Origin of the sequence: Blastopirellula marina, assembly GCF_002967715.1 — a bacterium.
GTDB lineage: Bacteria > Planctomycetota > Planctomycetia > Pirellulales > Pirellulaceae > Bremerella > Bremerella marina_B.
Genome location: NZ_PUIA01000030.1, coordinates 1 through 57,671, shown reverse-complemented (window position 1 = coordinate 57,671; position 57,671 = coordinate 1). Strand labels below are relative to the sequence as shown.

The 57,671-nt window shown below is 53.3% G+C and carries 34 protein-coding genes and 1 pseudogene (1 of these 35 running past the window's edge); 22 read left to right on the top strand and 13 right to left on the bottom strand.

Annotated elements, in window-relative coordinates; genetic code table 11:
- Positions 1-4,047 carry the 5' portion of a PVC-type heme-binding CxxCH protein gene (locus tag C5Y96_RS09515; protein ID WP_158261160.1) on the bottom strand. The gene continues 633 nt to the left of window position 1, outside the view, so the window shows 4,047 of its 4,680 coding nt (coding positions 1-4,047); the start codon lies at positions 4,045-4,047; its stop codon lies off the left edge, out of view.
- A gap of 364 nt (positions 4,048-4,411) precedes the next feature.
- Here C5Y96_RS09515 and C5Y96_RS09510 point away from each other — a divergent pair, with 364 nt between their 5' ends.
- Positions 4,412-5,812 (top strand): neutral/alkaline non-lysosomal ceramidase N-terminal domain-containing protein, encoded by a 1,401-nt coding sequence (locus tag C5Y96_RS09510; protein WP_158261159.1) that lies wholly within the window; start codon positions 4,412-4,414, stop codon positions 5,810-5,812.
- 193 nt (positions 5,813-6,005) lie between these two features.
- Here C5Y96_RS09510 and C5Y96_RS09505 read toward each other — a convergent pair whose 3' ends face one another.
- From C5Y96_RS09505 to C5Y96_RS09490, 4 genes are all read right to left on the bottom strand, one after another.
- Complete coding sequence (locus C5Y96_RS09505) at positions 6,006-7,154, bottom strand: PepSY-associated TM helix domain-containing protein (RefSeq protein ID WP_105352581.1); 1,149 nt, start codon at positions 7,152-7,154, stop codon at positions 6,006-6,008.
- Between the two features lie 224 nt (positions 7,155-7,378).
- The gene (locus tag C5Y96_RS09500; RefSeq protein ID WP_158261158.1) at positions 7,379-8,326 is read right to left on the bottom strand and encodes a formylglycine-generating enzyme family protein; all 948 of its coding nucleotides are present in this window, start codon (positions 8,324-8,326) and stop codon (positions 7,379-7,381) included.
- 111 nt (positions 8,327-8,437) lie between these two features.
- Positions 8,438-9,763 carry a DUF1552 domain-containing protein gene (locus tag C5Y96_RS09495; RefSeq protein ID WP_105352457.1) on the bottom strand — a complete coding sequence of 442 codons (1,326 nt, stop codon included), beginning with the start codon at positions 9,761-9,763 and terminating at the stop codon, positions 8,438-8,440.
- 29 nt (positions 9,764-9,792) lie between these two features.
- On the bottom strand, positions 9,793-12,288 hold the full coding sequence (locus tag C5Y96_RS09490; protein ID WP_233198897.1) for a DUF1592 domain-containing protein: 2,496 nt from the start codon (positions 12,286-12,288) through the stop codon (positions 9,793-9,795).
- Between the two features lie 537 nt (positions 12,289-12,825).
- Between C5Y96_RS09490 and C5Y96_RS09485 the strand changes: the two genes are divergently transcribed.
- The 4 genes from C5Y96_RS09485 (at position 12,826) to C5Y96_RS09470 (ending at position 20,953) form a co-directional block, all read left to right on the top strand.
- Positions 12,826-15,972 carry an amidohydrolase family protein gene (locus tag C5Y96_RS09485; protein ID WP_105352453.1) on the top strand — a complete coding sequence of 1,049 codons (3,147 nt, stop codon included), beginning with the start codon at positions 12,826-12,828 and terminating at the stop codon, positions 15,970-15,972.
- A 58-nt stretch (positions 15,973-16,030) separates the two neighbouring features.
- The gene (locus C5Y96_RS09480; RefSeq protein WP_105352451.1) at positions 16,031-17,284 is read left to right on the top strand and encodes an amidohydrolase family protein; all 1,254 of its coding nucleotides are present in this window, start codon (positions 16,031-16,033) and stop codon (positions 17,282-17,284) included.
- A gap of 285 nt (positions 17,285-17,569) precedes the next feature.
- Positions 17,570-19,564, top strand: a complete 1,995-nt coding sequence (locus C5Y96_RS09475; RefSeq protein WP_105352449.1) for a DUF1592 domain-containing protein — start codon at positions 17,570-17,572, stop codon at positions 19,562-19,564.
- Positions 19,565-19,597: 33 nt separating this feature from the next.
- Positions 19,598-20,953, top strand: a complete 1,356-nt coding sequence (locus C5Y96_RS09470; protein WP_105352447.1) for a DUF1552 domain-containing protein — start codon at positions 19,598-19,600, stop codon at positions 20,951-20,953.
- On the opposite strand, the gene C5Y96_RS09465 is transcribed toward C5Y96_RS09470, so the two are convergent.
- Complete coding sequence (locus C5Y96_RS09465; RefSeq protein ID WP_199188666.1) at positions 20,954-22,339, bottom strand: hypothetical protein; 1,386 nt, start codon at positions 22,337-22,339, stop codon at positions 20,954-20,956.
- Between the two features lie 63 nt (positions 22,340-22,402).
- Complete coding sequence (locus C5Y96_RS09460) at positions 22,403-25,366, bottom strand: PVC-type heme-binding CxxCH protein (RefSeq protein ID WP_105352445.1); 2,964 nt, start codon at positions 25,364-25,366, stop codon at positions 22,403-22,405.
- Positions 25,367-25,690: 324 nt separating this feature from the next.
- Between C5Y96_RS09460 and C5Y96_RS09455 the strand changes: the two genes are divergently transcribed.
- The 6 genes from C5Y96_RS09455 to C5Y96_RS09430 all read left to right on the top strand — a co-directional run bounded on the left by C5Y96_RS09455 (position 25,691) and on the right by C5Y96_RS09430 (position 37,588).
- Positions 25,691-27,088, top strand: coding sequence for a glutamate decarboxylase (locus tag C5Y96_RS09455; protein WP_105352443.1), 1,398 nt, complete (start codon positions 25,691-25,693; stop codon positions 27,086-27,088).
- A 9-nt stretch (positions 27,089-27,097) separates the two neighbouring features.
- Entirely contained in the window at positions 27,098-27,955 is an 858-nt protein-coding gene (locus tag C5Y96_RS09450; RefSeq protein WP_146115590.1) for a hypothetical protein, read from the top strand.
- Between the two features lie 181 nt (positions 27,956-28,136).
- On the top strand, positions 28,137-31,223 hold the full coding sequence (locus tag C5Y96_RS09445; protein ID WP_105352439.1) for a PSD1 and planctomycete cytochrome C domain-containing protein: 3,087 nt from the start codon (positions 28,137-28,139) through the stop codon (positions 31,221-31,223).
- A complete protein-coding gene (locus C5Y96_RS09440; RefSeq protein WP_105352436.1) occupies positions 31,220-32,689 on the top strand; it encodes a DUF1501 domain-containing protein in 1,470 nt (489 codons plus the stop codon). The genes C5Y96_RS09445 and C5Y96_RS09440 overlap by 4 nt, the downstream gene beginning before the upstream one ends.
- A 27-nt stretch (positions 32,690-32,716) precedes the next feature.
- The gene (locus tag C5Y96_RS09435) at positions 32,717-36,055 is read left to right on the top strand and encodes a DUF1553 domain-containing protein (RefSeq protein ID WP_105352434.1); all 3,339 of its coding nucleotides are present in this window, start codon (positions 32,717-32,719) and stop codon (positions 36,053-36,055) included.
- An 18-nt stretch (positions 36,056-36,073) separates the two neighbouring features.
- Entirely contained in the window at positions 36,074-37,588 is a 1,515-nt protein-coding gene (locus C5Y96_RS09430; RefSeq protein ID WP_105352432.1) for a DUF1501 domain-containing protein, read from the top strand.
- 3 nt (positions 37,589-37,591) lie between these two features.
- Here the strand turns inward: C5Y96_RS09430 and C5Y96_RS09425 are convergent, their stop codons facing one another.
- The 5 genes from C5Y96_RS09425 to C5Y96_RS09405 all read right to left on the bottom strand — a co-directional run bounded on the left by C5Y96_RS09425 (position 37,592) and on the right by C5Y96_RS09405 (position 46,062).
- Positions 37,592-40,102, bottom strand: a complete 2,511-nt coding sequence (locus tag C5Y96_RS09425; RefSeq protein ID WP_105352430.1) for an FAD-dependent oxidoreductase — start codon at positions 40,100-40,102, stop codon at positions 37,592-37,594.
- Positions 40,103-40,225: 123 nt separating this feature from the next.
- Positions 40,226-41,893, bottom strand: coding sequence for an FGGY-family carbohydrate kinase (locus C5Y96_RS09420; protein ID WP_105352428.1), 1,668 nt, complete (start codon positions 41,891-41,893; stop codon positions 40,226-40,228).
- A gap of 4 nt (positions 41,894-41,897) precedes the next feature.
- Positions 41,898-43,448, bottom strand: a complete 1,551-nt coding sequence (locus C5Y96_RS09415; RefSeq protein WP_233198896.1) for a fucose isomerase — start codon at positions 43,446-43,448, stop codon at positions 41,898-41,900.
- Positions 43,449-43,536: 88 nt separating this feature from the next.
- Positions 43,537-44,460, bottom strand: a complete 924-nt coding sequence (locus tag C5Y96_RS09410; RefSeq protein ID WP_105352424.1) for a dihydrodipicolinate synthase family protein — start codon at positions 44,458-44,460, stop codon at positions 43,537-43,539.
- A 60-nt stretch (positions 44,461-44,520) separates the two neighbouring features.
- Positions 44,521-46,062: a sodium:solute symporter gene (locus C5Y96_RS09405; protein WP_233198895.1), complete on the bottom strand. Its 1,542-nt coding sequence runs from the start codon at positions 46,060-46,062 to the stop codon at positions 44,521-44,523.
- Positions 46,063-46,403: 341 nt separating this feature from the next.
- Between C5Y96_RS09405 and C5Y96_RS09400 the strand changes: the two genes are divergently transcribed.
- Complete coding sequence (locus tag C5Y96_RS09400; RefSeq protein ID WP_105352420.1) at positions 46,404-47,174, top strand: GntR family transcriptional regulator; 771 nt, start codon at positions 46,404-46,406, stop codon at positions 47,172-47,174.
- Here C5Y96_RS09400 and C5Y96_RS09395 read toward each other — a convergent pair.
- Entirely contained in the window at positions 47,171-48,694 is a 1,524-nt protein-coding gene (locus tag C5Y96_RS09395) for a sulfatase (protein WP_105352418.1), read from the bottom strand. The two genes, C5Y96_RS09400 and C5Y96_RS09395, sit on opposite strands and share 4 nt — an antisense overlap.
- Positions 48,695-48,928: 234 nt before the next feature.
- Here C5Y96_RS09395 and C5Y96_RS09390 point away from each other — a divergent pair, with 234 nt between their 5' ends.
- The 10 genes and pseudogenes from C5Y96_RS09390 to C5Y96_RS09345 form a co-directional block, all read left to right on the top strand.
- Positions 48,929-50,077: a tyrosine-type recombinase/integrase gene (locus tag C5Y96_RS09390; RefSeq protein WP_105352416.1), complete on the top strand. Its 1,149-nt coding sequence runs from the start codon at positions 48,929-48,931 to the stop codon at positions 50,075-50,077.
- A 720-nt stretch (positions 50,078-50,797) separates the two neighbouring features.
- Entirely contained in the window at positions 50,798-51,550 is a 753-nt protein-coding gene (locus C5Y96_RS09385; protein ID WP_146115589.1) for a hypothetical protein, read from the top strand.
- A 22-nt stretch (positions 51,551-51,572) separates the two neighbouring features.
- Entirely contained in the window at positions 51,573-52,085 is a 513-nt protein-coding gene (locus tag C5Y96_RS09380; RefSeq protein ID WP_105352412.1) for a DUF4339 domain-containing protein, read from the top strand.
- Positions 52,086-52,145: 60 nt separating this feature from the next.
- Positions 52,146-52,550, top strand: coding sequence for a GYF domain-containing protein (locus C5Y96_RS09375; protein ID WP_105352409.1), 405 nt, complete (start codon positions 52,146-52,148; stop codon positions 52,548-52,550).
- 972 nt (positions 52,551-53,522) lie between these two features.
- Positions 53,523-53,981, top strand: a complete 459-nt coding sequence (locus C5Y96_RS09365; RefSeq protein WP_146115588.1) for a hypothetical protein — start codon at positions 53,523-53,525, stop codon at positions 53,979-53,981.
- Positions 53,982-54,254: 273 nt separating this feature from the next.
- Positions 54,255-56,306, top strand: coding sequence for a recombinase family protein (locus C5Y96_RS09360; RefSeq protein WP_105352402.1), 2,052 nt, complete (start codon positions 54,255-54,257; stop codon positions 56,304-56,306).
- A gap of 102 nt (positions 56,307-56,408) precedes the next feature.
- Positions 56,409-56,570 carry a hypothetical protein gene (locus C5Y96_RS27320; protein WP_158261157.1) on the top strand — a complete coding sequence of 54 codons (162 nt, stop codon included), beginning with the start codon at positions 56,409-56,411 and terminating at the stop codon, positions 56,568-56,570.
- A gap of 115 nt (positions 56,571-56,685) precedes the next feature.
- Positions 56,686-57,048: a DUF1257 domain-containing protein gene (locus C5Y96_RS09355; RefSeq protein WP_105352400.1), complete on the top strand. Its 363-nt coding sequence runs from the start codon at positions 56,686-56,688 to the stop codon at positions 57,046-57,048.
- A 4-nt stretch (positions 57,049-57,052) separates the two neighbouring features.
- A complete protein-coding gene (locus tag C5Y96_RS09350; protein WP_105352576.1) occupies positions 57,053-57,247 on the top strand; it encodes a DUF2997 domain-containing protein in 195 nt (64 codons plus the stop codon).
- A gap of 6 nt (positions 57,248-57,253) precedes the next feature.
- Positions 57,254-57,671 (top strand): annotated as a pseudogene (locus C5Y96_RS09345) (hypothetical protein); the annotation flags it as partial.

Here is a 57,671-nt window from a genome sequence, read left to right as displayed (position 1 = left end):
TAGCAGTTCCTTGCGAACCGCCGGTGTGTAGCCTGGCCAACCGCTAAACAACTCTTGAGCAGCCAAATCGGATTCGACCTTCGCCAACTCCTGGATCGCGGCAATTTGCAAGCCTGATCGAGTTTGTGGCTCGAGCAGTGATGCGATCAACAGAATGTCTTCGGCCGAATTGCCACCTGCTTGCAGGACCAGATTGATATCCATTCGAATGTCATCGTCAGTCGATTCCAAGTCGTCTAAACGATTTCGTGCCGCACCGATCTCCGCAGTCAATTTGCCGCGATTATCGGCGCTAAGCGAATCTTGCCAGGCTGCTCCGTTCTTTCTCGCGGCACCCATTAGCTGAGCAATCGCTTTCCTTTTCCACGTAGATAATGACGAACCGTCTTCCTGCAAGAGGGCCGCGGCCATGGATTCCACAATCTTCGGCTGCTTGAAGCCAGCGCCGATCCGCATCATCTCGTACAAAATCGGTGAGTCTGGACCAGCCGTTACATCGGAAGAGATCATTTCAGAGTAAGCGGAGAGTATATTCTCGGCATTCAGTGAAGTGAGCGCCGCGGAGACGATGTGCGGTTCATCGCGATGCATTACTGCTAGCTTGGCGAGTAGTCGTCCTGAGTCCGAACTGTGCCACTGGCCTAACGAATAGGCCAATTGGAGAGCGACCATCGGATCTGGGTCGTCAAGCCGTGCCGACAGCGCCCCTTGAAGTGCAGCATCGGCGTCAAGCGTTGTCTCGGCCAGGCGAATGGCATGACGTCGCACCCCGGCATGAGGATCGGAGAATGCCGCAGCGAGGACATCGCTCGTGAGCGCGTTCAAACCATCTAACGCGCAAAGTGCATGAAGCCGCCCCAGTGGGTTTTCAGACGTTTGGGTCAATTTGGCCAACGCCGGTACGACATCGCTGGCGCTGCGTTCGATCAGCAGATGCTGCGCCATATCACGCCGCCATCCATTCGAACTTGCCAACTGTTCGGTTAATTCTAGATTGGTCAGCGAGTCAAAATAAGGGACCGCTGATGGCTCCTCGGTAACGGGCAAGATGCGATAGATTCGCCCTTTGTCGTGACCTGCACGCAAATCGATTCGCTTTTCTTCTTCGTCATCAATCCACTGGGGATGCTCGAGAACTAGCCGATACATATCCGCAAACCAGATTCCGCCGTTGGGGCCAGTGCGAATCGCCGCAGGGCGAAACCAAGAGTCGGATGAGGCGACGAATTCACTTCGATCCTCTCCTGGAGCACGATGTCCCGAGAAAGTGACTTCTTGCGGAGTCAATTGATGCCGATGAATCAGGTTATGAACCGGCTCGCTGACGAAAGCGCTGATCTCGAAGCCTGGACCGAGTCGTTCGTCGCGATAGATGCAGATGCCATTGGCGGAAGTAAACCGACTTGGTTCTCCGGGGGCAGGCGGTTTGTACCCTGACCAATGACTGAGAATCCGACTGCGTGGGAAGATCGGAGTATTATCAACCGAGGCGATACGCTGAATCGGCCTTTGCATAGGGACACTTGGATTGCGGAGATAGTAATGATCGTCAGTCACATAGTGATAGACGGCCTGCGAGTTGTTACACCCGAACCAATTTCCCCAGTCATCGCTTGCGCGGCCATATTGGCTTTGGCCGGTAACGGCCTCCATCTCGCCGGTATCAGGTCTTATTCGGAGGTCGCGACCATTTATATCTAAGGTCTTTCCCGTTTTTACCGCACGGACGGTTCCCCCACTATCGCCATTGGCAATGTAGATCCAATTGTCGAGGCCCCGCCAGAACCCGTTGACGCGGTGCTGTTGGTTGCCTTCTTTGAAACCAACATAAAGCGTCTCGCGTTTGTCCGCCTTACCATCTCCGTCTGTATCCTCGGCATAGAAGATTTCAGGGGCAGCCGAGACAAGGACCCCCTTTCCCCAAGCCATCACTCCGTTCGGGAAATTCAAATCTTCCAAAAACAGGACCGATTTGTCATACGTTCCGTCTCTGTCGACATCATGCAGGTATCGGACACGACCACCCGGCTTGCCATCGACGCCAAGGGGGTAGTCGGCCATTTCCACGACCCAAAACTTTCCGTCGGGGCCCCAGTCGAACGAAACCGGATCCATCACCAGCGGTTCGGCCGCGACCTGGTCAATGCGAAACCCTGGCTGCGTGCGAATTGTCTTGTGGGACGCATCTGCGGTCTTGGGCTGTGTATCAATGGGACGGAGCATCTCGACGAAGGACATCCGATCGACACCGTCGGGTAAACGCGACGTGTCTTCGTTTTGAATCCAAATTGAATTGTCGGCAAACCAGGCACCGTTATTCGTCCCCAGACGTGAAATCATGGGAATGGCCCCGTCATCGCCACGAAGGCCTGACGAGACCTGTCGCGACCATCCCTCTTTCATCGACTTGAACAGACTCAGCGAGTAACGCACTTCGTCGGAGAAAACGACGTCATCGAAGCCATCTTCATCGACATCCACAAATCTCAGTCCCGCATCGAGCCCATGGCTGAAGGTGATTTCCGTGTCATCGGGTAACTCAAATGGCAGCAGATCCCAAGCCTGCTTTCGTCGATTCCATTGAAAGATGCCCTGCTTTGTTTCCGATCCCACAATCAGCTCGCAGTCCCCATCGTTGTTGAGATCGCGAAATCGTACGCCTTGATCAATCCCGGCGGTGGCTAGTTGTACCGGCTTTCCATCAAGTTCCAAACCACGCAAAAGGTCTCGATCTTCCGTCCAAGCGTTATCTTTGAAACGCCACGCCGATCGGATTGATTCATCCGCTGCCACGGCGATGACCTCTCCATACTGGATTCCAAACCGAACCCGCTCTTTTCGCTGCTTGCCACCTTCGCTGGTCGTTACCAACTTTACTGGGAAGGCGGCTTCCAACCAGGCGCGTTCTGCCGGTCGCCAGATCCGCGTCACCTGCAACTGATCGTTACCAATCACCACGTCCATGTATCCGTCTGCGTTCAAATCGAGCAACCGGACGCCGTTATCTTCTCCGTTCGCATCTCGGAGAGGTTGTCCTTTTAAGAGATGTTGATTTACTCGATCCAGGCACTGCGAGAATTGCAAGAACGCGACCCGATCGCCATGACGGTTCACGGCATGGTTGATGATCTCGATCATTTGCTCGGTTCGAATCCAGCCATGCGGATGAAAGACGAAAGAGGCTGTTCCTTGCTTTAAAACGGCGGCGTCCATAGACGCTTTCCAATCTTCCACCGTTTTAGGATTTCCGGGTTGCTGTAGATTGAACCCTTGCCAATCGTCGGGAATCGTACACGGAAACTCCCAAATCTTACGACCGATGACGTAGGGATAAGGGTAGTTTTCGACTTTGTTGACAAACGAGGGAAAAGGAATGTATTTGGTAAAGCGTCCTTGGCCGTCGGCATCGATAACCAAATCTCGCGGGAGCTCCGGATCATCCGCCGTGTGGGCAATGACGACAGATGAGTCGATTTGTAGGAAATTCCCCTTTTCGGTTGTGCTGGCCAGAACCTCGGCGATCATGCGTGGGCTGGGAGTATTTTTCGAGTCCATGCAGGGAAACCGAAACGCGACTGGGCGACTATTCGGAATGGAAAATAGCATGTCGACGCAATCTTCATAGGAACGCTTTCCCGCTTCAAAGTCTCCTCCTTGAAGACATGGGCAAGGATGCGTTGCCGTATGAGCATCGAGCCCTACTCCTTCGGCTAGCCAGGTTTGCAGGATCGGATTATTCACGTCGACCGAATTCGTCATGATGCTGACGCTAGCGGAGCCGTTGATCTTCTTCAGACGCTCAAAGATCGGGCGTAGATACGCTTCGTACTTTGCTGTATCGCGGAGGTCATCAATCGCAAGAACGACAACCCCTTCCACCTTGTCATCACCGATCCACTGGGGTGTTGTCAGCTTCGGAAAGTCACGCCCGACGTAATAGGGATCGCAGAACTGGTCTAGGTAAGTCAACCGATTGGCGTCGTTAGCGTTGGCCTGGCAGCAGGCCAAGAACAGAAAGAACGATGCGAGCAATGGATATCGCAGCATAGCGGACTGACTTTCGAGGAAAAGTGTTGGCGGGAAACGTCGTGTCTGCATGCGGCGACATGGTAGTCGCTTCTGCACGACGACGCTTGGAGTGAGGTTGGTGAATTCTCGTGTACCTCGACGCTCGATTCAGCATTACTATTCCCAATTAAAAAGGGACTCCGCTGGATTGTCCATCGATAAATTCAACAATGGCCGTATTCATCGCCTACCCCCCAAAGGCCGATGCTCAACAATTCACGTTTCAGCAAAATTGATTGATGCCAGCCCATAGAATTCTTTAAATGGCATCAAGTTTTCGCCACAATTGCAGCAGTGCCTAACTGCCTGCCAATCGCTTCCCCCTTCCCTGCCTGGAATGCTCATGAATCGTTCAATTCACCGCCGCTCGTTCCTGAAGGAGACAATACGCAGCAGCGCAGCGATCGGTCTCGCAGGTAGCACCGCTCCGCTGTTCGCCTCTTCCACGTCCCCGCGGTTGCAGGCCGGGCAAGGGATCGTCGACACCTCGGTTCCTAATGGCGTTGAACTGGGGGGCTTCCATCGACCGCCTGATAATCCGCGTGTCGCCACCGGCGTTCGTCAGCCAACTGCTTCCCGTGCTATTGCGCTGCGTTGTGGCGATGTCGAAGTCGCCCTCGTCTCGCTCGACGTATTGGCAGTTTCTTCCGACTTCACCCAAAAGGTACAGTCGCGTGTGCAAGGCGAACTCGGTATTCCTGCTCAAAACGTGCACATTACCGCGACGCACACGCATTCGACTCCGTCATTTATCCACTTGCGTCAATGGGGAAAGATCCCGGAAGCCTACATGGTCCAGACGATTGATGCCGTCGTGCAATCGATCAAATTGGCCTACGCCGATCTCGCGCCGGCGGAACTCTTTCTTGGAAAGGCACAAGCCAAAGGGGCGAACTTCAATCGCACAACGCCCAACCATCGAACCGACCTGGAGTTCGATCAGAACTCGACAGACGCTGAGCGATGGGTAGACACACTATTGCAAACGCTTCGTTTTCAGCGAGTAGCAGGAAAGCCAGATATCATCTGGTACCACTTTTCTTCGCACCCGGTTTGTTTCACCGACACCCTTTCAGGCCCCGACTGGGTGGGAATGGTCGTGAATATGGTAAAGGATTCGGAAGGAGTCGAACCAGGCTTCTGGCAGGGCCATGCCGGCGACGTGAACCCAGGCGACGGCAAGCGTTGGATTGGCACTCCTGATCAGTCAGCGAATGCCGTTTATTCAGCAATAAAAGATGCGTTGAGTTCCTCTGTTTCGGTTCCAGTGCAAGAGATCCGACCGACCGCTGGCAAGTTTCTTTTACCGTACGACCACCAGCGGGTTGCCCGAGACGTCGAAGCGTACCGCACCCATCCCGAGACCTGCAGTGGAGGAACGTGGGTCGACCCTCCCTTCGCTGCCGATTGGTACGCAGCGGCCAAAGACTGGCCTGCTGAGCCCCAGGGGCTGGCCGCACCGATGTCGGCCATATCGCTTGGTCCGATCGGCATGCTGTTCCAGCCGACCGAACTTTATAGCTACTACGGGATCGAGATTCGCAAGACATCACCATTCGAGCATACGCTTGTCGTAGGTTACACAGACGACGAAACAGGTTACGTGACCGACCCCAGCGCATACGAACAACTTGACTATGCCGCAATCGTCGGCCCTAAGATCCTCAACCGCCCCTACTTCCAGCCAACTTCGGGCCGCGAATTGTCAAAGGCCGCCAAGGCCATGCTGGCCAGCCTCAGCTAGCCGTACTTACGAAAGAGCGTGGGCTCCGTTCGAATGGTTTCTGGGACAAGCCTCTGTTCGTCGGCCCATTAGGATATAGGGCATTCCTGGAAGGACACGTAGGGATAAACAGGATGCCAGATAGTTGAGCTAGTTGCATAGGAGGGTAAACGCCGGGAGACAGCAAAACCTAGAGCAGTGCGGTTCATTTTTTTCAGGCTTCGTCGTTTTGTGCCGCGATAAGCAGTTCCTTTCTCTGGCGACGCTTGGCTCGTCCTTTCCGCCACCACAACCATAGGCCTGTGCCGTACAAAAAGGCTGGTAAAAACCCTGCTGCGAATACGACGCATTGTCCTGCGAGCCCAAACGCTTCACCGTTGTGCAATGGCAATTGCCAGGCAAAGAATGTATCGATCGCTGACTGCTCATTCCAATCGCGAACGGCCAACACCTCTCCACTGTATTGCTCAATCCAAACACGACTGCTGCCGGTGGTGCGTCGAATATCCTCTGGCTGACGCAGTCGAATTGCGTAAACGCCGTCTTCACTCGTGGGAAAATAGACTCGGTGCAATTTGGATCCAGGTAGCTGACTCAGGCCAATCGCAATGGCTTGATCGGAACTAATCCGAGCAGAGTCACGAGCGGGGCGGGAAACGAGGGCCGGTGGTTGGGAGTCGGCTTGGGTATTCAACAACTTTCCAAGGGGCTCGAACCAGGCGGGAAAGACCATATAAACGCCGGAAAAGGCAATCATCATGAGCAGCGGAACACTGACGAGTCCCAGCACTTTATGCAAGTCGAACACAAGTCGCGAACCACGCCGAACCGCAAACGCAGACCGCCAACTATGCTTCCATAGCGGCCACCAAAGATAGACGCCGGATGTCAGTGAGACCATCAACAGGATTCCGGAAATACCCACCAGGATTGCACCACGGCGTCCGGCAAATAGTTCGATATGCAGCTTAAAGATCCATGTGGCCAAATACTTCCCCCGGACACGTTGTCCGGTCACATCTGCCGTAGCGGGATCGATATATACATGATGGAACGCGGCCCCCTTATCTTTCCCTAGAAACCAAATGTTCCAGACACCGCCTGCCTCGTGCGGGGCGTCGGCATATCGCAATACCTTGCCATCCTTTAGGCCAATCTCTCTGGCAACGGTCAAAATCTCCTCTAGGGGTCGAGACGAAGTTGCGTCGCTACTATGAAGCAAATCCGGATTGAGCCACGCATCAATTGCATGATGGAAAACAAGAAAGCTGCCGGTGAGACCCATGAGAACAAACATGAGCCCCGCGACTATGCCTAGCCACCGGTGTATGGACAGCCAGAGGCTTCGCCATCGTTTATGCATAGGATCACCAACAGAAACCTCCATGCCGCGCTAGCTTGTGGCGGTTGCTTTCCCTATTTGCGTTGTTGTGCTTTTCGTTGTACCAGATGAGATCTTTGAGTGAGATACCACTATAACAGGTAGCGAAGTTGACGCCCCCATTAGTTACCTTTGCCCTGAGCGGAAGAAATAGTTGTGACTGAAAGTTCCTTCCGAGCATAGTTATAGTTGGTTTCGGGGAAAGGCTATTCTTCCTGGCGAACGATGCGGAAACCAATGTAGCTAAACGCATCATGGGCTTCAGCAAACGCCCGTACCGATGATCGGCATTGCAGAGGTGCCACGTACCAAGATCCTCCGCGTAGCGAACGCCAATCGCCATGTTGATGCTTTGGCGTATTATCGGGACCTTGCGGATCGACGATTGGCTCAGGTTGAGTCCGCGAGCCCTTCTTGCGAGCTTCGGAGAGCATGTCGTCATAGTAGCGATCGGAATACTTGTCTTGGCACCATTCCCACACGTTGCCATGGGTGTCGTAGATGCCCCAGGAATTAGCCTGAAACGACTTGGCTGGAGAGGTGAAAGCGAAACCATCCCCGTCGCCTGGCTCTAGACGCACAGTCCGCTGGCGAAGAACGTCTTCCGGGTGAAGTGCATACAAGGTCGCATCGGCCACGTTACCCACGGCGTATACACTGTCAGGCTCTTCACCACAAAAATATGAAGTGCGTGTGCCAGCGCGACAAGCGAATTCCCACTCCGCTTCGGTCGGCAATCGGTAGGCAATTCCCTCCTGCTTGCTAAGCCATTGACAGAATGCCTGGGCGTCGTGCCAACTGATGCAAGTTGCCGGATGATTGTCGGTTTGCTCGAATCCAGGGCTCTTCCAGTTGGCCCCTTCTATAAGCGAAAATCGATCGAGAGGTTCTTTTTCGTTGGGCTGAAACACCCAGGCCTTGCCAGCTTTCTCGGCGTCGGTTTGGTAGCCAGTGGCTTCGACAAAGGTACGAAACTGTGAAACGGTTACCTCAGTTTGTCCGATCCAATAGTCGTGCGATAGCCGAACCGGGAACGCTGGCTTCTCTACGTAGTCATGAATTTCACGCTGGTAGGCGCTCGCTTTGTGCTCGAGTTTCAAGCGGTGCTCGTCGAGCATACCCATCTCGAACTCACCTTGTGAAACATGAATCATGGACATGCCAAGAGAATTGCGCTGTAACTTGTTCTCCTCAGCTCGCATCTGGTGCTGCCAAAGGGAAAGTTGCAGAAGAGTCAGTGCAAGGAGTAACGCTCGACGTGTCATCTAACTTACCAACGCTTGAACAAGGCCAGTGCTGTCCTGAAATTGATTCCCGGTGTCGACGCCTACTCGGTCGAGCATCGTCTGCCAGACAGATGCCAGTGGGATTTCGGATTCCAGCTTCAAGTGTCCACAATGCTTGACGCCCAGTGCGTTGCCACCGCTGATGATCGTTGGGAGATTGTTCTTGCTATGCTCGAAGCCCATCCCGCTCGATAAGCCGAGAATTGTTCGGTCCAGCAGCGTTCCATCTGCTTCTCGGATCGACTTCAATCGATCCAGGAAATAGGCCCAGTGGGTCATGTAGATGGCATCGACTCGAGCTAGCTCCTCCAGGCTTTGCGGATCGTTCCCATGATGCGAGAGAGCGTGATAACCTTTGGACACGTTGAACTCGGGATAAACGCCTCCGGCTAATTCCTTGCGGACGACGTAGGAAACAACACGTGTTGAGTCTGTTTGAAATGCTAGAGCAATCAAGTCATACATTAACTTGGCGTAGTCGTCGTAAAGATAATCGCCGTTCCCTTCGGGGCCAGCCATTTTCTTTTCGTACGTTCCATGCAGGTCATCTGTTTCGACAGGAGGCTTCGGCGTGTCGGCCCACTCAACTCGGCGAGCTAACGACTTTTCGAGTTCTCGGACGGATGTGTAATATTGTTCCAACTGGTCACGATCCGTCTGCCCCAGGCGGCCAGCCAACTGCTTCGCGTCATCACGAACCAGGTCAAGAATCGATTGCCGGCGGCGGAACTCGTTCTTTTCCTCAGCTTTCTGCTCTTGAGTGTCCGGTCGAAAAAGTCGGTCGAAGAGCACCTTGGGATCGTTCTCGGCAGCAAGGGGTACGCCTTGCTCGTTCCATGAGATCGTCGCGAGAGCCTGACTTCCGTAGTTCGTTCCTCGATCTACAGACAACTGCAGCGAGGAGAAGCGCGTATCAGTGCCGATCGCGAGAGCGGCGTCCTGATCGGGGCTTTGCCGCTGGCGTTCCCCTTTGGCAATCGAAGTACTAAATGGATAAGCACCGTCGTGACCGCCCCCTGCTTTCAGGAAAGTACCATTGATCGCCGTGAACTGGCCACGGTGCTTATCAAGCGGCTTTAAAATGCGAGAGGCCTGGTAGTCGAGTCCTTCCTGTGTAGGCCAGAACTGCCGCATGTTCATGCCTGTGCCCAGGTAGAACATGCCTATCCGAGGTGGCGCTTGCGGTGTGGGTGCAGATAGAACGCTCGAAGGCATCATCGCTTCGAGGTAAGGAAGAGCCATGACCACCCCGCTTCCACGCAGGAAAGTACGGCGCGACATCCAAGGAGTCTTGGAGTTGGGCATGAGGATTCCATCCTATAAAAGTGCGCGAACTATTTGGTATGAAATGCGTGGCTGGCGACCACCCCATGTATTAGGGAGGTGATTTTATAATCGTTTGACTGCATCTGATGAGCAAGTTGATCGATCAATACGCGGTCAGTCGGTTCGATGGGCCGACCTAGTGCGTAGGTCAGCATTTTTTCCGCCAAACCATGTGCAAAGCGGTCTTTCTGATTGAGTAGTAGCGACTTGAATTCAGCGAAACTCTCGAATGTCTGTCCGTTGGGAAGCATGCCAGAGGCGTCAATCGGTGGCGTGTTACGACCGCGGAAGTCCTCTCCGTCCTGATGCGTTCGCCACGCACCAATGGCATTAAAGTTTTCCAGGGCCATTCCATAGCAATCAATCGTTCGATGACATGTCGCACACGAAGGAATCTGTTGGTGTTGAATTAATCGCTGGCGTACCGTCAGTTTCTCGCCTTGGATGTTCGGTTCGACTTCTCCGGCATTGGGAGGTGGTGGGTTCGGAGGGTCGTTAAAGAGAACCTCTCGGACATAAACACCTCGATTGACGGGCTTAGTCCGGTTGCCATCAGAACCACGCATGGCGACACCTGCCATGCCCAGTAGTCCGCCGCGAGGAGAATCTTTCGGCAGTGTAACCCGCTGGAAATGGTCACCATTGATACCATCGATGCCGTAGAACTTCGCGAGTCGTTCATTGAGCATGGTCCAGTCCGCATCGAAGAATAACAGTGCGGACTCGTCTTGCCGGAGGACCTCGTTAAAGAACGCGATCACCTCACCAACCATGGCTTCGCCGAGTGACTCGTCGTACTCCTTGTACAAATTGGCATCGGGCATGAAATTGCGGAACTCATCCGTTTTTAGCCATTGGGCTCCAAATCCCTGCACGAAACCTTGGCTCTTGTCATCAGCCAACATGCGATCGACCTGGGCTGAAAGGACCTCAGGCTGGCTCAGCTGCCCACTCTCAGCAAGTCGAAATAGTTCATCATCCGGCATGCTAGACCAAAGGAAGTAACTTAAACGAGAGGCAAGCTCCCAGTCATTCAACTCGCGTCGATGATCCGAGGAAGATGGTTCGACAATGTACAGGAACTTCGGAGAACACAGGATCGAAATCAACCCAGTGCGAACAGCATCTTGATACGACTCGCCGGCAGCAAGTTCCGAAAGGCAAAGTGTGACAACCTTTTTAATTTCATCTTCGGTGACGGGGCGTCGGAATGCTTGCGGAAGGAATTGAGTGAAGATGTCCCGCAGATAGGCTTCATCCTCGGTGGCATCCTCTCCACGATAGAAGAGTGATTCGTGGCTCTTGGGGGGCCACTGATCGTACAAAGGGCCTTCGCATTCGATCCAGTCGACGACAAGCTTGCGTAACTTGCTGGTGTTGGCGGCCTCGGGGTTGGGCTTGCCCCAGGTCAAGTTCTCCAGTTGCTGCCGCGATTGAAGACGCATCACCTTCTCGTAATCTTTGGCTGTTCCCGCTTTCTCTTGTTGGCGACGAATCTCATTCCCAACACGGCTGGTAAGTTGAAAGCCGGTCTGGTTCACAATCGAGACGTTATACTCGCCACACTTGGGATCGCGGGGGATGATGACCTCGTAAATCTTCGGCTCGTCGGTGACTTCGGTTTCCAGCAGCAGTTGTTGGTCGGCGCTGGGATGCCCTTGACGTACGCGCATGATGACTGGATCGCCATCCGTGCCGCGTTGTCCCCAGGCACGGACGCGGATACGGTACATGCCGTTGACGGGGATCTCGTTGCGGGTGCCGGGATACTTCATTACCCCGAACGAACGCGTCGAGCCCTGCATCAAGACTATTGCTTTTTCTTCACACTCAATACCAGGCGTGGCACACAAGTAGTCAATGGCTCGATTGTCGGCGATATCTTCCATCTCTAATCGCATCTTCTCGGTTGCGAATGGAGGTGGACCATCGACGATTGCTTTGTCCGCGATCCGCTGAGCGACTTCGAAATACTTGTCTAACAGAGACGGATCAAGCATCAGTGCAACCGACACTTTGTCGAATCCTTCGGCCGTACCGTCAGGCGGAAGCACGTTTTCAGGGCTTTCGCCTGGTAGAAACTTGAGGTGGAGAAGATCACGCACAGTATTGGTGTATTCGGCGCGATTCATTCTGCGGAGTATCACCCGTCCTTCTTTCCCGAGACTACTTCGTTCGGCCTGACGCAACTCTGCCGCAATCCAATGAGTGACGCTGGAAAGATCGTTCGTCGTGGGCACTGGTGAACCGTCTGGGGGCATCTCTCCCAGGTTCATCTTGTCCATCACCTCAATCCAAGTGCCGGCTGAGGTCGATTTGCTGAAGTCGTCGTCAAGCGTATCGAGTCGCAGGTCGGCTTCTTGGGTTTCAGAACCGTGGCAGTCGTAGCAATATGTTTTAAGGAACGGTCGAATGGTCTGCGAAAATGAATGCTTGGGAATGACATCCGCCGGTGACTGAGCGGGAAGAGATTCGACCAAAACCAATGCTGTCAAGATAAGCATGGCTATCAACGTACTGACTGGCGATCGCCTTGGTGAATAGCGGGGTGGATTCATTCCGAAGACCTGGAGAAACGGTTTGGCGACAAACCTTTCCGATGATGGGATTGGGGGCAACGAAAAGGAGGAGGCAAAGCGGTACCAGATTATGATCCAAAGTACCAAATGGTTTCAGTGTCCCGTACTGGATTTCGCCAAGGCCGCGTCGGGGAAATTGATTCAGGACACTCGTTTGGGATATACGTCTGTCAGGTAAAGACGCAGAGACCGCCTTTAGTCATTCTGGCGAAAGAAGATACGCGGGGAGACGAGAATCCTGACCTCGAGATTCGTGATTTGACCAAGAACTGGAAATAAATCGAAGGAATAGGCTCAACATCCTCAAGAGTGGTTGTAATCCTGCAAGATTATGTCAAAAATCGCGCAAAAAGATAACGAGCCGAATGTGGTTTCGGACTATCTTAGATGAAGAAGTGTCAGGCTCGGCACCGGGCACTTCTATTGCAAACTGACCGGAATTATCTCGTTAGAGTCTGCTAGATGAAACGTTCGTTCCCGCTTGCGATCCTCCTGCCAATTATTCTCTCGCTAACTGCTGCTGCTCAGACGTTCCCCCCAACGTCACGTCACGAAGATGGCTTGCATCGCCATCCGCTGCGAGTCTACGCACTTTCCGGTGGTCAAGTAATACGATCGCCAGGCAAAGACCCTGAGCCTGTGACGATTGTGATCCGTGACGAGAAAATCGTGGCGATTGGTGCCAAGGTTGATATTCCCGTGGAAGCAGAGGTCATCGACCTGGGTGGCAAGTTCGTTTACCCAGGCTTAATCGACAGTTACGCAGAAGTGTCGTTCGACCAAGCCAACAGTCGGCCGCCAACCAGTTACTGGAACGAAAACATCCGAGCGGACTTCGACGTTCGCAGCGTTCTTACAAGCAAGGAACTGGCGGCCGGTGATCTTCGTAAGCAAGGTTTTGTAGCCCGGCTGATTGCCCCACAAGATGGAATTGTCAAAGGGCGTTCGGCTATCTACGCATTGGGCCAAGATGATCTGTCGCAATTGGTGCTTCGCGATCAGTTTGCCCTGGCCGGGGAGCTGACACTAGGGAGACGACGAAGCCGAGGTAATTATCCGAACTCTCCGATGGGAGCCGTGGCCCTGGCTCGTCAGGCTTTCTATGACGCCCAGTGGTATCGCGATGCCCATCGAGCTGCTCATGCGGATGCCATGCTTCCGCTTCCAGAGCGGAACGTGACGCTGGACGCCATGCAGCCGTACGTCGATGGCAGGTTGCCTGTTATGATCGAGACGAGCAATGATCAGTTCCTTTTGCGGGCCGATGAGTTTGCCCGCGAGTTTGGCCTCGACATGATCGCCATCGGAAGCGGACGTGAGTATCGTCAACTGGACGCCATCGCCAAGACGAAGCGAACGATTATCGTTCCGATTGATTTTGCGAAGGCCCCTAATGTGGCGACGCCCCAAGCAGCGGATGATGCCACGTTACAAGCCCTCATGCACTGGGATCATGCACCGGAGAATATCGCGCGGCTACTTGATCGCAAGGTCGAAGTGTTGCTGACAACGCACCGGCTCGAGTCCCCTTCTCTGTTCTTGAAGAACCTTCGCATTGCCGTGCATCGCGGATTGAATGAAGCGGATGCCTTGGCGGCAATGACCACTGTGCCAGCCAAACGCTTCGGAATCGACAAGCAGCTTGGCACCATCGACGAGGGGAAACTGGCGAGCCTGGTAGTGACTTCCAAACCGCTATTTGATGACAAAGCGGAAGTTGTGGAAACGTGGGTCAATGGCCACCGGTACGAACATCATGATGATCTTCCACATGGTCTGGCAAGCGATTGGAAGATCTCGATTCAAGATCCCCCCGAGAAGACGGATCAGGTCCTGCTGATCAACGTGTCCGGAGACAAGACCCTGAAAGGGACCATTCGCCCAGCCGAAACGACTCCAAAGTTTAAGGACAAAATCGAACTCAAGTCGATCAAGTTCGAGGATGGTCAGATTACTGCACAGTTTGTTGCTGATAACTTTGGGATTAAGGGCGTTGCTACGCTCTCGATCGTCTACCAGGAAGACGTCGAAACACGATATGGCTCGCTCCGTTGGCCTGATGGATCGGTCACACCCGTAACGATGGTTCCTTCTGGTATGCAAGCGGAAGACAAAGAAGAGCCAAAGGAGACCGAAAGTAAGGATACCGAGAAGTCAGGGGAAACGAAGAAGGAAGATGAAGACAAGCCGAAACGGCTCCGCATGGCCAGTTTTCCAGTGCAATATCCGCTGGGGGCCTATGGGCGAGAGAAACCTGTTAAGCAGGAGTCGCTCGTAGCAATTACCGGAGCTACGATCTGGACGAGCGGCCCTCTGGGGAAAATCGACAAGGGCACGATCCTGATCAACAATGGCAAGATCGAGAAGATTGGGAAGAAGATCTCCATTCCCAAAGAAGCAGTCGTCGTGGATGCCACCGGCAAACATATTACCCCGGGGCTGATCGACTGCCATTCGCATATCGCGACCGATGGCGGGATCAACGAAAGCGGCCAAGCGATCACAGCGGAAGTTCGTATCGCGGACTTCGTCGACGCGGACGACATTACGATTTACTGGCAACTCGCCGGCGGACTAACGACCGCCAATGTGCTACATGGTTCGGCTAACCCGATCGGTGGGCAGAACCAGGTCATCAAGATGCGTTGGGGAACCAACTACGAAAATCTGAAGTTTCGGGAAGCTCCGGCCGGTATCAAGTTCGCCTTGGGCGAGAACGTAAAGCAGAGCAACTGGGGAGATGACTTCAATACGCGTTATCCCCAGACTCGAATGGGTGTCGAACAGGTGTTCCGTGACGAGTTTCGCGAGGCCCAGCAGTATCAAAAGGCTCATCAGGACTACGCTAAGAACAAACACGGTCTACCGCCACGTCGCGATCTTCAATTCGATGCGATCGTCGAGATTCTTAACGGAAAACGCTGGGTCCATTGTCATAGCTATCGGCAAGACGAGATCCTGGCTCTGATCCGGGTATTAGATGAGTACGATATCACGATTGGTTCGCTCCAGCATATCCTCGAGGGGTATAAGGTTGCCGATGCCATGAAGGAGCACGGTGCGACCGGATCAACATTCTCGGATTGGTGGGCTTACAAGGTCGAAGTGCGGGATGCGATTCCATTCAACGGAGCACTCATGCACAACCAAGGCGTCGTGGTTTCATTCAACTCTGACGACTGGGAAATGGGGCGACGTATGAATCAAGAGGCCGCCAAGGCAGTGAAGTATGGCAATCTGTCGCCGGAAGAGGCACTCAAATTCATTACGATTAACCCAGCTATTCAGCTTCGGATTGAAAAGTACGTCGGTTCGATCGAGCCTGGCAAACATGCAGACTTGGCGATCTGGTCTGGCCCCCCTCTTTCTAATTTCAGCGTCTGTGAACAAACATGGATCGACGGAATCAAGTACTTTGACCGTCTGGAAGAGCAACAGCGACATCAACAGATGGCCGAGATGAAGAATACGCTGGTGCAGAAGATCCTTGACTCCAGGGCCCCGATGATGGACGAAGGGGAATCGCTAGAAGATGGTTCTCAGTTGTGGCCACGCCACGATGAGTTCTGTCATGCCCACGACGAACACGAGCACGGTCACGAGCATTGATCGTGCGTACTGGTGTTCCTGACCGCATAGTACCGCCACCCACAGTAAGACATATACGATGCACTCTCCTATCCGACTGCTGACACTGTTCGCGTTTGCTTGCCTGGTCGGTGTTTCCGCTGCCTCCGATCAAATCCCCGGTGCCCTGCCGAAGGGACCGGTTGCAATTGTGGGAGCGACAATTCATCCCATTTCAGGACCGGCCATTAAGAAGGGGGTCTTAATCTTCGAGAAAGGAAAGATTACGGCAATTGGCGAAAAAATTGAGGTTCCTAAGGATGCTCATGTCATCAAAGCCGCCGGGAAGCATGTCTATCCGGGACTTTTTGAACCCTATTCCCGGATCGGCCTGACGGAAATCTCTTCGGTCAGAGCGAGTAACGACTATCGCGAATCAGGCAGTCTCAATCCTAATGTGAAGGCGCATGTCAGCGTCGACCCAGATGGTGAGATCATTCCGGTGACGAGATCTAACGGAGTTCTCTTGGCCATGACCGCCCCGTCTGGAGGCTTGATTTCCGGTCAATGTGCTGTGATGCAACTCGACGGTTGGACCTATGAGGACATGACCTTGCTGCCTCGTGCCGGGATGATTGTTTCCATGGACAGTGAAGAGGAAAAGGAGCGGTTGGAGTCGTTCTTTGACGAAGCAAGGCGTTACTACCAAGGACAACAGGCGAAGTCTAAGATCCTGCATGATGCCCGTTTAGATTCGATGGATAAGGTCCTGCGAGGAGAGCAGCCTATCATCCTTCATGCCGATCGAGCGAACGACATCACCCGGGCAATCACATTTGCCAACCAGCAGAAAGTGAGGCTTGTAATCTTTGGCGGATACGATGCCGTGAAGTGCCAAGAGTTGATGAAGCAATACGATATTCCGGTCATTATCTCGGCCATTCATCGTAACCCCCGCCGACGAGACGACCCCTACGATGCCGCCTACTCGCTGGCAAAGCGACTTCAAGATGCGGGAATTCGCTTTTGTATCTCAGGATACGAACGATCCAATGCGTGGAACGTCCGAAATCTTCCTTACCATGCGGCAACCGCTGTCGCGTTTGGTCTAAGCAATGAGGACGCAATGCGTGCGATAACGCTCTCGCCTGCAGAGATTCTGGGCGTGGGAGAACGCGTCGGTAGCCTGGAAAAGGGAAAGGACGCAACGCTGTTTATCTGCGATGGTGACCCTCTTGAGGCCGCGACACAGATTCAAACAGCCTGGATCGCTGGTAAGCCCGTCGATCTGAGCAACAAGCAAACAATACTCTACGAGAAGTATCAGCAGAAGTATAAACAGCCGAAGAATTAGTTAAGCCTATTTCTCTCCGACGATTGAGTCTTTGACTTCTGAGATGCGTTAGCGTGCTTCCTCCCCCTGGGCCAGCAGATGCCTGTGAGCCAGGTACTGGAACAGGTTGTCATCCTGCTTTATCCTGCGCGCAGTGCGTATGGACACCCAAGGGGGCAGCCCCTTATCGGTGTCGCGTAACTTTCTCGCACAAAAGGACTTGCAAAACGATCTGGTTTAAAATCGGTCTGTGAGATAGGATTAAGAGTCCTGCCCTATATTACCCCCGCCTTTAGGCCCCCGCCGATGCAACGACTCTTAAAGTGCGCTCGCGATTCGCGATACGTTCTATTCAGCCTGGTGCTGTTGAATATGTTCGTATTGTCGGAAAGCTCTGCTTGTCTGGCAGACGAGCTTTCCCCAGAAATGTCACGATGGGGTGAACGCTACGCAAAGGATATTTTGCCGATCATCCAGTCGCGATGCATCGAGTGCCACAGCGGTAAAGATTCCGACGGGGAATTTGACCTGAGTCGGTTCACTAGTGGTGACAGTGCTGCCAAGGCTGGCGACGTGTGGGATCGTGTTGCCCGTCGGATTCGCCAGAATGAAATGCCGCCGGAGGGAAGCCCCGGGCTGAACGATCCACAGAAGGGTGCTTTCAACGGGTGGCTCGACTCGCGTCCCAATCAGGATCTCTGCAACCAGCTGGCATCCGATGAAACCCAGGCCTGGTATCGCGGTCACGTGATGAGCCGACGTTTGACACGAACCGAATATCGCAACGCAGTTAAGGACTTGGTAGGACTCGAATTGAAATCGCACGAACTGCCACCTTCCGATGGGGCTGGTGGCGAGGGATTTGATACCGTCGGTGATGCGTTGTTCACGTCTCCGATTCATTTGGAAGCATATTTGGCATCTGCCGATCGAATCATCGAAACGGCATTGCCCAATACCCAAGATGGAGCTCCTTCGGATGTGATCGCGGCAAGAGAGGCAATCCTATCCGAGGCCTTTCTGACGCCTATTCCGAAAAGTGATGCCGAACGACGCGAAGCGGCTAAGCAGTGCATCCAGCGATTTGCGCGGCGAGCATGGCGACGACCGGTATCGGAAGAAGAGGTTGAGCGATTGCTGGCTATCTATGATGCTAGTCTTGCGAGAAGTGGCACCCCATTGACTGCTCTCCGAGAACCACTGAAAGCCGTACTTGTGTCGCCTCACTTTTTGTTCGTTGTTGAGTCGGAACCGGATGGCGGTGGTGTTCAGAGAATTACTGAGTATCAATTGGCAACACGCCTATCCCTGTTGATCTGGTCGTCAATTCCTGACGATCGGCTGCTTCAACTGGCTGACGAGGGAAAGCTCTTTGAGGAGAGCGTGCTGAGACAGGAAGTCCGCCGAATGCTATCCGATCCGAAGGCTGAGGCCCTGGGTGAAAATTTCGGTTTACAGTGGCTGGGGCTTCGCGAATTCGGCAACGGAACACGCCCTGATGCCGAAATCTTTCCGGAATTCAGCGACGCGTTGGCAGCCGATATGCGAGAAGAGGCTATTCTGACAGTCGCCAATGTATTCCGAGAAGATCAGCCGCTGACGAGACTAGTCGACGCGCAGTACATTTATGCCAATGGACGTCTGGCTGCGTACTACGGCTTGGCGATCGAAGAGAGTGCCGATTGGCAGCGAGTCGAGTTGCCTAATCGGCAACGGGGCGGCGTGATGACGATGGCCAGTGTCTTGACGTCTGCGTCTTACCCTCGCCGGACGAGCCCTGTGCTACGAGGAAGATGGATTCTGGAAGAAGTGCTGGGATCTCGTGTACCTCCACCTCCCCCCAATGTACCCGCTTTAGAAGAGTCGCATGAAGAAGGTAAGAACCTGACGCTGCGAGAGCGGCTTGAGGTGCATCGGCAGAAAGCGGAGTGCGCAAGCTGCCATAACCGGATGGACCCACTGGGGTTCGGTTTAGAGAACTTCGATGGCATTGGTCGGTGGCGGGAGAGCGACAACGGGCAGCCGATTGATTCGGCTGGCAAGCTACCTTCGGGAGACCAATTCAGCGGCCCGGAAGAACTGAAGACGGTGATCCTCAAGCGCAGTGGTGAATTTCAGAAACATTTCGTACGCAAGCTAATTGGATTTGCCTATGGTCGGGAACTCAGCAAGTTCGATAACTGTGTCGTTGATCATTGCTTGAAGAAGCTGAAGGAAAACGATCTGAAGGCAGCGGTACTAATCGAAGAGATCGCCCTGTCCTATCCGTTTCAGCATCGCTATTTCAAGTCGGACAAGTAAGAGACATAAATTCCATTGCCTGGAACTGTATCCATGAGAAAACAAATCCAATCAGCCAAGGCCCTCTCGCGTCGTCGTTTCCTCCAAGGATGTGGGGTCGCGCTTAATTTGCCGTGGATGTCGTCGCTTTCTCCGAGAATTGCCAGCGCAGATGAGGGCGGTGGTCCACCGGTTCGTTCTGCATTCCTGTACTTCCCCAACGGTGTCTGGGAAAAGGACTGGATTCCAAAAGAATCTGGCGATAAGTACGAACTTACCCCATCGCTGAAGCCTTTGGCGGACATACGTAGCGATGTTCTCGTGCTGACAGGGCTTGATAAGAAGCACAGCCACGGCGGAGATGGTCACTACGCCAAGACGGCAAACTTCTTAACCGGTATGCCAGTTACTAAGACGACCGGAAAGGACATCAGCAGCGGGGGAATCTCGGTCGACCAATTGATGGCTCAGCATACCGGGAAATTCACGCCGCTGCCGTCGCTGGAACTGGGTACGGAACCGGTGATCAGCGGAATCGACAGCAACGTAGGCTATACAAGACTGTACGGCTCGCATATCTCGTGGCAGTCTCCTACCCGCCCGGTGGCCAAGGAAATCAATCCGCGACTAGTCTACGAACGCCTGTTCGGAAAGACATTGACTCCCGATTCCGCCAAGGCTGAGTCGTACCAAAACTTGCTCGATTATGTGCTCGAAGATGCTCGGCGACTCAGGCCGAAGCTAGGTCGGGACGATCAATTCAAGATGGACGAATACCTCGATTCAGTTCGGGCTGTCGAGAAGCGAATCGAGTTCGCCACCAAGGGAGGAAGTGGCGACTCGCAGCCTGATGTCGACGACCACGTACTGGCCGCGGCCCGACCAGGGGTGCCCGGTGACTTTCGCGAGCACATTGCAATTATGCTGGACTTGATTGTGTTGGCGTTTCAAACCGATTCGACACGAGTGGCATCGTTGATGTTTGCCAATGATGTCTCCGGGCGAAATTTCTCATTCCTTGATGGTGTGAAAGGCGGGCACCACGAGCTCTCGCACCACGAGAACAAAAAAGAAAAGATCGAACAATATCAGCTAATCAATCGTTGGCACGTCGAGCAGTTTGCACAGATGTTGACGAAACTGCGAAGCATCAAGGAAGGTGACGGAACGCTGCTGGACAACTGCATGATTCTGTTTGGTTCCAGCATGTCGGACGGAAATCGCCACGATCCTGACAACCTCCCGATTCTCTTGGGAGGTCGCGGGGGACGAACTTTGAACTCCGGACGTCATCTTCCGGCAGAAGGCCAGGTTCCACTCTGCAACCTTTACCATGCGATGCTTGATCGCATGGGAGTTGAAGTGGAAGCGTTCGGAGATAGCACGGGACCTTTGAAAGATCTCGCCTAGCTATTTTGCGGAATCATCTTTCAGCAGCTTGCTGATCGCACCCATTAAAACCTGTTCGGATCGGCCAGAAACTCGCGACGCGGTACGGCTGGTTTCGTATCCGCCCTCACCGTAGGACACCTCGGTACCGATGTAGCCTGGGGCATAGTCGCCATATGCGGCCATGGCAACAAACAGATCCGGTCGTAGTTTCTGTGCAGCGAGTTGATACTCCACGAATAACTCACCTGGCATATGCAAGATTCGGGCATCCCCAATCGTCAGGCACTCAATGGAAATCGCGTCCCCTGCTTCATGGCGGCGCAGCCAGGCTAGTTCGCGAGCAGCGCGGAAGTGAGTCAATCGGTCGAGTGATTTATTCTTCAGTTCGCTGATTGCTTCTTCCTTTTGAATGTAGGGTGAAAGCGGGAGAAGCACATCGACCGAAGCCAAAGCGACATCATCTGCTTTGATGGGCTTTCGCTTGGTTTCATCCCAGGCCCGCTTCATCCCTTCCTCGACACGCTTGGTAAGGACTGCCCGATTCTCCTTCGCGCCGTCGTTCCACTTCCCTGCCCCAATATTTCCACCAGCTCCGTTGAAATGGATATGGAAAGTACCGGTGCTCTCTTCGCGGGCATTGCGAGCCATTCCTGGGAAATCAGGGTTAGCGAGTCCCGTTCGGTAATAGCTTTGCGGATGGGTTGCGTAGTAGGTCATGACCGCCACGGGCTGCTCCCCATTCCAGAAACTAATGGATTTGCACATTGGATCAATCGTTCCGATTGGCTGATCACGAACGACAGGATCTTTGGTTGCCGTGTAGCGAACGTACTTCACTTTTCCGTCGGGGCCAAGGATTCTACGGTTCGAGGCGACCTTCTCGATTTCGGCCTGGCCGGTGCCGATGTGTGTTACGGTTTGCAAATTCTTTAACGACTGCTTGGCTGCCGCAGCAGCTCTTTTCTGCACCTCGGCAATAAATTTCAGGTCAAACATGTCGTAGTCTAGGTCGAATTCATCGAACACGGCCTGGGTGGTGGCATCACAGCGCGGTGCATCGTGTTGGTGAATCGCATGAACGACGACATTCTTGGGATCAGTGCCAACGGCTTCGGCAATCGCTTCTTTAAATGCTTTCTGAGAATCACTGGAAACCCCCAGCCAATCGACGGTGCACAGCACGTATGTTTGCTGCCCTTGAAGGATGATTCCGCGGAAGGAAAGAGGCATCTGAATTCCCTTGGTCGGGTCGTACGCAAGCGGACTGCCGATCGGAGGGGATGCGTCGATCTCGAAGGTTGCAACCTTAAATGTCTCGGCTTGTAATTCGGTAATAGCCGTGGCTGTGATGCCTAAGGTCAGCAGTAGGATCGCAAGGGCATAAGGATATCGGGCGAGTGTCATGGGAAAGATCCTTGAAGGCAGGTCGTTTGAAATGTGCCTGGTATCGGTTGAATCCATAGAAGCTCACTCGGATTGAGTGATGTATTTGAGGAGGTCGGACATTGCCTGCGGGTTGATTACTTTTTCGAGCCCCTCTGGCATGAGTGATACGCCCGTGCTGCGAAGTTGATGAATATCGATCCGCAGAATTGTTTCAGATTTATTGTCTGCTTGAACAAGTGTAATGCTTGTGGCGGTCTCATTGGTGATGACTCCCGATATCGTTCTTCCGTCGCTGGTCAGGCAGATATAATTCATATACTGCGGATTGACTTCTGCATTCGGATTCAGAATGTTCACAAGTATGGCCTCTGCCCCACGGTTTTTCATCGCGGCTAGGTTCGGTCCAAGGGGGTGCCCTTCCCCATTTAGCTGATGGCAGGCCGTGCACTGTTTAGTGAAAACAAGATGCCCTCGATCTTTGTCGCCTTCGAGCGTAAGTGCTAAGCGATATGCATTGATGATCTCCGCTCTATCAGAACGTGCATTGCGATTGAGCAGCCCGTCGATCTGTTGGCCTCGCTCCGCTGAGAGGATCGGCTTTAGCTCGGCGAGCTGTGATATATTGATTTCCGAGGGTTGAATAGTCTTTTCCTGGATCGCATCCAGAAGCATGCCAACCCAGTTTGCTCGTGATCCGAGGAGTTGAGCCGCTTTGGTTCGCATGCCAGGAGCCATGCTCGGCCAATAGTCAATGACCAGTTCTGCCACTTGTGGGTCATTGAATTGTTGCATTGCTTTGAGGGCCGCTTCCTGCAGTGCCAGCGGCTGGGACGGTTCTAATAGTTCGCCAAAGACGCCAGGGTCAAAGCGATCAAATCTAATTACATTAAGCGATTGGATGCGAGCAGCGATGGGGGCATCACCATCTGCAAGTGTTCGCTTTGCTTGGGCAACCATGTTGTTGATGACGATCTCGGACTTACCCTTGGTGGTTTTTGCGAGCTGTTGAGCGAGTGCGCTGCCTGGAAGCATGCCTAGATGAATGATCGTAAATTCGCAAATTTCAGGTTGATCGCTGCTCTTAGCGGAGAGAAGGCGGGCAACTATGTCAATGTCTTCGGGGAGTTGTTGCTTGCCAATCTGGCCGGCAAGGGATGATAGCAACTGCCGGGGGGCATTCTCGTGCGTTGCCAAAGTGGCAAACAACGAGCCTGCACCGGTCGTAAGTGAACTTTGAATCGCGGCAAGAAAGTCGTAATCCTCTCCGTCGGAAAGGGCTAGTTGTCTGAGAACATTGACCTTATCTTCTTCCGGAAGGTAGCCGGCTGAGAGGGCCAATTGAAACCTAACATGCACATCTGAATCATCCGCGAGACGGATAACCTCATTTCGAAGTTCGGGTGAGTCTTTGAGCAGCGATTCAGATAGGCGAACGGCATGCTGTCGCACACGTGGGTGTTCGTCGCGCATGGCAGAAAGCAGAACCTGGGGTGATAAGTGATCTAAACCAGCTAATGCTGAGAGAGAGATCACTCGCCCTTCTGCCAGGGATGCATTGGTGACGCTGGTTTCCAGGAGTGGCACGATGGAGATGTCTTGTCGTTCGTAGATTAGACGTGCTGCGGTCTCTCGATGCCACGAATTGGTATGAGTCAGCAAGGGGACCAACTCAGCCGTTGACATCTGGGACAAGCGAGGTGTTGGTCGTCGTTGGTAGTCACTGGCAGCAATACGGTAGATGCGCCCTCGATCCCGTCCACTGGTCAAGTCAAGATGCTTCTTGATCATGGGAGGCAGGGACTTGGGATGCTCAATCACCTCTCGATACATGTCCGCCACATAGAGGGAGCCATCCGGGGCATTGGCGTACTGAACGGGACGAAACCAGATATCGCTTGAAGTTACGAACTCTTCCCCTTCGTCAATTCGAATGCCCTGGTAGGCAACGCCTTGTTCAATGAGTTGTTTGCGGTGAATCAAGTTGCTGCCGACATCGCCAATGATAGCTAAGCCCTGATATCGCGCGGGCCACGCATCCCCGCGAAAGATGGTGACTCCGGTAGCACCTGTGAAGTAACCCGCCGGCCGTCCTCCCCCTTCGACAATTCCGGGAACAATCTTGGCGGCACGCAGCTTCGTACGAATGACGCGCCACGCCTCGACAGGGCTCGTTCGATAGACTTCAGCTTGGGGGCCATCTTGGGCGATACTGCGGCGTACAGAGGAGACACTCAGATAAGGATTGCGTGCCAGATAACGATCCTCGAAGACAATCTGCTGCAAGTGATCGCTGTTGCTACATGAAAACTTCTCGCCCCAACTGTTCATGCTCATGCCATGCTGGCCACCGCCACTAATGGCGATCATATCCATCGTGAGTGGATCAATGGAAAAATCACGGCCTCGCAGGGGAATTGGCTTGCCTGTTGGTTGCCCTTCAACGACCTTCCGCACACTTCCACCGCTTGAGCTTGTGACGCCGTGAATACGGTTGTCGATTCCCCACTTTAGCGTGTTTAGCAGGCCTTGTACGTTCGATTTATTGAAGCCTGTGAAGAGGACACGTTGCTCGTCTGCCTTGCCATCTCCATCGTTATCCTTCAACCAAAAGATGTTGGGGGCGGCACCCACGAGAACGCCGCCTTGTGTGCAGCAAATCGCAGTTGGCCAGGAAAAACCTTCAGCGAAAACGGTGCTCTGTTCGTAAGTGCCATCGTCGTCAACGTCCTCAAGAAGTCGTACGCGTCCAAGGACATCGCCATCGTCTTCGGAGTAGCCACGCATCTCAATGACAAACAGACGGCTATCCGCATCGAATGCCATGGCAACCGGGTCAACAACGTTCGGCTCGGCTGCTGCCAACTCGATACGAAACCCATCGGCAACCTGAAATGCTTTCAGGGCATCCGATGTTTCCAGTGCCGGGACTGGCAGCAACTGATCTTTGTAATCAGGTTCTTCGGCGAGACATGCAATGGATAGAAATGCGATCGCACTGCTAGTCCCCAGAGCTTTCAGGACGGAATGGATATAACGTGGTATCATTATGGCGATGGTAAGTTCAGGAGAAGGAAACAGGTGAATCAGTTCGCAGATGGCGAGGTGGCGGGATCCGCTGGAATACCCAAGCGGGCAAATAAGCACATCTCCGAGTTTAAAAGTTCTGCTTGGAAATGGGAATCATATTTCTGATGATTTTCGCGGAAAGCATGTCTGCCCTCATAAAGTCATGCACGTGAGACGCTATAAAATCTTAACGCGTAAAGCATTCAGCTTCGCAAGAAGTTTTTCCGATGGTGTATGATGGAACCACTCTGATGAGTGTCTGAGATACGTGACCATCGATGATCAATGTGGGAGGGTAAGACGATGTCGCTGCATTCCAAGCGAAACGTACGTGAAATGCTGGACGATGACATCTATGCATCGAATGACCTTTCGACTCAGATTCCCAAGTACAAGTTTCCTCCCGAGGAAAGCGATCCGCGGCATATTTATTCGATCGTTCACGACGAGTTAATGCTGGATGGGAATTCGCGTCAAAACCTGGCAACCTTCTGTCAGACATGGATCGAGCCGGAAGTTCACAAGCTGATGGATGAGTGCATCGACAAGAATATGGTCGATAAAGACGAGTATCCTCAAACGGCCGAAATCGAAGCTCGCTGCGTTCACATGCTGGCCGACCTTTGGAACTCTCCACGCGGGGCCGATACCGTCGGATGCTCGACAACCGGTTCCAGTGAGGCCGCCATGCTGGGTGGCATGGCGATGAAACGCCGCTGGGAAGCCAAACGGAAGAAGGACGGCAAATCGATCGAAAAGCCAAACCTCATCACAGGACCAGTGCAAATCTGCTGGCATAAATTCGCTAGATATTGGGATATCGAACTGCGGGAAATTCCCTTGGAGAAAGACCGGTTTATTATGACACCGGAAGAGGTAATGAAACGCTGTGACGAGAACACGATCGGTGTCGTGCCGACGCTAGGAGTGACTTTCACGTGTCAGTTCGAACCAGTAGAAGCGGTTTCAAATGCACTTGATCAGTTCGAGAATAAAACGGGGATTGATATTCCCATTCACGTGGATGGAGCTAGTGGTGGTTTCCTGGCACCGTTTTGTGCGCCGGACCTGGTATGGGACTTCCGACTTCCCCGCGTTAAATCGATTAACAGTTCTGGACACAAGTTTGGGCTTGCACCACTTGGGGCCGGCTGGATTATCTGGCGCGAGGAATCTGACCTGCCTGAAGAGCTTGTGTTCTGGGTTAACTACCTTGGGGGCAACATGAGGGATATCGCCCTGAATTTTTCGCGTCCTGGCGGTCAGATCGTTTGCCAGTACTACAACTTTCTGCGACTTGGCAGAGAAGGTTATCGGCGAATTCATTTGGCATGCTACGAGACGGCCCAGTATCTCTCGGAAGAAATTGCCAAGCTGGGGCCATTTGAAATTATTTACGGTGGGGAAATGTATTCAGGCATTCCCGCGCTCTGCTGGCGCATTCGCGAAGGCACAACCCCAGGATTTACGTTGTATGATCTTGCCGACCGGCTGCGTGCTCGCGGTTGGCAGGTCCCTGCGTACTCCCTTCCAGCGAATCGCCAAGATCTTGTAATTCAACGTATTTTGGTGCGTCATGGTGTGAGCCGCGATTTAGCGGCTCTCTTGCTAGAAGATATGAAGCGGGCACTGGAGTATTTTGAAAAGCACCCGATTCAAGCTCCACTGACCGAAGAAGAAGCGTCTGGATTTCATCATTGATTGGTTGGCATGGATCAAATTGATCACACGCGGGAGTTGCCCGAATGTATCGAGGTGAATGGCCCATTTCCCTTTAAAACCCATCGCACTTTTCGTCACGCAAGTGGATTGCTTCAGGATTGGCATTCTCGGCATCACCGGAAAAGGATTCTTCGCCGCGTGCCACTGGGGACAAAATTGCTGGCACGATTGGTTGCCCAGGGTGCGTGGCTTCCGCAGGAATTGAATTGGTGGATCGGCGTTTTGTTTGCGATTGGTGCTGTGTTCTTTTGTGTTGCGAGTATCTTTTGCTTACTCGATGTTGCGACGAAAGCAGCTAACGTAGTTTATTTTCTGGGGTCGATACCGTTCACGCTGGCGGCATACTTTCAGCTATACCAGGCAGCCAATGCAGATCCGTTACCGTCTGTTGCCAGCGAAGGGAGCTTTCGGCGTTCCTACTTCGGTTGGCAGCCCTCGGATATAGGCTGGTTGAGCTGTGCGACTCAGTTTGTTGGTACCTTATTGTTCAATTTCAACACGTTCGATGCGATGTTGCCTTCACTCTCTTGGTTCGAGCAGGATTTACTGGTGTGGATTCCCAATCTAATTGGCTCGGCCCTGTTCCTGGTTTCTGGCTACCTGGCATTTATTGAAGTCGGGCATTCATATTGGGCTTGGATGCCAAAAGATCTTTCCTGGTGGGTAACGTTTGTAAATCTTCTGGGATGCATTGGCTTCATGGTCTCAGCAGTTCTGGCGATTACGTTACCAGGGCAGCCGGAACCTCTTCGAGTGACGCTATCGATCGTTTTTACGCTCCAAGGCGCTTTTTGCTTCTTTTGGGGAGCCTTGTTGATGCTCCCCGAGGCCTCACCGGCCAAATAAATAACTTGCAAGGCTTGGTGGAGATTCAGCTCTTAAAGGCCTGGAAGATAAAAGTAGAATTTTCTGTAGGCCTAATCTTGCCTGATCTGCTAAAATAAATGTGATCGCCTAAACGCTTAGAAATTGCGATCTTCAAGTCTTTTCCTTCCTTTTATCCTACCTCAATTCGCCCGATTCCATCATGTGGCATCGTCTTAACTACTTTTTCCCAGTGGTTGCATTGGTATGCGCGACGGCAGCGGCCGAGGAGCATATTGATTTCAATCGTCAAATACGCCCGATTCTTTCGGATCGATGTTATCAATGTCATGGTCCGGACGAAGAAAAACGACACGGTGGATTTCGGCTTGATGTCCGGGAAGGTGCCATCGTGGAGGCGGATTCGGGAAGTATCCCGGTGGTTCCCGGCAAGCCAGACGAAAGCGAACTGCTCTTGCGTTTGCTGACGGATGACGAGTCGATGCAGATGCCTCCTCCTGAGTCCAAGAAGCCGCATCTTACCAAACGTGAGATCGACCTTATCAAAGCGTGGATCGAGCAAGGTGCGGTCTGGTCACCTCATTGGTCGTTTATTCCTCCGAAACGTCCGGAATTGCCCGCAATTGAAAAGTCTAATTGGGTTCGCAATCCAATCGATCAATTCGTCCTAGCTCGACTGGAAAAGGAAGGGTTAGCTCCTTCTGCGGAAGCTGACAAACGAACATTAATCCGTCGCGTGACACTTGATTTGACGGGTCTTCCGCCTACGCCAAAGCAGGTCGAAGAGTTCATGGCTGATGAATCCCCCGACGCCTACGAGAAGGTGGTCGATCGGCTCTTAGCATCTCCGCACTATGGCGAGCGTATGGCTTGGCCGTGGCTGGATGCGGCGCGATACGCGGACACGAATGGCTACCAGGGGGACCCGGAACGCACGATGTGGCCCTGGAGGGATTGGGTGGTCAACGCGCTGAACAAAAATATGCCGTTCGATCAGTTTACCGTTGATCAATTGGCCGGAGATCAAAGGCCAAACGCAACGCATATGCAGGTAATCGCGTCCGGCTTTAATCGAAACCATATGCACAATGGCGAAGGTGGTCGAATTGCCGAGGAAACGCGCGTTGAAAACGTCTTCGATCGAACTGAAACGACTGCCACCGTTTGGCTTGGCCTGACCTTCACTTGCTGTCGCTGTCATACACATAAGTTTGATCCGATCACGCATACGGAATACTTCGCACTCTATGACTTCTTCAATCAAACATCGGAAGCAGGAGGAATTCGAGGAGGAGCGGTTCCGCCGGCGATCGCCTATATGAGCGAAGAAAGTCGCTCGATGCTGAACGAGTACGATCAGCAGATCGCTAATTTAAGACAACAACTTTCAAGCGATGATGCGGCGGCTGATTCGGCACAGGCCCAATGGGAAGAACAGCAGCGTGCCACTGAGCCCTGGTCCATGCCGACTCTGGTCGAATACCATACCGGCGGAAAGTCGAAGCTGGTCCAACTCAAAGACGGCTCACTGAGGGCCGAAGGCGATCGTCCGGATCAGGATGTTTACACCATTGTTGCGCGTACCGATCGCCAGAACCTGAAATCAATTCGCCTTGAAGCAATCAAGGACGATGTAGCCTCACCGGTAGGCAGTACAGGAAGAGCCGACAATGGCAACGCGGTACTCAGCGAATTCGAGGTCTTCGTCCGACCGCTTAACGCGTCCGCTGACGGTGAAACACCTGTGAAGATTGTAAGCGGCAAGGCAGAGCACGCGCAAAGCGGGCACCCGATTGAGGCCGCTTTCGACGGCGAAACTGCTGGCGGTGGCGGATGGGCAACCGAAGGCTTCAACCGGAAGGAAAGCAATACAGCCATCTTTAATACAAAGGAACCCTTCGGCTACGAAGGGGGAACGGAAGTTCGCTTCGTAATTCGCTGCGAGTCGAAGCACGTTGCTCACACGCTGGCACGGATAAGGCTATCCGTCGGGGATGCCGACGGTAAAGAATCGTTTCCACCAGAGATCTTGCAGATTCTTAGTAAGTCTGTGGATTCGCGATCCGGTCAAGAAGCGAGCCAGTTACGTCGACTCTTTCGCAGCAAGTTCTATCCTGGCAGCAGCGCTAGTGGACAGTCCTATCAGCAACTTGCTCAGCTGATCCAAAAGGCGGAAGCAAGTCGCACAAAACTGCGTGAGTCGCTCGACAAGACCAAGGTTATGGTCATGGATACGCTTGAGAAAGGTCGCGAAACGCGAATTCTCGAAAAAGGACTGTACAACAAATCCATTGGCGACGTCGTTTCTCCAGGTGTTCCGAAGGTACTCCCTTCACTTCCGGCCGACGCTCCCCGCGATCGTTTGACATTAGCTAAGTGGCTGGTCGACTCGAACAACCCGCTAACGTCGCGCGTCATTGTGAATCGCTATTGGCAACTGTTTTTCGGTAGTGGACTGGTGACGACGCCTGAGGACTTCGGCACGCAGGGAAAGCTGCCTTCACATCCAGAGCTATTGGATTGGTTGGCCGTAGAGTTTCAAACCAGCGGTTGGGACGTCAAAGCGATGCACCGCTTGATCGTTACGAGTGCAACCTATCGGCAAAGTTCCTATCAATCGCCGCAGCTTCGTGAACGCGACCCGCAGAATGTATTGTTGGCTCGGCAAAGCAGGTTCCGATTGCCGTCGTGGATGATTCGCGACCAAGCGCTGAGCGTCAGTGGTTTAGCTAAGCTTCAGCTAGGTGGTCCACCGGTCAAGCCGTACCAGCCAGAAGGGATCTGGGCAGAGGCAACCTTTGGCAAGAAGAAATACCAACAAGACCATGGTGATGCTTTGTATCGCCGTAGTTTGTACGTGTTTTGGCGACGTATCGTTGGTCCAACCATGTTCTTTGACGTGGCAAATCGACAGACATGTTCGGTGGAAACGGCAATCACAAATACGCCGCTGCATGCGTTGACGACACTTAATGACGTCGCCTACATCGAAGCTGCGCGAGGGCTGGCATCCCGCGTCATCTTGGAAAACAAGCAGCCAGACGACCGGATCCGAGAAGTTTATTCATATCTTCTGTCACGGCCGCCAAGTGAACAAGAGTTGGAGATCGTTCGTCGTCGGCTTGAGCTTCTCGTAGCCGAGTTCAACGGTAATCCTGCCAAGGCCCAGGAATTGTTGTCGATTGGTGAGTCGAAGCCCAATGACTCGATTCCGCCGGTCGAATTGGCCGCCTATACCGCACTTTGTAATGCCCTGATGAACTTAGACGAGGTTCTCAATCGACCATGAGTGCCCATAACCTTGCCAGTCCTCAGAAAGACCATGCGATCGCAATGACGCGCCGCCAACTATTGGGCCGTGCCGGTATCGGACTAGGGAGCGTTGCGCTGGGTTCGTTATTGGGGGGCAATTCTTTGGCGGGCTCCGCGGGCGATTCCTTCTCATTGCCACACTTTCCGCCGAAGGTAAAGCGAATCATCTACCTATTTCAGAATGGAGCACCATCGCACGTCGACTTATTTGACTACAAGCCAAAACTTAAGGAATTGCACGGAACGCAGATTCCTGACGAAGTTGTGGGGGGGAAACGTTTCAGTACGATGACGGGTGGCCAGACGGCTCGTCCTTGCCTTGCTCCGATTACAAAGTTTGCCCAGCGAGGAAATAGCGGTACTTGGATTGCTGAAGACTTCCTGCCACATACGGCGGAAGTTGTCGATCAGCTGTGCTTCATCAAATCGATGCATACGACTCAGGTGAATCATGCTCCAGCGATTACGTTCTTCCTCACCGGTGCCGAAATGGCCGGACGTCCTAGCATGGGAGCCTGGTTGACTTATGGGTTAGGATCAGAGACTCAGGAGCTTCCGGCATTCGTAGTCATGACCAGCCGCGACAAGGAAGCCTCGTGCGGGCAGATCTTCTACGACTTCTATTGGGGTAGCGGATTTCTTCCCAGCAAGTATCAGGGAGTAAAATTCCGCGGTTCCGGCGATCCGGTACTGTACCTATCCAACCCAACAGGTATCAGCCGGGAAATGCGTCGAGGACTCTTGGATGATCTGGCTCAATTGAATGGACTGGCTGCGGAAAGAACTGGGGATCCAGAGATTTCCACGCGTGTCGCTCAGTATGAGATGGCCTACAAGATGCAGGCTTCCGTTCCTGAGCTAACCGACTTCTCCCAGGAACCGCAGCACATTCTCGATATGTATGGGCCAGATGTGCAGCGAAAGGGTTCGTTCGCCTACAACTGCCTGATGGCGCGAAGGCTTGCCGAACGTGGCACTCGTTTCATTCAGCTAATGCACGCAGGCTGGGATCAGCACCGCAACCTCAACACGCAGTTAAAGATTCAGTGTACCGATACGGATGCTCCCAGCTCGGCACTGGTGAAAGATCTTCAGCAGCGCGGATTATTAGACGATACGCTGATTATCTGGGGAGGAGAATTCGGACGGACGCCGTTTCTGCAAGGTGCGATCTCAGAAACAAAAACCTGGGGCCGTGACCATCACCCGTATGTCTTCTCGCTTTGGATGGCTGGCGGTGGTATCAAGCCTGGGTTTTCGTACGGTGAGTCAGATGACTTTGGCCACAACGCCGTCGTCGACCCAGTACATGTGCATGACTTGCAAGCGACGATACTGCATCTGCTGGGGATTGATCATGAACGGTTCACGTACCGTTTTCAGGGACGTGATTTCCGTTTGACCGATGTGCACGGAAATCTGATCAAGCCGATTCTTTCATAGCGTTAAACACTTGTCGGAGGCGATAGTATGTCGCGAATCTGCCTTACCATTCTAGCTCTTGTGGTCTTACCGATGACCATTTCGGCGGATGACCTACCACCGCCGCTGGAAAGGCAGGTCAACTTCGAAGCGGACGTACTGCCCCTGCTCGAAGCGAAGTGCCACGATTGCCATGGTGAGTCCGCTCAAGAGGGAAAAATTCGCTTGGATCGCAAGGCCTCGCTGATTCGCGGTGGAGATTCCGGCGAGCCAGGTATCGTTGTCGGCAGCAGCGACAAGAGCCACTTGATTCAACTTGTCGCTGGATTGGAGAAGGGCCTGCGTATGCCGCCTGATGAGGCGGATGCGTTGACGGACGAGGAAGTCGGTGTGCTGCGAGCCTGGGTAGATCAAGGAGCCAAGTGGCCAGGTCCCCATGGCGAACTCGAGGCAGAAAAACGAACGACCGATCATTGGGCATTTCAGCCCGTTGGGCCGGTAGAGGTCCCCAGTATGGAAGGTGACTGGGGAAATAATCCCATCGATCAGTTTGTCTTGAAGCGTCTCAAAAAAGAGGGACTTTCAGCAACCGATCCCGCAGATCGAAGAACATTGATTCGCCGGCTATCGCTCGACCTGCTGGGATTACCACCATCGCGTGAGGAGGTCGATACCTACGTTCGCGATGACAGTTTTGATGCGACGAATAAGCTGATCGATCGACTTCTGGCCAGTCCACATTTCGGCGAGCGATGGGCTACTCACTGGCTCGACCTCGTGCGTTTCGCAGAGACGCACGGTTTCGAGACGAATCGTGAGCGTCCTCATGCTTGGCGCTATCGCGACTATGTCATACGTGCGTTCAACGAAGACATGCCGTACGACCAATTCATCCGCGAGCAGATTGCCGGGGATAGTTTCGCCAGCCCAATGGGTTTGGGATATCTAGTGGCCGGGCCATTCGATCTGGTCAAGAGCCCAGATATCAACCTGACATTGATGCAACGTCAGAACGAACTGGATGACATCATCAATACGACAGGGACAGCTTTCCTAGGGCTGACGATCGGATGCGCACGTTGTCATAACCATAAGTTTGACCCCATTCTGCAGTCCGACTATTACTCGATGCAGGCAGTCTTTGCAGGAGTTCAGCATGGGGATATGACTCTACCCATGTCCAACGATCAACTGGCACGCGCTAACGAGCTAATGGAGGAGATCACCCAACTGGAAAATGAACTCGCTGCCTATGCGCCGAAAGCAACCGGAAGTCGATTCGTCTTGATTGACGACGATCCTGAAGTCCCGGGCGATTTGGTCGAACGACTCAATCCTATCGCTGGAAAAGGGATCAACTTGCCGGGAAGTGCACCTGGACAGGCAAGCGATGCGGGGGACTCAAAGCGAAGTGCCAACGTGAGTGGAGGGAAGTACTCGTGGTGGAAACACAAACCGGATGAGCCAGTGATTGCTTGGAAGCCGAGGGTGAAGGGAACTTATCGCGTATGGTTGTCGTGGGGATGTGGCTATGACACGCATTGCCAGGACGCACGCTACGTGATCGATCATGATGGCAACCCAAGTACGCGGGAAGACTGGGAAGTGATTGCGATTGTCAATCAGCAACAGTTTGCCAGCGGTGAAGTTCAGCTCAAGAGCGAACCGATGTGGAGTGGTTTCTTTCACGCATCGATTTCCGAGCTAGATATCGATGATCGAATCCTTCTGGTAGGTGGATCTACAGGCACTGCCCTGACTGCGGATGTGCTTCTACTAGAGGAAGTCGGAACGGAAACAACATCGGTTCCTGACAAACCAGTCTTTCGTGAAGCAGTGACAGCGACGGGAAATGTAGAGAACATCCAGCCGCATCCGGCCAAGTACATTCGGTTTACGATCGAGCAGACGAACACTAGCTCGCAGCCTTGCCTGGATGAACTGGCTGTGTACTCGCAGGGACGCAATGTTGCCTTGGCCAGCGAAGGAGCGAAGCCGAGTGCTTCGGGAACCTTAGATGGGTACTCCATTCATAAACTTGTCCATATCAACGATGGAAAGCACGGGAATAGTCACAGCTGGATTGCCGACACGAGTGACAAGGGATGGATTCAGATCGAACTGGCAAAGCCATTCAGCATTGATCGGATTGAATGGGCAAGAGATCGCGAGGGAAAATATGCTGATCGCCTGCCGACCGAGTATTGCATTGAACTGTCGGTCGACGGGCAGAACTGGAAGAAGGTCGCTGGGAGCTTTGATCGCCTTCCATTTCATGCTGGTGAGATGAAGTTGGAAACGCAATATAGGTTCGCTGGATTACCAGATTCCGATGCCAATTTGGCGAAGGCGCTGTTAGGTCGGCTTAAAACGGTGAAGCAAGAACTGGACACTGTCACAAAGCCAACGATGGCTTACGCTGGAAAGTATCAACAACCAGGTCCCACGTATCGGCTTTATCGAGGCGAACCTCTCCAAAAGCGGGAGGAAGTAGCACCAAACGTACCCGAGATCTTTTCCGATCTCAAATTGCCAAACGATGCGCCAGAAGCCGAGCGGCGTCGGAAGCTGGCCGAGTGGATCGCTTCGCCTGACAACCCGTTAACGGCTCGGGTGATCGTTAATCGTATCTGGCAGTTCCATTTCGGGACGGGCCTCGTAGATACACCAAGCGATTTAGGAGCGGCCGGTGTGCCTCCTTCTCATCCTGATCTTCTCGATTGGCTAGCCAGGGAACTTGTTGAAAGTGGATGGTCGCTGAAGCATGTTCACCGTCTTGTCTTGCAATCGGCTACCTACCAACAAGCAAGTCGTCCCAACCCAGATGGATTGACTAAAGATGGCGGGTCGAGGCTTCTATGGCGGTATCCTCCGCATCGGTTAGAGGCCGAGCCCATCCGAGATTCGATGTTGTCTGTTTCTGGTGTATTGGACGTGAGCCAGGGTGGACCAGGTTTTAGTGCGTTTGAAGTGGAAGCAGAGAACGTGCGGCATTACCATCCCAAGAAGTCCTTTGGCCCGGAAGACTGGCGGAGGATGGTCTACATGACGAAGGTAAGGATGGAGAAGGATGCCGTGTTTGGTCTACTAGATTGTCCCGATTCCGCGACGTCAGTTGCTAAGCGGTCTCGTTCGACAACGCCACTTCAGGCTCTGAATCTGTTCAATAGCAAGTTCGTCTTGCAGCAGGCTGAGCTGTTCAGCAAGCGGCTGCTAGGCGAATCGGACTCGGCAGATCGTCAGGTCGTGCGGGCCTATCAACTGTGCTTTGGCCGCGAGCCAGATGAGCAGGAAGCGGTTTCTGCCCAAAGTTTCATACAACAGCAGGGACTGGAAGCATTCTGTCGTGCTTTGCTCAACAGCAATGAGTTTCTCTTTATTCAGTAGGCAAACCAGGGTGAATCGATGAATAGTACAAGTAATGGAACTCGTTTGCCACTGGGAACGCATATGCTCAATCGACGTAACTTTCTAGGGCATACGGTATCGGGATTGGGTAGCATCGCCTTGTCGATGATACTGGCTCAGGAAAGACTACTGGCAGAGAACGCCCGCTCGGTTGGTGGCAAGCAGCCTATTCGTCCCGACATCGATCCGGGGCAGCCGTTCGCTCCGCGCAGTTCCCACTTACCGGCCGCCGCCAAGAATGTGCTTGTCATCTTCTGCTCTGGTGCCTGTAGTCATGTCGACACGTTCGATTACAAGCCTGAATTGATCAAGCGGCATGGGCAAGCAATGCCAGGGGCAGATAAGCTGGTGACCTTTCAGGGACAACAAGGAAATCTGACCAAAAGCCCGTGGAAGTTTCGCCCATACGGTGAGTGCGGCAAGATGATCTCCGATCTTGTGCCACAACTTGGAGAACTGGCCGACGACATCTGCTTTATTCATTCGATCAAAGGAAAGACAAACACCCACGGCCCAGGCGAGAACTATATGTCAACCGGGTTCACGTTGGACGGGTATCCCAGTATGGGTGCATGGGCGACTTATGCACTGGGAAGTGCCAATGAAAATCTTCCGGCATACGTGGCCATTCCAGACCCACGAGGAACACCCCAAGCATCGGTCAACAATTGGGGACCGGGCTTCTTGCCGGCAGCTTTCCAAGGTACAGACTTCAATGCGAATAAGCCTATTCGAAACTTGTCGATGCCTGAGGGAATCGACCCTCGCAAAGATGCCGCCACGCGTGACTTTCTAAACGAGCTGAATGCTCGACATCTCGAAAAGTTTCCCGGTGACAGCGAACTGGCTGCGCGGATTTCAAGCTACGAACTGGCCGCGCGCATGCAAATGACGGTGCCGGAGGTGAGCGACCTTTCTACCGAATCGTCGGAAACCTTGAAAATGTACGGCGCGGATGACGCGCAAAACACCTTGAAGGCCTCCTATGCCCGGAACTGCATTTTGGCTCGACGTCTCATCGAACAAGGCGTGCGGTTTGTACAATTGTTCAACGGAGCCTACCAAACCGGAGGCGAAGGGGTTAGCAATTGGGACGGCCACAAGGCGATTGAATCGCAATACAGCGTCCATGGGCCCGTGCTTGATCAGCCAACCGCTGCCCTTATTAAAGACCTAAAGCAGCGGGGGCTTTTGGAAGATACGCTCGTGGTCTGGTGTACCGAGTTCGGTCGCATGCCAACCTTTCAAAAGGGAGCCAGTGGCCGTGACCATAATCCCGAAGGTTTCACTTGCTGGTTGGCAGGTGCCGGTGTAAAAGCACCGTTCACGTATGGGGCGACCGATGAATTCGGATACAAGGCCGCTGAGAATATCGCTGACGTGCATGATTTCCACGCAACAATACTTCATCTTCTGGGACTCGATCATGAAAGACTGACGTTCTATCACAATGGAATCGAACGTCGCTTGACTGATGTGCATGGGCATGTCATCAAGGATATCCTGGCATAGCGGCTATTTGTCCAAGGGTTCGATAACCAGCCAGTTGATACACGTGTTACTGCCACCTTTCGTTGTGCCAAGCGTAAGCGTCAAGCGTCCGTCTTCTATCGTGACATCGGTGACAATCTCAGCGAATATGCCTGATTGCGTATCCAGGTGTTCAGCGACCACCTTTCCTTCGATCTGTAGGTTTTGCCCGAGCTGTTCGTGCCCAGCGTCTCCCAGGCAGACAGAAACGCGGTAATGGCCATTGGGTAGTGCGCATTCCCAGACATCTTGGGCCCGCGTAAAGACAAATGCGTTGGCAAGCGGTTTTTCAAATGCTTCGCGCTCGCGAATGTTCTTGGTCAGATTTTGATGCCAGCCAAATCCGACCTGGGGCTGAAACAGCAAGCCAATGTCCTTTTGGAAACCAGGTACATCATGGCTATTGGCTGCCGTAAAGTTGATGGCAATCGAACCGGTTGCGAATTGACCATCGTTATCAGGAATTCCATCGCGAGACGGATCGTTTTTCCATGATTTCCAGCCTGGTGTGTACGGCAAGGGATCTTGCTCGTCGAGGACTCCATCTAAATCGGCATCCACAGGATCGAGCCGTTTCCAATTCGGTGTTTGTTGTTTGGCCAGGATAGTCCAGGCCTGTTGGGCCGCTTCTCGTCGAGTCGGCGGAACCTTCCTGTCCTTCAATATTGTAACGTCGTACCCTTGTGCGGCCGCATTCGACACGATCTGAGAGTACCAGTCAGCAGTAACAGGGGCATCGGCATGAAAGGAAGTATCGGCAGGCCCTAACTCCAACACCCGTCGTAGAGCCAATTGTTGAATCGCAGCAAATCCTGGTTCCAGGGGATCGACATCGGCAAACGGCCAGATGGCAAGTGGGGCTCCGTCTTTCCCGTCGAGCAAACCATCCCAGATCTCGGCAACATGTTCTCGTTGCTTATAGAGTTGGGAAGGGCTGATGTCATGTCGAAGGGTCACTGCGGCGACAGCTCCACTGGCCTGTCCGGCATGAATCGACTGGTCGTGCAAGCGACAGGAAGAACTGACGATACTGGTGTAACCGAGATTCTTCTGGGCTCCCAGTAGCCCTTCAACGCCGGCTGGAACAAACGATCGCAAAGGGAAGACAGCCCGTCCGGTACCGCCCCGCCCAAACCGTCGATTGCCGCGGAAGCTGGCCTCCCAGGGGCCCTCGTCCAGTCGATCTGTCCGCCACGCGCGTTTGGTTGGATGAAAATCGAGCTCGAACTGCCACGAAAACACCGCATCCGGAAACATGGTCGTCGCGTAGTTGGACCTTGCTTCAAATCCCAGTACTTCCTGTTCGCGAATCACATGATCGGCATTCAGGCGGATACTCTCGCGGATGTATGGCTTAGGAGGCAGTCGATTGGGGGTGCCGAACTCGGAACTGAGCCCCATCTTGCGAAACTTCGGGAACTTCTGCTGCAGGTAGTACAGGAACTTGAGCGAATGATTCCGGGCATCAGCAAAAACGATCGACCGTTGTGCCGGCGTCATCGCGGCCAGCGGTTTTCGAGATGCCCCCTGCTCCGTCTCTTCCAAAGTCTTCGCGACATCGGCCGGAAAGACATCCAAGGGGTAATCGATTGGGGGTGTGTTGATTAGCAAGACATCTGGGTGATGGATCTGGTCGTATCCATTGCCATCGACTAAACGCCGAGTGGTGTACGCAAACTTCTCGTCAATCCAGCCCCATTGTCCTGTGAAGTATTGTTCGTCGTAACCTTCTGGCTGCGGGATGAGACTGTCTTCGGTCCTCTCTTCGACAATTAGACACCAGGTTATAGGATTCACGTCCGTTGTTGGTTCGCCAGATTCGGGAGCACTCGGTTCGTCATATTCGGCGCGAGCATCAAGACCAACGTCCCACCCCGCCCCAGACTTCTGAATGACATCTCCCCAGTCGCTGGCATCGATCGTCACTTTCGCCTGAACTATTAAGCTTTGTCCTCCCGCAGTTGACCGAAAGGTAACGCCATGCACGCGATTGGATTTCGTCAAAACCGATTCGACAGCGTAGTTTGAGTAACGCTGAATCTGTCCGGTTGACTCGTACGGGGCTAATAGCTCGCGAAAGACTTGTTCGGAAACGACGGGCCGACTCGTTGTGATGACGCGTGTGTTGCCCGGGCGACGCACGCCACCATAGAGCTCAGCATTCTTCGTTTCAATAGCGTCGATAACGTCCCGGAAAATTCCACTGCGAGGAATGGGTACCGTTCCGTCGTAACCGTGCCCACGGTTTTCATCGATTGCTCCTAACGCCTCGGCACTAAACTGCCCACCGAGCCATTCAATGTCGTTGACCAGCACGATCCGCTTGACTCCCATGCGGGCCGCTTGAACGACTGCCGCGCAGCCAGATTCGGTTCCGCCAACCACCAGGAGGTCAGCCTCGATCTCTTCCTGAGCATGAGCATTCGGAAGTAGAAGGAGTATAACGAACACGGAAAGGCAAAGAGGATGTGCCATTCGCTGACGTGGATGCGGCATGATTGGGTGCTCCGTAGTCGTTTACGAAAGCAACCGGCGCTGGCGAGATTCGCGAGGCGGGTTGGGACAAGTTGCGCGAAGATCTATATCATAAGATTCCACGTGGCTGTCGACAAACAAACTTTAGTCGAAGTGTTTCGTCATCAATTCTCGATATGCGAGTTGGTCGGTGTGCAGCTTCTGGAATACTGTGTACTTTGTCTGATGATACTCCATCGTCGCTCCTTTTGTCGGCTCGAGAATGGTTTCAGCGGCACTCATGGTAGCCATGGCATGCAGCAGGTCATTTCGTTCACCTGAGGCCACTGCGCCCAGCATGGCGCTTCCCAGCAGCACGGACTCTGGTTCTTTGGGAAGTACAACACGACAGCCGGTGATGTCGGCATGCTCGCGCAGGAATATCAGGTTCTTCGTGCCGCCGCCACAAGCAAAGATCGTATCGATACGGTACCCTGCAGCGTTCATGGATTCGATGATGTGCCGGGTGCCATAGGAGATCGCTTGAATTGTCGCCAGGTAGAGCACGGCCAGATCGTCCAACGTCGCGGAAAGCGAGAGTCCAGAGACCATGCCACGAAGGGTTGGGTCTGCCCATGGTGAACGGTTGCCATGGAAATAGGGGCAAACATGGAGTTCGCGCGTCAGCGATGCAGGCACCTTTCGATCTTTGGAAAGGGACTGTAGCCGGCAATTTAATACTTCATACACGCTTTGATTGGATGTTTCGGCCTGTTGATAAAGCTCAGGCGTTGCACCATGGTTGTTGATTACAAAATCGATCAATGCTCCGGTTGCAGATTGGCCTCCTTCGGTGAGCCACATTCCGGGAATCATGGCCGAATAATAGGGGCCCCAGATACCTTGAATAAAGCGTGCGTCTTGTGATGCAGCCATATGGCAACTGGAAGTGCCGCCAATTAATGCCAGGCGGCGATCAAGGGCTTGTGCATCTGGCGGGGTTCCTGCGAGTGTGGCTCCAATCATTCCAATGCCACCAGCATGGGCATCGATGATCGAAACGCCTACGGCTGTGCCAGAGAGCAAGCCAAGTTCGGCAGCTGCTTCGGGCGAGAGGCCACTTCCGATTGCTTCTCCCATCGGGCGTACATCGGTTCCGACGCGGGCGAATTTCTCGGCAACCAGGTCCCCTAGGCCAATCGATTCAAAGTAGGTCGCATCCCAGCAGCCGACATGCTCATTGGCATTCTCATGCCCTAGGTACGTCCACTTACAAACGGTGCTACAAAGCGAGCGTGTTTCCTCTCCGGTGGCGCGATACGTCAGGTAATCAGGCAGATCGAAGAACTTCTTGGCACGCTGCCACGTTTGTGGAAGATTCTCTTTGAGCCAAAGCAACTTCGGGGTTTCCATTTCCGGCGAGATGACATTCCCGACGTATTTCAAGACATCGTAGTTGCCTTCGTTGATCCGAGCAGCTTGAGCGGTTGCCCGGTGGTCCATCCAGACAATCACATTCTGATTGTCGTTGCCGTCAGGGCTTACGGTCACGGGACTGCCATGTTCATCAGTAGCCACCAGCGAGCACGTTGCGTCAAAGCCAATGCCGCGAACGGATGCCACATCGATTTGTGCCCAAGAGACCGCTTCCCTTACACATTTGCAAACGGCCTGCCAGATGTTGGTCGAAGACTGTTCGACGAAATCCGTGCGTGGACGAAACGTCTCAATGGGCTGAACGGCTGAAGCAAGCATTGCTCCGTTGCCATCAAAAACGCCTGCACGAGCACTACCTGTGCCGACGTCTACTCCAATGAAGTGGCTAGCGTTCATCGTGTTAACCTTTCTGATCCCAGCGCGAGCCGTCCTTTTTTGTACCGCACAGGTTCACTCGAATCCCTAGGGCCGTAGCCATTGCGGCTCGGGTCCAGAGTGCCTCGTCAGCTGCGGCGACGTCCGTCGCATATGCTACCTGGACGTGATTGGCTTTGTGTTTCGCCATCATTTGATCGCGGGAAACACCATAGGTTACGCCATGCATGATGGGCCAAACGGATGTCGTAGCTTCCAGCCTCCGCTTTGTTTCTTCGGGTGGAAGGGTGATCGACTCCCCTCGACCGAGATCCATGTAAAGGGCGTTGTCGGCGACATAGATTCGCGACCAGACGATCTCGCCTGCGCGAGAGACGCCTGACAGAGTGGAACCCCCCTTAGGAAAGTACATCGCAGGCTGGCGATAACCGTGGCATTGATCCCATCCGCCGAGATGTTCCGCTGGTGCGGACCCCGAGATCTCGAATACCCAGACATATTCGTCGGTGGTCCCCGATTCGTCGGCACAGCCCCAGCGAAGGTCGTGTAGCGTTGTCTCTACCGGTTGCTGAAGGGCTCGGTGAATACGATGTATCATCAACGCGTCGAGTCCAGCACATTCGTCAACTTCGTTGAAGTGAGGAATCGCCTGGCCTGCGAAGAGTTCCTGGCTTCCTTGTTGATCAAGCACCGGGGGACGTTTAGTACTGTTCAGCGTTCCTTCAACCAAATCACTTGCTGGTGTCAGGTCTTTCAGGCCTTGCTGATACTGAATACCGATTGTTTCACAACCAAAATGATCGGCCAGGCGAACGGCCGCTATGTACATGCGGCATTGTTCGAGTACCTGGTTGGGGGTCAGATCCTCGGCGTCGTCTTCGCCGAAGTGAAACTGCATGCCTTCTTCTTCGAACCAATGAAAAACTTTTTCAGCGTCAGCATCACTTACTTCTCGCATTTCTGCATACAGAGCGGACTGACTGAGGCGCTCTTTGAAGACACCGACCGGATGGAGAAGGTGGTCAGGAATGATTGCGTTGAACATTCCCATGCACCCTTCGTCAAACACGCCCATGATTGCCTTTTGCTGACGCAGTTGGTCGGCAAGTTGCTTACCCAATTGGCCGGCCGATTGTGGAATCCATTCCGGGGCCATCGCTGAAACATGTTCAGTCGTGTGGTTAACGCTACCTGTTTCCAGCCATGTCTTCAGGTGTTCGAGGAAAAACTCGTCCGTAAAATCTTCACTCCAAAGCGTTGAATAAGCCGTACCGGCCTTTGTCAGAGAGCCATTCAAGTTGAGCATACCCACCAATCCTGGCCACTGGCCTGACCAGTTGGCGATGGTGAGAATAGGGCCGCGATGACTAATGAGTCCTGCCAGGACATGATGCGAGTACTGCCATACGGCTTCTGCGACAATCAAGGGGGCATCAGGATCGATGGAGCGGAACACCTCCATTCCGCGTTTTTGACTATCGATAAATCCGTGCCCCTGCTCGGTGACGTCATGGGCACGCTGGAGTTGGTAGCCTAATTTCTCGACGGCACCTTGCAGTGCTTCTTCGAGAGCCATTTGGGCGGGCCAGCATTTCTGATTTGCGGAAAGACGAGAGTCGCCACTGGCGACTAATTGCACTGGGGGCTGCTGAGTTGGCATGGGCTTAGCTTTGGGTGACGGGGATATCAAGCTGATTCAAGATTTCAGCGACTTGTAACCGCTGGGGAGTGCGAAAACTGTGAAACGGTTCGGCCATGAAATCGTTGCAAATACCCATCAACGATAGACAACACTTGGTGGCCTTGATGTACTTCGAGGCGTACTTGCCAATCTCGTAAATACGTTGAAAGTCGTTGATGCGATTGTGTAATTCTGCCAGCTTGACGTCGTTGTTGGCAAGCTTTGCTTCATAGCATTCCACGAATAGCCGCGGCAAGACATTGGCACCACCAGCGACCGCGCCATTGCCGCCAAGTTGTATCGCCTCTGGCAGCTTGGCTTCCGGCCCGATCATGACGGACCAGTCAGGACGAATCGATTTGAGTCTCACCGCTTCTTTAAAGTAGGTCATGTCGCCACTACTATCTTTGAGTCCGACAATTCCTTCGAGGTCGGAAAGTTGCTTTAGCGTATCGATCTCGAACCATACCTTGGTTAGCTGTGGCATGTTGTAGAGCATCAGCGGCAGAGGAAGTTCTGGCGTGATGTTTCGTACGTAGCTGATCAGTTCTGTTTGACCTGCCGGAAAGTAATACGGGGTGGTAAGAACGAGTGCGTCTGCCCCTGCGTCGGCAGCATGCTGAGCTAGGGCAACCGACTCGACGAATGCCGTGTCGGTAATACCGACCAGGACGGGAATTCGATCACCGACTTGACGGCAGACGGTATCAATCAGTTCTCTCCGCAAGCGATAACTCAAGCTAGGGGCTTCACCTGTACTTCCTAGAATGAACAACCCATGAACGCCGCCATCGATCGTATGTTCGATCAAGCGTTCCAGGCCTTCATGATCGAGTTGATCGCGTCCTGTCAAAGGTGTCGCGAGAGGCGGAATGATTCCGTGAAACGGTTTGTTTGGCAAGTTCACTAGGTTGTTACCTTGGGAGGTGAAAATTCGCGATGGTAGTCGCGGTATGTGTTTTCAATATTATTCGTTAGTGTTTGTATCGGTTTCGCCAGAATCATCCTGGGTAGTCGCTGGACCAAAAAAATAGGCTAGAAGCCAGCCGACGAGCAATATGGTCATCGTTCCGAAGACAATAACCAGATAATTGTTGAACGGGCTGGCGATTGTGCCCCAGTTATCGGGCCAGAAGTCCGTGCGAGACAGGGTCATCCAAAGGATGACGATCACGCCGAGGACGACTCCTGCGATTGCTGCCCCGTTCCCTGCTTTTCTTGACATCATTCCCAGCAGAAATAATCCAAGCATGCCGCCACTAAAGATACCTGCCAACTGCCACCATGCATCCAAAATGCTTTGAACTTCCATCATGGCAATCGCGGTGGTGGTACCGATAATGCCCCACGCCATGGTGCTGAGATATAAAACAACCATAGACTCACGATCGGTTGCCTGGGGGCGAATGAATCGACGGTAATAGTCTGTTAGTGTCAGTGTGGCCGCTCCGTTCAGGCTCGTCGAAAGGGTGCTCATGGCTGCGGCAAAAATAGCCGCGACGAGTAGGCCGGAAACGCCAGTGGGAAGACCGTCGACGATGAAGTAAGGAAAAACACCGTCCCCCTTTCCTGCTGCGATTTCGGCCTGCAGGGATTTGGGCAGTAGTTCGGGCTGTATCGTGTAGTAAGCAAAAAGAGCTGTGCCGATCCATAAAAAGATGATCGAAATCGGTACATAAACGAGAGCGCCAATCCAGACCGATTTGCGCGCATCGCCATCGGACTTGGCGGCAATGTAACGCTGTACGTAACTTTGATCGATGCCGAAATTCTGTAGATTGATGAACATTCCATAGATCAAAACAATCCAGAACGTTGGCTGAGAAAGGCTGATCCCCATCGAGCCGAGGCTGAATTTGCCATGGTTGGATGCGATCTCCATCATCTGTGATGCCCCATCTGGCATACTCAGGGGAAGAATGATGGCACAAGCAACGGCACCGGATGCCAGAACAATACTTTGCAGAGCGTCGGTCCAGATAACCCCTTCGATTCCGCCGAGAAGCGTATAAAGCGTGGTAAGACCGCCAGTGACAAGGATCAGTGCCGGAATGTTCCAACCCAATAGCTGGTGAAGCGGCAACGCCAAGAGGAACATGACGGAACCCATGCGCGCGACTTGGGTAAGAAGGTAGCAAGTAGCCGCATAGGTACGGGCCCATACGCCAAAGCGTTGTTCCAGATGTTCATAGGCGGAAACCGCATCCCCTTGGCGGTAGTATGGGACGAACCAGATGGTGGCGACCCAGGCCGCCAGAGGAAGCGAAAGACTAAACGCCAAGGCATTCCAGTCGCTTGAAAATGCCTTGCCTGGCAGTGCTAGAAAGCTGATGCTACTCACATAGGTGCCGAATATGGAGAGTCCCACCACCCAGCCTGGCATCGAGCGACTGGCGGCCATGTAGCCTTCGGGATTGCGGCTCTTGCGGAAGAACCAGACGCCGAGCCCAACTACCCCAAGAAGGTAGATGACGAGCACAGCGACATCGGCGACGGCAAATTGGTGCACAGGAAAAGCCTCATTCAATGATGGAGAGGATCGCAAGCAGCATTGGCCAAATTGCTTTGGAATACCACTGGTATCCCAGAGTATGAACGTCCACGGACGGTCATGCAAGTCCTTTCAAGCTGTGAATGGTAATGCGCCTTGCGTTGTGTCCCCGTCGAGACCGTGACATGGCGACACGTAACGGAATTGCTAAGACAGGTTGATCTTGAGTCGGCAGAAAAGTACTTGCCATGCGGATGAGACCGTGGTTTGCTACAATGTCTTCGGAGCAACAGGTTTACGATTGTAACCAGGCCCATCAATTCTAAGCGGTAACCTACTCCTTTTCTCACTTGGAACTTATGGAAAAGATTCCACGGCGCAAGCAAGCCTATCAATACATTCAGCAGCGAATCTTGTCGGGCGACTTACCGGCTGGAACGCAGATCTCAGAGCTTGCGCTGGCAAAAGAAATCGGCATGAGCCGAATGCCGATTCGAGAAGCGATTCGGCAACTCGAAGTGGAAGGTTTGGTTCGGCAGGTTCCTCGATTTGGCACGATTGTCCACTCCTTGGATCGCTCGGAAATGGCTGAGCTTTATGAAGTGCGCGAGGCCCTGGAAAGTCACGCCGCAGAGTTGGTTGCGGGTCAACTTACCCATGAAGATAAGCAGATATTGTCGCTTCTCTGCAACAAGATCATGCTTGTCGCTCGTGAACTTCGGGATAGCCGAGAGAAGATGCTAAGCCCTGAATGGATGCAAAAGTTTCTCGCGGCTGACATGGGTTTTCATATGGTGATTTTGCGCGCCAGCGGAAACCGCCGCATGATGAAGATCGTGTCGGATCTCCGCGTGCTATCGCGGATATTCACGGCGCAGCGCGAAACGCACGATTTGAAAATCGTGACAAGCGTCTATCGCTTTCATCGTCGAATACTTCGTGCGCTAAAACACGCTAACGGAGAAATGGCCCGCTATTGGATGCGGGAACACATTCGCGAAAGCCGTCGTCTGGCGCTTGAATCGTTTGATCGACGTCAGGCAATGGGGGACGCGCGAAGCGCCCTGCCATTAGCCCTTCCACAAGACTTGTTGGAAGAGATCAATCAAATTGAAGCAGGCGAGACTTAACGCGGCATCGCCATTCTGGCATGGTGATCTCGCAGGTATTGATGAAGCGCCGCTCTGAGTTCAAATGACTTTGCGGTTTCTATTTCGCTAAGATCTACTTGTTCGGACGGATCCTTTGCGAGATTGTAGAGTTCGACACGATCGTCTTCGGCAAACCAAATCAGTTTAAAGTCTTCTCGCCGGATGGCTGATTGTGGCTTTGTCTTGCTGACAACGAAGTCATCGACACCAATCGTTGGTTTCGCCTTGTTGTAACCAGTTTCCGGGTGATAGTAGGGAAAATGCCAGATAAGATCCCGTGACTCTTGTTCCGAAATAGGATAAGCCCGAAGGGGGACGGCCTCCCCTTCTACTCCCTCATTATCTCCACCAGAGGCCTGAACAAAGGTCGAAGGTAGATCATAACCAACCACTGGCGTGATGCTTTCAGTGCCAGGTTTGGTTCTGCCCGGCCAACGCACAATGAGCGGTACACGGATGCCACCTTCATAAAGATTCCATTTGGATCCACGTAAAGGCGCGTTCGCAGTGTACTCGGGATGGCCGCCGTTGTCGGAGAAGAATACAACCAGTGTGTTGTCCGAAGTGCCACTTGCCTCAACGGCATCCAGAATCTCTCCAACATGGTGATCGAGGGTCTCCAGGAATGCCGCATACTTGACGCGATTAGCCCGGTTCTTAGCATCGATGGGAATGGTGTTTTCGTAGTGATCGGTCAACCACTTCAGCGGCGTTCGGACAGGTGTATGTACATAGAAAGAAGATGCCATGGCAAAGTAGGGCCGTTCGTGCGGCTGGCGAATGTAGCGGCAAACTCTTTCGACCATCGAGTCATCGGCAAAGCGGCCTTCGGCATCGATGGTGGCAGGCGGATTTTGTCCCCAAGAATACGGATGCGCTCCGAAGTCCTCTTCCGCGATTTGAAATCCTTGTTGCTTCGGTCCGTGCGTTGGGCTCCAGCCAAGGTACCGTCCGTGATGTTGGTTGAGATGCCACTTTCCGAAGAAGGCTGTTTCATATCCCTGTTCGGTCAGCCTTTCCGCGATCGTGCTTTCGGCCAGAGCAAGGTTGAGTGTTAATGGCGGTGCAACAAGAGCCGTAGGTCCGTCGATGTTCTGGCTGCCCGGAGAATTCTTCGTGACGAACTCGAAGCCCAGACTGGCTGTTGTCTTACCGGTCAGTAGGCTCGCGCGAGAGGCGGAGCAGATGGGAGCCGACGCGTAGGCATTGGTGAAACGTACCCCGCCGTCAGCTAATCGATCGATGTGCGGAGTACGATGCCATGGGTGGCCATAGCATTTCAAATCGGACCAAGCCAGGTCATCGGAAAGTATCAAAATGATGTTAGGACGATCTCTTGACTCGGCGTTAAGTGGTGCTGTAAAAAAGAGTTGTGCGAAGAGCACCAAACTCGCAGCAGACGCAAGTGTAGTTATTCTGTGTAGCAAATGACGTGGGAATGTTCGGCGGCAACCGGACGTTCCTGAACGACGCGTCGAAATGGCAAGGAATTGAAACATGTGGAATCCCATTCTTCGGATGACGAGCCTGCTGCGCTCGTTTCGATCTCATGGCTGGCTGCATTTACGGCTTGGCACGCGCATAAAAAGACCAAGGGATCGCGGTCGGCAAACCGCATGGTGATCCCTTGGCGGCAAGGAACCGAAACCGGTTCCAGCTCTTAGTGTCCTCTCTCGAATTTCATAAGTCAATTCCCGGCGGCAACCGGGATAACCTCTGGAGGTAAATTAGGAATGGCAAGGAATCGAAAATCGCGTCGCCAGCAGCATGGTTCTGCGTGGCACTGGAAGCAGACGGACTGCTGGTATTTCACTCCACCTGGCACTAAGAAGCGAGAAGCTCTCTTCGACGAGGACGGTGAGCGGATCCGGGGCAAGGAGAACAAGGAGGCGGCCCAGCTGGCGCTGGCCCGGATCAAGTTGACTGATGAGTTGACGCCTGTCTCGTCGGCACCCTCGAAAGACTGGACGGTAGCCCAGGTCTGCGAGATCTACTTGGCGGATCTCACGAATACGGCGACTCCAGAATGGGTTAGGCTTTGCCAGACCTGGCTGAACGACTTTTGTGGCTACTGCGGAGCATTGTCCGTCTCAGAACTCAAGAAAAAACACTTGCGAACCTGGCTCCAAAAGCACAAGACCTGGAACAACAACTCGCAGCGGAATGTCATTGCCTGTATCAAGGCCGCGTTCAATTTCTGCTGCAAGTTTGATGATCTCGATATCAACCCACTTTCCAGCTATCAGAAGCCTGCAGCCACAGCTCGCGTGACTTCGTTCAGCCCCGAAGAAGAAAAAGAGATCTACGCGGCCACGAATAAAGCCCATGCCTTGTTTCTGAAGTGCTGTATTTTGACGGGAGCTCGTCCTTTCTCCGAAATGGCGATGGTAACGGCTGATCACGTTGTCGAAACGCCGCACGGCATGTTCTATTTGCTGAAGGCTCGTACCGCAGAGGGCGGCCACGGTCATAAGGCCGCCAAGAAGACCGGCAAGGATCGGCGGATCATGCTCTGTGAGGAGATGGAAGCGATCACGCGGCGACTCATGCTCGAAGCACCGAAGGACTCCGGGATCCCGCTGCTGCGAACGACACATGGAAAGCAGTGGAAGCGCTGCAATGGCGTTCAGCAGTTTTGCAATGTCAAGGAAAAGCTCAACCTACCGGACGACCGCGTGACCTATACGTGTCGCCACACGTTCGCCAAGCGAACGCTATCCGGGTACTACACGGGCCAACCCACCACGATTGAAGTCTTGGCAGGCTTGATGGGCAACACACCGAAAGTTTGCTGGGATTGCTACGCCCAGTGGGCGGACGACTACAACGATCCGCTTTGGGCGGCACTTGGTAAGTCCAAAGCGAAACGATCGGCTGCATAGAGATTGTTGAGAAGGCTAGAAATGGGGTGGACCGGCGTGTTCGCCCCGTGTTTTGCTAAATTTAGACCGTTTTCGCGTCATAATACATGAGGAGATCCCTTACCATTTGGATCTTCCCAGAACGCTGTAAAATGGCCAGGAATCGTGAAGTCTTATCTAAATTCGGTCGTTTTTCGTGTCATAGAACTTGTTATTAGCAGAACCGCTTTTTAAACGTTGGAAACGACAGTCGATATACACTTCGGCGGCTCTTAAGAGGAGAGAATTCAGCAACCGCACGACATTTTCGCATCCTGCTGACATGCGTGAGGTTCTCTTCCATCCAAGCCATGGAAGTCGTGATGTCGTCGAGCTATCATACGGGGGTGCTATTCCCGAAGTTGGAGAGCACCGAGTTATTCCATTTAATTACGTAATTACCTCCGGTTAGGCCCGGATTTAACACAATTTGATCGACGCGCAAGCGTCAAGGCTACTCCGTCCAAATTCACCACCCTGAGCCGAAAGGCTCTTGTAAGCACAGAAGTAGCACTTGGCTGCGTTCCGCAAGGGACGCCGGCCGGTGCTGTTCTGTGCGCCCTGTGGTGGGGCTGGACGGACAGGCTGGTTCGGCGTCCTTTTATATGCGCCTAGCCACGCCCTGGTACGTCCTGCTGAAACTGTTTTGAGGTTCTCCGCCTCGACAGCAGGCTTACGACCCACCACTACCAGGACCTTTTTATGACGAACGATTCTTCCATGGAGTCCCACGCCGCGACTACGCGGTGGTGGATCTCAACCGCGGGCAAGGTCGAAGGCCCCTTTCCCCAAGGCCACGTGATTGACGCGGTCAACGCTGGCGACATCCCCATCACAGCCCATGCGTGCCCAGTTGGCGGTACGCAGTGGAAACTTTTGGGGCAGTGGCCGCCGTTTGCCGAGATGGTGCCCCCAGCGCCAGAGGTTATTCCTCCCCCTCCTAACCCTCCAGCTTCCTTGCCCGACGATTCTCCGTTGACCAATCCCCGATTACCGGCGATCGCCAATTGGATCTGCATCTACGCAATCTTGGTCTGCCCTGTGTTTTGGGCGATCGGCTATCTCTCACTCTGTGTAACAGGCTCAACCTATCACCCAGACTCTCGATTCGTTGGATTCGAAATCCTCTTAGGAATCGCAGACTTTTTCGCTTCCCTAGTAGCTATGGTCTTCAAGGTGATCGGTGGATGCAGGCTGCGAAATCTCAGGTCGTCCGGTACCAAGATTTTGAAGTGGAGCATGTTGGCCTATCTCGCTTTTGTGATGCTTCAGCTTCTCATCATCATCCCGATCGCCGTCGTTGCCTCGGAAAGTGACTTTGCGGAAACCACACCTGCGGGAGAGATCATTTCCTTCCTCATGATCATCATGGCACTCGGGACATTAGCCTTCGAGATATTCGCGATCGTATGGCTTCACCAGAACGCCGACCGACTACCTCTTGAGAACAACTGAGCACCAAGTGAGGAGAAACTCCATGGATCAAGAAGCATGGTATTTCGAGCACAACGGACAGCGAGTGGGTCCGTTCTATCGAAATGAGCTCGCCGAGTTGGCAAAAGGTAAAATCCTCGATACGAGCAGTCGATTGGTTGACGCTTTGGGGCAGACTGTACTGTTGCCGGAACTACTTGGCTTGGGTTCCCGTGTTCAGATTGTCCCGGAAGCTAATACGACAGATACAGTAGGCATCGGTAGCTCGCATGGCGATGGTGAAGAACTTGTGACTGCCGAGATCGTACCTGCTTCTCGCGATTTGGAGCATTTGCCTACAGATAGCGACAGCCTGTCGCTATCTGAGTTCATCGCCTATGGGCTCGCGTTTCTCTTTCTACCGATACTCTGTGTCCTGGTTAGTTCCCTCCTCTATTACGTCTGGAAATCTTCGTCTCCCTGGAAGGCTCAGCAGATCAACCTTTTGGGGTTTGGCGTGTTCTTCCTACACATCCTCTTCGGGTGCGTGCTTGGAATGCTGGCAGAAGGTTCGTGAAGATACGCAATCTTGACATCGAACGGATTGAATTGTTGAGCAATAGCCGAAAGGAACTTTATGAGCGAACAAGAGTGGTACTTCGAACACGCGAATCAGAAACTTGGACCTTTTCGAATAGCAGCACTTCAACACTTAGCAAGTGCTGGGCTGATTCACTCGCATACAAAGGTGATCGACTCCACAGGAATTTGCTCAGATGCGAATGATATCGTGGAGTGTTTGCCAATTCCTCCATCTCCTCCATTGCCAGAGGAGATGTTTCTAGCTCGAAGCACTTCGAATCACTCTAAAGAGAATGATTTGATCAATACTGATCTCTCCATTTCCAACGTATTTCGATTCCTTGGATCGTTTCTGCCTAGCGCGGCGACAATTGGTGGATTGATTTTCGTGGTGTTTATGCTTTCTCGCCTCGGTTACTTTTTAAAGCTGTGCTGGCAGGCAATATTTTCGACCGATTAGCAAGGCACTTCCCTAAAAGCCTCTGAGGGCACGTCTATTGGAGACGATTCTTAGATAATCCGCACCGAGTCACTTCGTCGATATGTTAGTTTCTTCAGCCGTGACGGGGCGTCGAATACGACAATCGCGGCTCAAGCATTCTACGTACCAAAAATAAACCCCTGCCTCAGAATTCTTGAGGCAGGGGTATTTTATTGGCCTTTGGATTGCCGTCCGCTGGCCTTTGCCGCCAAGGTATTTCAATAGGGGCGAAATGAGACTAATCTGGCCGCCCCAGGGGAGTCGTGATGAAGAGCCTTTTCGGCTTGGGAGATTGGCTCCGCCGGGGTTTCTTAGCCTGGGGTTGAACTCGCATCAATCCCAATAACCGATCGATTTCGTTTTCTGAAATTCGAATACGACCCTGGCCTCGACCACCTCCTTGGTAGTATTCAATCGAAACACTTTCGCCACGTATTTGAAATTGGCCCAAGTCGGATTGACTCAACCACCCGTAGAAAGTTAACACGGAAATGCCGAGACGCTCGGCAGCGTCTGCGGAAGACAGAAGTTTGCTTGGGGTTGGCATGAGACTTGGAAACCATCATGTTGCGATTGGGAACATGATCACGAGTATCCCCAGTGAGATTCCGCTGGCGTTCCGCTGACGGGAATTCGCAACTATTGACTAAACGGGCATGCGAAAACCAAACGAAAGATAGGAACACTGAGCGACCCCATCTCCAGACTCAGGGAACAAGAATGATGAACGCACCAGCGCAATTGAACAAATCGCTATCCAATGCCGCATTCGATAAATTACGCGAAGCTGCTTTGAGGATTCGTACTCCTAAATCGGCTTGCGATCTGTGGGAGCAGGTCTTTTCTCCTAGCGATCGTCTGCGACTTCATCGATTCTTAGGCGTGACTTGGAATAAAGACGACGCATGCAAGATGTGGATAGAGTTACATGCCTGCTCGAAGGTTCGAGCCGTGATTGAAATCGCCCACGTGCTCGACCATCTATCGTCCAAGGATTTTCGGTGGCTATTGCAGGAAACGGGCGAACTCATGGACAGTGATGCATCCTACAAGGATGCAATCTCCCGCAACGACCTCGTCCTTAATTCCCTCGATCGCAAAATATTCTGGAAAGGTGCCCCCATCGTCCTCGACTGGTCCCACGATGCGAAATGGTACTTTATGTGGGAACTTGCGCGTCAAGCTAAAGCGGGTCTATCCCTCGACCGTTTGGATTTCGCACGAAAGAAGCACGAGTCGTATCTATCGAAAGTGAAATCGGATCTCGCGAAACACGACGAATTCCCTGATGAACTCGCTGTATTGATCGAACCTTGTGGAATCGGTACGCAAAAGCTCCAATTGCCACAGGAGCAGATTCGGCTCTTCGAGCATCACGTTGGAGGTGAAATCCGCGAATGGCTGCCGTGACCTAAATTTTGGCCGAAAACGTGTCATATAACTTGAGGGCTCTCCTAGCCTTCAGGCCAAGAGTGTGACCTGTAGTTGAACATCGTAACGCTCCGTTTTCACGGAGCGTTTTCTTTTGCGCGGCATGTCTCGTCACGCATTTCTGTGAATTCCGCTGAGCGGAATACCAGCGGAACCGCCAATCCTAGCCTGATCCCATACCAAGTCTTCATGGGATCCCCGAGCTCGTCGCTCGGTTGCCTCTCATGAAATGTCAACAGAGGAGGTTCAACTATGGACCAAGACCTGCCTAGCATGGGTGCGGCTAATGAAAAACTCACCTCCGAAGTTGTCAAATGGTGGACCGAGATGTCCGCCCTATGCAACTTCGTCCTGACCGGCTTCGATCCGGAAGCGTCCTTGGAAAAACGAATCGAATGGGCCATCGACTGTGGCTATGAGATCGGAACCATCTATTCTCGATTCAGCACGAAATTGCAGCATTCGACCGATGACCAGGTGCGAGAGTGTATCCAGTGGGCGGCTAAGAATCGCATCTATATCCCACCGGAGTTGATTTCGGTAGATGAGGGAGTCAAGGGAAGGCGAACCCAGCGTGCTGGACTCGACCGAACGACAGTGATTCTCCGTCAACGGTATGCCAAGGTCCTCTTGGTGTACAAGGCGAGCCGCTTGTTTCGCCAAGCAGGTAAAGGTTACCAGTTCATTAACGAGGAGGTTGTGGAGGAAGGGCTCCGTGCTGTAAGCGTTTCCCAAGGTATTGATACCAACGACGGCAAGACGTGGAAGCTCCAGTTGCAGATCCACGGCCTCTTTGACGATCTGCTACTCGAAGCGATCGCAGATCATGTCCGTTCGGGATTGACTGGACTCTTCCTCAATGGCTGGATCACGGGTGCGATTGGGATCGGCTATCGCCGCAAAGAGATCCCCGGCGCACCACTAACAAACCGCGGACTTCCCCGCACCATGCCCGAGGTCGACCCTGAAGTCGCCAAGCTAGTCCGTGAGCACGCGCAGCTCCTGCTTGACGGAATGTCGATAGGAGAAGGCGTCAGGCGTTGGAATGCAGCCAACGGCCCAGTTGATCCTCGATCGACCAGTACTAAGCTGCGGCCCCAGTGTTACCGTCGCCTGTTTTCCAATAAGCGTCTCACCGGCAAATGGCAATTCGGACGTTGTCGTAACCAGTTCTCAACCAAGCTCGATAGCGTCAAGCAGGTCGAACAACCGGAAGACGAGGTGGTTACCCTCCAGTGCGAAGAACTACGCATCTTGGATGATGCCACGTTCGATGCGCTACAGCTGATGTTTGCTGCCCGCAAGATGGGACCGCGCGGACCTCGCAAGGACAAGAAATTGCAACTGTGGGATCTGACCACCGAGTTCTTCTTGTGTGACAACTGCAGTACGCCTGAGTCGCCGGTCCGCTTCTACCAGACGGGTGCCAACGGACAGGCGATGCAGTGCAAAAACGGTATCCTTTGTGCATGCAAGTCCGCCGTTCGCCGCGAGGAGGCGGTTAAGGCGGTTTGCGACAGCCTCGCTGAGTTGATCGTGCGTGACGGAGAACTGATCGAGTCGATCGTGCTGCAGAGCCAGCAGTTGGACGCTCAAGCGGACCAGGGCTTGGAACAACAACTGGTCCAGGCTCGTAAGCAGTTGGCTTTGCTCAGCAACCGGGTTAACGATCTGTTCGAGATGTCGGGCGAAGGTACTGAGGACGATCGCAAGGAGATCAAGGCCCGGCTGCGGGCTGCCCAGTTGCAGCGCAACACCGCCCAGAGCGAAGTGAATCGCTTGCAGCGGGCGGTCGACGGGACCACCAGCACGATGACGGTCGAACAGATCCGCGAGCGACTCGCCGAGATGTGTAATCTGTTGAGCACCGCCGCGAATGGCGACCTCGGTGAGGATGCCGTTTACAAGACGCTCGCCGTATTCCGTGCTTTGACAGGCGGACAGATATGGGTCCAGGTCGAGCAGCGCGCGAACCGCAAGCGGACGAATGTCCGGGGAACCTTTCGTCCTCAACTGTTGAAGGCGTTCTCCGAACCGCTTCCAGGGAAAAATGTCCCTACTGCGGAACTGGTCACGGTCTGGCTGCGTAAGCCGCCTCGCCTGGACCTGATCGCCGAACGCGTCCATCAACTGATCGACATCGAGGGGATGAGCCATCGCGAGACAGCCAAGCAGTTGCAGCGCGAAGGCCACAACGTCAATTCGGGAAACGTTTGGTACAGCTACCGTCGCTGGTACGAGATGCAAGGCCTTGAGCCGCCAAACGTTCCCTACAACAACGGCAAGAAGCGGCGCCCTCGATAATCTGACCGCGAATGATTGTTAATCAACGCCTCGTCCTCGTGACGAGGCGTTTTTCACGCGCTAGGCGATTTTTAGACTATCACATAAATGAAAGGAGGACGAATGTCATCCATTTCTGATTCAAATCATGTTCAAGATTCGGAGACCGATTCGCAGCGAGCCCAACTGGCGGCTAACCTCGCCTACCTCGTCGTGCAAGCCCATCGACGCGATCAACAAGACGTCGACCCTTCATCGAATAACGTCGAGGCTCCCGAAAACTAAATTTCTGCCCAAAACGGGGCATAAATAGATGAGGGACATCTTAACCCTTCACTGGTCATCGCCTTCGAGACCCGCGTCTTGACCACATTCTATTTCTTTCTACCCAGGAGGTTCTATGTCACACGTCGTCACCATTGAAACCGAAGTTCGTGATGTTACGGCGATCCGCCAGGCAACACGGCGACTTCAACTTCCCGATCCCACGTACGGTGAGGTTCGCTTGTTCAATGATCGCAAGCGTGGCTGCGCGATCCAGCTTCGAGATTGGCGTTACCCGGTCGTCGCCGACGTGACGACCGGTCGGCTCGATTACGACAACTACAACGGCCATTGGGGCAGCCAGAAAGAACTCGATCAGTTTCTGCAGCGGTATGCCGTCGAACGGGCGACGATCGAAGCCCGCAAGCAAGGCCACACCGCCGTCGAGCAGTCGCTTCCGGACGGAAGCATCAAACTCGTCATTCAAGTTGGAGGGTAAGCTCTTGAAAACTATTGAGATTATCGTCAGCCCGACTGGCGAGTCACGCCTAGAAACGCGGGGCTTTCAGGGCTCAGAGTGTCGCGAGGCAAGTCGCTTCCTAGAAGCCGCCTTGGGACAACAAACGTCCGAGACGCTTACAGCCGAGTTCCACGCCACGGAAATCACGCAACAAAATCAAATTGAACAGAAGGAATAACTGCCTATGGATCCCATACCCGAAACTCCCACTCACGGAACGATCGACCTGGCATGCGTTCTGGTGATTGTCGAGGGAACGAACGATATCGAGTTCCTCCGCCGGATTTCATTGACGCTGCATGCTCACGATCCGGATCTTCCCAACCTGGCGGAAATGGAACAGCAAGGGCACTTGGTATTCGTTCCCTTCGGGGGCAGCAACTTGCCTAGTTGGACCTATCGATTTGCTTCGCTGGGCAAGCCCGAGTTCTTCTTGCTTGACCATGAAGTGCCGCCGGAAACGGAGCAGCGTCAAGAATTGGCCGAGGTCATCAATCAGCGGCCACAATGCCGGGCTGTGCTTACGAGTAAGCGAAGCCTGGAAAACTATCTCCATCCGGCGGCGATTCGTGAGGTTACTCCAATCGAGCTTGCGTTTGGCG

Excerpts from the sequence above, each read along its gene's own strand:
- C5Y96_RS09510 (WP_158261159.1), top strand. The coding sequence starts at position 4,412 with ATGAATCGTTCAATTCACCGCCGCTCGTTCCTGAAGGAGACAATACGC.
- C5Y96_RS09505 (WP_105352581.1), bottom strand. The coding sequence starts at position 7,154 with ATGCATAAACGATGGCGAAGCCTCTGGCTGTCCATACACCGGTGGCTA.
- C5Y96_RS09500 (WP_158261158.1), bottom strand. The coding sequence starts at position 8,326 with ATGATTCATGTTTCACAAGGTGAGTTCGAGATGGGTATGCTCGACGAG.
- C5Y96_RS09495 (WP_105352457.1), bottom strand. The coding sequence starts at position 9,763 with ATGCCCAACTCCAAGACTCCTTGGATGTCGCGCCGTACTTTCCTGCGT.
- C5Y96_RS09490 (WP_233198897.1), bottom strand. The coding sequence starts at position 12,288 with ATGCTTATCTTGACAGCATTGGTTTTGGTCGAATCTCTTCCCGCTCAG.
- C5Y96_RS09485 (WP_105352453.1), top strand. The coding sequence starts at position 12,826 with ATGAAACGTTCGTTCCCGCTTGCGATCCTCCTGCCAATTATTCTCTCG.
- C5Y96_RS09480 (WP_105352451.1), top strand. The coding sequence starts at position 16,031 with ATGCACTCTCCTATCCGACTGCTGACACTGTTCGCGTTTGCTTGCCTG.
- C5Y96_RS09475 (WP_105352449.1), top strand. The coding sequence starts at position 17,570 with ATGCAACGACTCTTAAAGTGCGCTCGCGATTCGCGATACGTTCTATTC.
- C5Y96_RS09470 (WP_105352447.1), top strand. The coding sequence starts at position 19,598 with ATGAGAAAACAAATCCAATCAGCCAAGGCCCTCTCGCGTCGTCGTTTC.
- C5Y96_RS09465 (WP_199188666.1), bottom strand. The coding sequence starts at position 22,339 with ATGACACTCGCCCGATATCCTTATGCCCTTGCGATCCTACTGCTGACC.
- C5Y96_RS09460 (WP_105352445.1), bottom strand. The coding sequence starts at position 25,366 with ATGATACCACGTTATATCCATTCCGTCCTGAAAGCTCTGGGGACTAGC.
- C5Y96_RS09455 (WP_105352443.1), top strand. The coding sequence starts at position 25,691 with ATGTCGCTGCATTCCAAGCGAAACGTACGTGAAATGCTGGACGATGAC.
- C5Y96_RS09450 (WP_146115590.1), top strand. The coding sequence starts at position 27,098 with ATGGATCAAATTGATCACACGCGGGAGTTGCCCGAATGTATCGAGGTG.
- C5Y96_RS09445 (WP_105352439.1), top strand. The coding sequence starts at position 28,137 with ATGTGGCATCGTCTTAACTACTTTTTCCCAGTGGTTGCATTGGTATGC.
- C5Y96_RS09440 (WP_105352436.1), top strand. The coding sequence starts at position 31,220 with ATGAGTGCCCATAACCTTGCCAGTCCTCAGAAAGACCATGCGATCGCA.
- C5Y96_RS09435 (WP_105352434.1), top strand. The coding sequence starts at position 32,717 with ATGTCGCGAATCTGCCTTACCATTCTAGCTCTTGTGGTCTTACCGATG.
- C5Y96_RS09430 (WP_105352432.1), top strand. The coding sequence starts at position 36,074 with ATGAATAGTACAAGTAATGGAACTCGTTTGCCACTGGGAACGCATATG.
- C5Y96_RS09425 (WP_105352430.1), bottom strand. The coding sequence starts at position 40,102 with ATGCCGCATCCACGTCAGCGAATGGCACATCCTCTTTGCCTTTCCGTG.
- C5Y96_RS09420 (WP_105352428.1), bottom strand. The coding sequence starts at position 41,893 with ATGAACGCTAGCCACTTCATTGGAGTAGACGTCGGCACAGGTAGTGCT.
- C5Y96_RS09415 (WP_233198896.1), bottom strand. The coding sequence starts at position 43,448 with ATGGCTCTCGAAGAAGCACTGCAAGGTGCCGTCGAGAAATTAGGCTAC.
- C5Y96_RS09400 (WP_105352420.1), top strand. The coding sequence starts at position 46,404 with ATGGAAAAGATTCCACGGCGCAAGCAAGCCTATCAATACATTCAGCAG.
- C5Y96_RS09395 (WP_105352418.1), bottom strand. The coding sequence starts at position 48,694 with ATGTTTCAATTCCTTGCCATTTCGACGCGTCGTTCAGGAACGTCCGGT.
- C5Y96_RS09390 (WP_105352416.1), top strand. The coding sequence starts at position 48,929 with ATGGCAAGGAATCGAAAATCGCGTCGCCAGCAGCATGGTTCTGCGTGG.
- C5Y96_RS09385 (WP_146115589.1), top strand. The coding sequence starts at position 50,798 with ATGACGAACGATTCTTCCATGGAGTCCCACGCCGCGACTACGCGGTGG.
- C5Y96_RS09380 (WP_105352412.1), top strand. The coding sequence starts at position 51,573 with ATGGATCAAGAAGCATGGTATTTCGAGCACAACGGACAGCGAGTGGGT.
- C5Y96_RS09375 (WP_105352409.1), top strand. The coding sequence starts at position 52,146 with ATGAGCGAACAAGAGTGGTACTTCGAACACGCGAATCAGAAACTTGGA.
- C5Y96_RS09360 (WP_105352402.1), top strand. The coding sequence starts at position 54,255 with ATGGACCAAGACCTGCCTAGCATGGGTGCGGCTAATGAAAAACTCACC.
- C5Y96_RS27320 (WP_158261157.1), top strand. The coding sequence starts at position 56,409 with ATGTCATCCATTTCTGATTCAAATCATGTTCAAGATTCGGAGACCGAT.
- C5Y96_RS09355 (WP_105352400.1), top strand. The coding sequence starts at position 56,686 with ATGTCACACGTCGTCACCATTGAAACCGAAGTTCGTGATGTTACGGCG.